This window comes from Chitinophagaceae bacterium (assembly GCA_007695095.1).
Classification (GTDB): Bacteria; Bacteroidota; Bacteroidia; order Chitinophagales; family REEL01; genus REEL01.
Map to the genome: position 1 here is coordinate 1 of REEL01000107.1, position 57,671 is coordinate 57,671.

Sequence of the window (57,671 nt, forward strand, 5' to 3'; positions counted from 1 at the left end):
GTCACACTTCAAGCATGCCCGCAAGGCTCCCCTTTTGAAGCTCACAATGACGGTGTGGTGTGAGGCTGTTCGCTGTCCATTTTCTTCTCAAAGTCTAAGTGTTACAGTTTTTTGGGATAAACTTTATGCTTAAAGACTATAAAGAAGCCGTTTCTCAGCAGGGGATGCGGCCTTTATTCCGGACTTGGGGAGTTGAGCATGACCCCAAAAAATGTCAAAATTATGATGGAAAATGTTAAATGGTAAATGTTGTGAGAGTCTCCCCATTAATGCGGAGATGCTTCCTGACGTCAGCATGACAGAAGGAGAAAAGCTGTACTTATTCATTAAAATATTATAAGAACATTAAAAAGCATATTGAACACCTCACTCTTTCCAAAGAGCCCTCACTCACGACAATTTCAAAACAATTTTTCACCTGATTTACAAAATTCACTAAGTGTTTGAAAACAAATGTAATATATTTTCGTACTTAGTCTGATTTAAGAATTTTCTAAGACACCGTAAAGTTCTATATTTAGCTATTTAAGTGTTATATTCACATACAGCCGGTGTCTGTTCTGTTATTTTAAATCGAAAGCAATAGAAAAACTATTAACGGCGGCTAATAACGTAGAAAAATGACTAAACAAAACGTATAACTAAAATTCTTTGTTTAATTTAATGCACTATGGAAAGGGAATTAAAAAATAATCAAAGCATGAGTGATTTTGTAACAATAAGGAACAACATAAATATATCCGGCAAAGGAAAACAGCCGATGGTTTTTGCACATGGCTATGGTTGTAGTCAGAATATGTGGCGATTTGTCGCACCGGCATTCGAAAAGGATTACAAAATTGTTTTGTTTGATCATGTAGGCTCCGGTAAATCAGATCTTAGCGCATACGATTTTGAAAAATATAACTCTCTAAAAGGATATGCTGATGACCTCATAGAAATTTGCGATGAGCTACATCTGCAAAATGTGATTTTAGTCGGACACTCAGTAAGTTGCATGATTGCAGTACTTGCTGCAGCCAAAAGACCTGAGCTGTTTGATAAATTGGTTTTAGTTGGTCCTTCACCACGCTATATTAATGATAATGAATATCATGGCGGCTATAAAAAGCAGGATATAGATGAACTCATTAAAGCCGTGGAAAGTGATTATCTGTGTTGGTCAAGTTTTATAACTCCCGTAATAATTGGAGACTCCGAAAAGCCTGAATATTCTGAGGAGCTCAGAGATAGTTTTTGTAGTATGGATCCTGAAATAGCTAAACATTTTGCCAAAGTGACCTTTCGGGGTGATAATAGAGAAGATTTATCGAAAGTTTCAAACTCAACGCTGATTATCCAATGCCAATCGGATGTGATTGCCCCTGTTCAGGTTGGAGAATATGTCCATAAAAAAATGCCTGACAGTAAGTATTTGCTATTGGATATTTCCGGCCACTGCCCACACCTTACGGCTCCCGAGCAAGTCATTTCCGGAATGCAAGCCTTTTTAAAAAAATAAAATCTCAATACTTAGCCACTAAAGGATAGCGTCTTCCTATTCCAAATCCTTTAGAAGTAACTCTCAGTACAGGAGCCATTTGGTAACGTTTAAACTCATTTCTATTTACCAGACTGAAAACTTTATTTACTGTTTCCGGACTGTAGTTAAATGTAGAAATAATAGCTTCTGCTGACATGTACTTTTCAATATAGCTTTCTAAAATATTATCTAAAATGTCATAATCCGGTAAAAAATCAGTGTCTTTTTGGTCAGGTTTTAATTCAGCTGATGGCTCTTTGGTTATGATGTTTTCAGGAATAATCTCGCTTTCTCTGTTAATGTATAAGCTGATGGCATAAACATGTTTTTTGTAAAGATCCCCTATGACAGAAAGCCCTCCGTTTAAATCACCATAAAGCGTTCCGTAACCTACTGCTGCCTCACTTTTATTAGTGGTGTTTAACAAAATATACCCTTTCTTATTGGAAATAGCCATGAGAATCAATCCTCTTAATCTGGATTGCAAATTTTCTTCAGTAACCCCAAAGTCTGTTTCCCCAAAAATAGGATATAAAGTTTGATTCACTAAACTATAAAGGTCTTTTATTGATATTGTATGACTTTCAACCCCTAAATTTTCACATAAAGCAAGTGAATCATCTATGGAATGCTGAGATGAAAATTCAGAGGGTAACAATACCGGTAACACATTTTCCTTCCCCAAAGCTTTTACAGCCAAAACCAATACTAAAGCTGAATCAATACCACCGGACAAGCCTAAAATCGCTTTTTTAAATGCTTGTTTTTCAAAAAAATCTTTTATTCCAAAAACTAAAGAATCATGTAGTTGCTCTGCAACATCCGGCTTTGGGATTGATTTGCTTGTTTTTTGAAATAAAATGTCCGAGTCAAAAGTGAAGAGTTGTTCTTTACAGAAGGAAAGTCTTTCAATTACATCTCCTTTATTATTCATCAAAAGGGAACTGCCATCAAAAATTAATTCTGAATGAGCCCCGACCTGATTTACATAAATGACCGGTAAATCAAATTTTTCGGCATTTCGTCTAAGTATTTCAGCACGTTTTTCCTGATGCGTATAGCTAAATGGAGAGGCGGCTATATTCACTATTATATCAGGTTTTTGAAGAATCAGCTTACTCATTGGGCCGCTTTTGTATAACTCTTCATCATCCACATCCCATAAGTCCTCACAAACACTTACAGCAATTTTAAATTTCCCGACAGTAATTACATCATTGTTTGCGCCACTCTCAAAATACCTTGATTCATCAAAAATGTCATAATTTGGCAGCAGTTGTTTTTCAGCAGTATGTATGCATTTTTTATTTTGAAAAGTAAATGCGGCATTGAATAACTTCTTGCCTTTTTTGTCAGTATTTACTTTAATGCTGCCAATAATAATAGTTATACCATCTGCTAAAGCTTCAATTTTTCTTAAAAGAGCTTCATTCTTTTTTATAAAAGAATCATGATAAAGTAAATCCTGGGGCGGATAACCGATGGTGGCTAACTCAGAAAAAATAATTAAATCAGCATTTTGAATTTTGGCTGTCTCAATAGCTTTTGTAATAGATTTAAAATTTTCATCAAAATTGCCAATATGATAATTTAACTGTGCTAAACTAATCCTCATTAAATGGGGGTGTAAATTTTATATAAAATGTTGGAGCGTTAGAGATTTACTAACCCTCTTTATCCACAAGCTTTTAACAATAATAACCGGCTATTGTTTTTAGAACATGATGCCCAGACGGACGCCAATTCTATTTTGAGTAATGTTTTCTTCACTGTCTTTTTCACGGACAAAATTCACAAACCCATTATTGTAATAAATGCCGGCCAGTAATGAAGTGCTGCCACTTAAAGAGTAGTTTATTCCTGCCCCGACATGCAAACTAAGATTAAAAAAGTTGATTCCTTTTATAAGGACATCATCATCCGGGCTTCTGACATCTTTGTTTTCAAAATTTTCTGCAAAATTAGTGTTTTCTGAAACTCTGTCTGCCCGGGCCCTTACTCTAAATGCCGACATCACCCCAAACTGCCCGTAATAGGTTATGTAACCGATTTGGTTAGTTTTTAGCTTTAAACTTATGGGTAATTCTATATGCTGAACTTTGTACAAATCTTTTACAGCAAACGAAGGCAGCGAAGTATCTCCTTCCATATGGCGTGTATAAGCAACCTTACCACCATTCAGGTTATGTAAAAACCCACTTGAAATGGCAAAATTATCCCCTAAGTTGTAGTCAATCAACAAACCATAAGACATGCCCATTCGCAATCCATCATTCTCAGAAGTGACTTCGTCTACTCTGAACCAATTAAAGTTTGGGCTGAAGGTCAGTCCAAAATTAAAATCAGCGGCAAAAGTGGTTGCTGTTAAAAAACTAGCAAGCAGTAATGTTAGTATTCTTTTCATAACTTGTTATTTTTGTGCTTAACTTTAATCTGAGTTGAAAATATGAAATTAATAAATGTAAAAGCACTTTTTAAAATAATTTTTTTTGTCGCAATATTTATTGCTCTCGAATCATGCAAAAGTAGGAAAAAAGTAGATGTTTCTAATATAGAATTAAATCTTAAAATTATACGTTTTGAAAAAAAGCTTTTTTCTTTTGATCCCGAGAAGCCTGAAGAACACTTTAAAAGCCTGCAAACAGAGTATCCTGATATGTTTTCTTTATTTGTAAAACAAATGATGGGCTTTGATTTTTCAGCTGAAAATTCAACAGATTACTCAACAGATTTAATAGAATTTTTAACTAATCCCTATATGGAAGAGCTTTATGAGGATGTTCAGGCTGCTTTTCCGGACATAGAAGATTTAAATGATGAGATTGAACTTGCTCTCAAGCACTACCTATATTATTTCCCGGATAATACAGCACCGGAAGTGTATACTTTTATTTCAGGCTTTAATTATGCGGCTTTCACTTTGGATACTAATTATATAGGCATAGGGTTAGACATGTATTTGGGTAGAGACTATAAGTACTATCCTTCTGTTTTTCCGCATTTCCTGTACCGCAGATTTGAGCCGGAATATATTTCAAGCAATGTGATGCGGGTTTTGGCAGCAGAAGTTATCGCAGTGGATTATGTACCGGTTAATTTATTGGGCTCAATGATTTACAATGGGGCTTTGTTATATTTTACGGACTTGACACTCCCGGATGTGCATGACACGCTTAAAATCGGCTATACGGAAAAGGAGTATCGCTGGGCTCATTTTAATGAACCGGAAATATGGACATTTTTTATTGATAAGGAGTTATTATATGAAACCAACTCAACGATTTATAGCCGGTATATTACTGAAGGGCCTTCTACAAGTGGCATGCCGGTAGATGCTCCGGGGAATATGGGCTCATGGGTAGGCTGGCAGATTGTGAGAAGTTTTATGGAAAAAAATCCCGATGTTCATATTAGCAGCTTACTTACTGATTACAGCCCGCAATACATTTTAGAAAATGCAGCTTACAGACCCCGTAGTCGAAATGTGAGAAGATAATCGTGTAATAATAAGGAATTATTAGTAATATAAAATTTAGTTTAAGCTTTCCGCAAGTTTGCATACTGCAATAAATATTCATTATTTTTGCCCAACCATTTACAAGGTGGTTATTTTTTAAATTTTATAAGATATAAATATGAAGAAGCATAATTTTGGTGCCGGTCCGGGTATATTGAAAAAAGAAGTTTTAGAGGGCGCTGCTGATGCAGTATTGAATTGGGATGGTATCGGGCTGTCACTTCTTGAAATGTCTCACAGAAGTAAGGAGTTTGGTGAAGTAATGGAAAAGGCAACCTCACTGGTTCGGGAGATTTACAAAGTGAGTGATGAATATGCCGTTTTGTTTTTACAGGGAGGAGCCAGTTTACAATTTGCTACAGTGCCTTATAACTTACTCGACCCGGAAGATACCGGAGCTTATGTAGAAACCGGTTCATGGGCAAAAAAAGCCGTAAAAGAAGCTAAAGGATTGGCAAAGGTTCATATAGCCGGAAGTTCTGCGGATAAAAACTTCAATTATATACCCAAAAAACTGGATGTTCCTTCAAATGCTAAATATCTCCACATAACTACAAATAATACCATTTTTGGCACTCAATTCCATCACACTCCGGAAACGAATGTGCCTTTAATAGCAGATATGTCTTCAGATATTTTTTGTCGTCCTTTTGATGCCGGCCGCTTTGATATGATTTATGCAGGAGCACAAAAAAATCTGGGACCAGCCGGAACAACTTTGGTGATTATCAAAAAATCACTGCTTGGAAAAATTAAGAGATATATTCCTACAATGTTAAATTATCAAACCCATATTGATAATGATTCATTATTTAATACGCCTCCGGTTTTTGCCATTTATGTCAGTTACTTAAGCCTGAAATGGATTAAAGAAAATGGTCTGGAAAAAATCGGTAAGCAAAATGAGAAAAAAGCTTCACTGCTTTATGGTGAAATCGATAGAAATAGTTTGTTTGAAGGTACAGCTGCAAAAGAAGATCGTTCTTTAATGAATGTAACTTTTGTATTGAAAAATAATGCCCTGGATGCAGATTTTTTAAAGTTTGCCACAGATAAAGGAATAGTAGGACTTAAAGGTCATAGGTCTGTTGGTGGTTTCAGAGCCTCAATTTACAATGCATTAGACCTTTCAAGTGTTGAGTATTTAGTTTCATTAATGCAGGAATTTGAAAAATTAAACAGTTAAAAAAATGTATAGAGTTTTAGCAAATGACGGGATAGATGCAGAAGGTAAAAAAATCCTTGAAGAAAATGGTTTCCAGGTAGATACAGTAAACGTTCCCCAGGAAAATCTGCCGGAACAAATTGATAATTATGATGTATTGCTGGTCAGAAGTGCTACTAAAGTAAGAAAAGACTTAATAGACACATCCACCAGACTTAAGGTAATTGGCAGAGCCGGTGTTGGAATGGATAATATAGATGTGGAATATGCCCGCTCTAAAGGACTCAAGGTTATTAATACACCGGAAGCCTCTTCGGAGTCGGTGGCTGAATTAACGATTTCTCATTTGTTTTCTATCGTTCGGTTTTTATACGATTCTAACAGACAGATGCCTGGAAAAGGAAATAGCGATTTCAAAGGACTTAAAAAGTCATATTCAAAAGGCATAGAGTTAAGTGGAAAAACAATCGGTATAATTGGATTGGGCAGAATTGGTAAAGCCGTAGCCAAAAGAGCCATTGGTTTAGGCATGAATGTCGAAGCTTTTAAAAGAAATATTACCGAAGTAAATATAGAGCTTGATTTCCACGAAGCGCTTAAAAAAGATCCGCTTATTTTTAATTTAAAAACAAAGCATTTTGATGAAGTTTTAGCGGCTTCAGACATAGTTACACTGCATGTTCCCGGTGGAGATGGTGTTCCATTAATTGACAAACATGCCATAGATAAAATGAAAGATGGTGCAATATTAATTAATGTTGCCAGAGGAGGTGTAGTCGATGAAAAAGCCTTAGTTGAAGCTTTGAATTCAGGAAAGCTAAGTGCAGCAGCTCTTGATGTTTTTGATAATGAACCAAGCCCTTCCCGGGAGATTTTAAATCACCCAAAGATTTCTTTAAGCCCTCATATAGGCGCGTCAACTGTTGAAGCTCAAAAGAGAATCGGTATAGAAATGGCTCAAAAAGTCATTAATTTTTTTCAAACAAACGAAACAGACTTATAATTATGATAAAAGTTAGATCATTTAGAGGAGTGAGACCGGCAGAAGGCCTTGCTTCTAAAGTAGCTTGCCTGCCTTATGATGTTATGAACACTCAGGAAGCAAAAGCAATGGTAGAGGGAAATCCAAATTCTTTCCTGAGAGTTACTCGTCCTGAAGTGGCTTTCCCGGATGAACAGAATCCTTATGCTCCGGAAGTTTATCAGCAAGCAAAGCTAAGTTTTGATAAAATGCTTAGTGATAACATTTTGATACAAGATGAAAAACCGGCATTTTATATTTACAAGCAAGTGATGAACGGCAGGGAGCAAACCGGATTAGTAGCTTGCTCTTCTGTTGAAGACTATTTTAATGATACGATTAAAAAACACGAATTTACCCGCCCGGAAAAAGAAGAAGACCGAAAGCAGCATATAATGGTCACAAAGATTCACTCCGGACCGGTTTTTCTTACTTATAAAAAAGTAGAAGAAGTTTCGCAGCGGATTAATAGTTTTAAAAAAGAGCATAAACCTGTTTATGATTTTACGGCTGAAGATAATGTAAAACATACATTATGGGTGATAGACAATCAGCAGTTAGTTGAAGAAATTGAAAAACTTTTTGCCGAAAAAGTTCCTTTTACTTACATCGCTGACGGACACCATAGAGCAGCTTCTTCTTCAAAAGCTTCCCTTGAACTGGATGCAGCCGGTTGTACATTTGAAAACGATGAACACAAATATTTTCTTACCGTTTTATTTCCGGATGATGAGTTGGAAATAATGGATTATAACCGGGTTGTAAAAGATTTAAACGGATTAAGCGAAGAATCTTTTTTAAAAGCTTTATCAGAGGATTTTGATATTACAGAAATTACCTCCAGGGAGGTAAAACCAAGTCTTTTACATACTATAAGCCTTTATTTGGATAAAAAGTGGTATTCTTTAAAAGCAAAAGCGCATACTTTTGACGATAATGATCCCATACGCTGTCTTGACGTAACTGTACTTCAGGATTTTGTACTTTCCAAACATCTTGACATTAAAGACCCGCGCACAGATAAGCGTGTTGACTTTGTAGGTGGAATCAGAGGCATGGAAGGACTTCAAAAGCGCGTAGATAATAGTGATATGAAAGCTGCTTTTGCACTTTACCCGGTCACCATACAGCAACTCATAGAAATATCTGATGCAGGAAAAGTTATGCCACCAAAATCCACTTGGTTTGAACCAAAACTAAGAAGTGGAATGGTTGTCCATAAGTTTTAAAAATTTCCTGAAATTCTTTGAATTAATTCATTAAAATCAGGCCTGTCAGCATCGTCTGAAAAGTCTTTTCGGTCTCTGTTGATATGGATTTCATTATCTATTAATTCAACTTTGTAGGAAAAAACAAAGTTTGAGACTCTGTCAGGGAGCCACTCAACAGCTCTGCCAAACCTCATATCATGCACATACCAGGTGTGAGAATCTGTTTTTTCTATTATATATTGATGTTCAAGCGCTCTTAAAAGTATTGTAATTTCTCTGTGATGCCGAATTTCATCAATTAGGTTTTGATTTTTTGGGTAAGCGGTCCATTCTTGCTTTTTGCTGTCAAAAAATGAATAAAAACTTACAAAATAAAAGGCTTCATTTTCTGCTATTCCCCGCCATAATATATTGTTTAAAAGGGTAGGCTTTGTGTTCAGTAACTCAGCATCTTCGGGAGCATTTTCAGTATGTTTTATAAAGTAATTTTGAACCTGATATTTATTATAGAATGTAAAAAACAGATAACAAAAGCTGATTAAAAAGGCAAAGTAAAGCGTTTTTTTGCCGGTTTTAAAAATATAATAAATAAGCAGACCAAGCAACAGGGGTAGAGTAAACAGCGGATCAATTATAGAAATAATGTTTAGCGAAACAGGATTGTATGAAAAAGGCCAAAAAAGCAACATCCCGTAGCTGGTGAACAAATCTAAAATGATATGGCTGAAAAGGCAAAAAAACGTAAAAAGGTAAATCTTTTGGCTGCTGCTATGTTTACCGAAAGAAGTATACTTTTTAAGTACTAATCCTAAAACTATGCTTGCAATTAAAGCAAATAGTAATGAATGGGTTGGTCCCCGGTGAAAAGTTAATTGTTGCAAGTCATTAATAAAGGTGCCAAACAAAACATCCAGATCCGGTAAGTTTGCAAAAAAAGCACCGGCAAAGGCCGCTTTCCCCTTGTCATTTTTTTTGCCTAATAGGACTTCACCGGCACCGGCACCTATTAAAGCATGTGTTAGTGTATCCATAATTCTATACAAAGCTACCTGAATAATCCTTTATCTGGCATATTGTTTAGTTTTTTTAATAAAATAGTTGTGTTTTAAGAATCACAAATTTGCGATTGTCAAACATAATTTATTTGTAAAAACATCTTCAATCATTCCAAAAATTACACGAATGTTTTATTAAATCTATATCTTTTCTCTATATTAGTGATAAAAAAAATTATGGTACATTTAATTATTAGTTTTCTATGTGTATTGGGGGCTTTATTTATTTATGTAATTACTTCTAATCAGGAATTGCTTGAGTCTTTTGGTCTCGCAATTTTTTTCTCGGTTATACCTCTTATTTTTCTGGGTGGTGCAAACCTGGTAAGAGTAAGTGCCTTTAGTTCATCTCAGGCCGGTGGTTTGGGTTTTCTGAAATATATTGGCGCCATTTTGGTTTTGGTGGTAATTGGTATAACTTTTAATCATTTGGTAGAAATGATTTCTTCAGATTCTACTTGGATGACTCTTTATGGAGTTTGGTTGTCAATATTACAAATTGGTATGATTGTTACTCCTTTTTTAAATGCTGCTCAGGATAAGCAGGCCAGGCTGTAAAATAATTTTAAACAGATAAAGTGCACATTATTAGGCGGTTATGGAAGGTTTTTGAACTTTCATAACTGCTTTTTTAATAAAAAACTTGACAAATTGAGTTTCGGCTTTTAGTTTACATGCAAGATTAATACTCTGGCTTACTACTACTCTCCCTATTATTAAACCATGTATTAGCTGACTATAAGGTATTTACTTTATTAAGCTTTTGCATTAAATTATTAAGCTATGGGGAACTTCTACACACTTTTATCTGCAAAACATTTCACTTTAACCTTTATTTTTAGCTTGTTCTTATGCATGAACATTCTATATGCACAGCATGTAGAAACGGTTAATTCGGGCAATTGGAGTTCAACGAATACCTGGAGTACAGGGAGTTTGCCTACTCAAAACGATTCAATTGTAATTAAACATGACGTACTGTTTAATGTTAATTTTACAGTTAATAATGTAATAAACATTGAATCAGGAGTTGGTTTAGTTTATTCGGGAAATAACAGAAAGTTGACTCTCTCACCCGGGTCGCGATTGCATAATAATGGCAATCTTAAGATTCAGAAAGTAGATAATAACGCCGGTACAATTAATAATTACGGAATTTTTGAAAGTTCAGATGAACTTAATAACAATCCAATATTAGCTCAGGGGGCTGTTTTAGAAGATGCTGTGATTAATAATTACGGAGATATGATTGTAAAAAATCCGGGTAATGGTGCCAGTGCCAAATTAAATAATAATGGCGGAAGCATATACAACTATAATTATTTGATGGTTTCTGATTTGAATAATAATGAGCCCGGTTTTATTTATATTGATGAAGATGGAATGATAGAAACAGATAGACCGGTTCAGAATAATGGTACAATTTACAATAACGGTGTTTTTTACAGTCCTTCAAATTTCATTAATAATAATGGTACAATTACCGGTAATGGTGGCTCGTTTGTATTAGAGAGTAACTTCATCATGAATAATAACGGAATTGCTACATGCGATGGGGGTCCAATAGATATATGTGGTCCTGATGGAACAATGCCGGGAGGTACCGGATTAAATAATATTGATCCAAACTGCGTGTCTGTGTGTGGTGTACTTCAGTCTGCACTCCCTGTTGAGTTACTATACTTTGATGTCCGGTTAAATGATAAGCAAGTAGAATTGGAGTGGAGTACTTCTACAGAAATTAATAATGATTACTTTCAGATATTAAAAAGCTATGATGCTAATAATTGGGAAGTGATACAAACGGTAAAAAGTCAGAATCCAAACAGTGTAGAACAGCTTACTTATTCAACTACCGATTATGATTATAATGCGGGTGTAAGCATTACTTATTATCGCTTGAAGCAAGTAGACTTTGACGGAACGGATGAATATTTTGAAATAAAATCAGTATCACAGAATTTACTTAAGAATATAGAAGTTAGTGTTTACCCAAATCCGGTTGTTGATGTATTGTTTTTGAGAGCAGATAAACTTTCTGTAGACAATATTGTTGTAGAAATTGTGAACACCATGGGGCAATCTGTATTTAAGTTCATATATGACACATTGCCTTCTGAAGGAATTTCAACTCAGAATTTAGCTCCCGGATTATATAATCTCATTGTTTATTCTGAAGGTAAAAAATTACTATCAGAACCACTTATCAAAAAGTAAGCCAAATAAACAAAAAGTTAAAAAAGTAAAATAATGCGAATAAAAAAGAGAGGCAAATGCCTCTCTTTTTTATTGTAAAAAGTCCTCCAAATTCACTGTAGTGCTCATGTTTATAAATTGCGCTTATTTAGAATAGTAAAAAAAGATTATAAGATTTAAAAACATTGATTTAATTGCTGATTTCTAATCTAAAAAAAATCTTAAAAAAAACTTGCATTAGTAAATTATCGCTTGTATCTTGCATTCGAATTAGTTAATCAAGCAAAAAACTTTTTCACATTTACACACAATCAAAAATTAAGCTTATGAAGTATTTTTTACACCTTTCGTTTTTTCTCATTTTGGGAATGGGCGTTTCAGCTCAAACCGGACCAGGCGGTATTGGTAATTCCGACAACAACGTTCTTTGGCTAAAAGTCGATGGAGATGTTGATATAGCTAATGATCGAATTAGTACATTATATGACATGTCAGGTCGGGATAATCATGCTACACAGACTATAGTTGGTCAAAGACCTGCTATAGGAACCGGCGGTAGAAATGGAAAGCCTTATATTGACTTTCAGGGAATCTGGGAGTATTTGGTAATTCCTGATAAGGGATATTCTACCGGGTTAGATAGTATATCAAATTTGACGATGTACACCATGATAGTTCCTACAGACGTTAAAAACTCTAATGCTGAAGCAGATGCTCAGGCAATATTGTCCAGAAGAAACCCTAATGCTTCTAGTCCCTGGAACAGTTCTTCTTATTCTTTTTTATTCTGGAACAACCGTCAGTATATGGCTGATATCAATGGTGATACGCACAGAAATAACAACAGAACTCCCGCAGGTACTATTACAGAGGATGCTCCACATATTTTGGGGACTATTTTTGAAGGTCAATCATCAACAAATTCACAGGCGCGTACATCCCATTGGATTAATGGTTCTTTTTCGAGAAGAGGTAATGAAGGGGCTAACGAAAGTATGATAGCCAGAAATGAATGGCCATTGACAATAGGTGCGTTGGACTCGAGTGCAACAGCTCAGTATAAGCTACTGGAAGGTCAGGTTTATGAAATTATAATGTTCAGTGACTCTCTAAATAAAACACAAAGAACAATTTTAACGAATTATTTATCATCTAAATACGATGTAAATATTGGAAGCAGAGACAGATATGCACACGATGCGTTTGGAACAGGTAATTGGTTCGGAAATGATGTAGCCGGTATTGGGTTAGAAAGTGCAGCTGGTAATGACAAGCATGTTTTTGGTTTTTCAGACATTTTAGGAGTTGGAAACCCTTCTCAAATGATTGGTTCTGAAGATATTGGTAATTACCTCCTTTTTGGTCATAATGGTAGAGAAAAATCAGATCTTGAATCTACAATTATCGGTCAAAGTGATGTTAAAAGAATGAGAAGAACATGGAGATTGGACGAGACGCAAAGTAATAGCCAGGTAAATCCTACAGGTGTTGGTACCGTTTCTTTTTTCGTAAAAGCAGACGAAATGCCTCCTTTGCCTTCCGGCTTAACTTCTTATGCCGTTTTGGTCGCTTCTAGTTCTACTTTTCAAAATAATTTAACAGTTTATGAATTAGCATTAGATAGTAATGGTCTTTATTATCAGGCTGATGATATTTCTTTTGAAGACGGAGATTATGTAACTATAGGCGCTTTCCGTCCGGAGTTGCGTTTTACGCATCCGGTTGCCAGTACTTTCGAGAATCAAGGTCCTGCGCAAATAGAAGTTTCTCTTAATTATGTACCGGCTTTTGATGTTACAGTTGATTATTTTACTACTGCAGGTTCAGCTAACCCGGGCACGGATCCAATAGTTTTCGGTGACCCTAATAATGCCTACCAATTGCAGTGTTTTACTGAGGCAGAACAAATTGCTTTTTTTGGCTCACATCTTTATGTTAAAGAAGATTATGCTGACACTTCCGGTACGCTAACATTCCTTCCCGGAGAACAAACAAAGAATATATATGTGACTATTTGGGATAACGGTTGTTTTGACGGAACCAGAAATTTTGAAGTTACTTTAGATAATGTATCACCATCTTCTGTAGATATAGTCATTGACAATCAATTGCATAACATATTAGATGATGATGACGGTCGTTTGATGCAGTTTACTACAGATAGCTCTTTTGTTACAGAAGGAGATATAACTTATTTAGAGGTTGAAATTATATTAACGGATCCTGCAGGCGGGCCTATAGAGGTGGATATTTATAATGTGATTAGTAGCACTACCGCAGTTTTAGGAGTTGATTATGACTTTGACCATTCTTATACCACTCAGGCTTTTGCCGGTGAGTTTTTACACACAGCTACTGTAACGATCCCTGCCGGAGATACTGTTTTTAATTTCAGAGTTGAGATTATAGATAATGATATCTTCCAGTTAGAAGAATACTTAACAATTAAGATGGATGCACCAACAATAGGTGCAAGAATTAAAACAGATAATACTTCTTTTGATTATGCAAAACATGTTATTCGTATAGATGACAATGACCCTTTCCCTGTAGTTAGTTTTGTTGCAGATACATCCAGTGGATGTGAATGTCTGGCTAACCCTCAGTTTGAGTTGACTATGGATAGAAGAGCTTCTGTTCCAATTGAAGTGAACTGGTATGCTTCTGATATATCAGCGAGAAGAACAGGTACTAAACTTGATTATTATATTTCAGGAACAAGCACCTTACGTTTTGAGCCGGGAGATACAACAACCTTCATCGAAGAGATTATTGTAATTGACAATACAAAAGAAGAGCCGAATCGCTGGATTGATATTTCATTAATAGATGATGCTCAGTATGCAACTATTGGTGCAATTGATACGCACAGATACACTATTATAGATGACGATGTTTGGGGTATAACCGGTCCGGGCGGAGTTGGAGATTCTATATATAATATAGTATGGTTGGCAGCAGATGCTTTAAATTTGAATGATGGTGATGCAGTTTCAGCATGGCTTGATAAGTCAGGGAATGATAATGCGGCAGTAAATAACAATGGTAACCAACCGGTTTACAGGCCCGCAGGTACATTCTTTAATGATAAGCCATATATAGAGTTTAATGGAAGTGCCAGTCCTTTGGAAATACCGAATAATCAGATTTTTGATTTCTTAACGGAGACTACTATATATGCAATTGTACAGCCTAATGCCTCTAGTCAGAGTGACTTGGTGCCAATTGTTTCGAAAAGAGTTAATCATAATAGTCAAAATGCTTATTCAATGTTTTTTAACTCCAGAAGATTTGTATCTGACTTTAATTCAGATAATCAAAGAAGAGAATCTAATCAACAGTTTAATCTTTCTGAGTTGAACTCACCGCAAATGTTGAGTACTTCCTATAAAGGATCCAATGTTGGTGCTGATAGAAATGAAATGCGTATAGATGGTGCAGAAATAGCTTACAGGAACAATCCGAACTATTCTGAGCCTTACATAGTGAATACATCTGCACCATTCAGAATTGGTCAGTTAACAGGAAATACAACTCTTGCCAGAATGGATATCGCTGAGGTTTTAGTTTTCAGAAGTGCTCTTAATGAAGCCAGAAAGCGAATTGTTGAAAATTACCTATCAGCTAAATATGGAATTTCTATTTCAAATAACTATTTCCAGTATGAAACTTCACATTCTTTTGAAGTAGCCGGAATTGGAAGAGTAAGCGAAACCAGTCTACATAATAATGCGAGAGGATCTGCAATTTTAACGATTGGAATGCCTCAAAACCTTGAAGATGGTGAGTTTATGATTTGGGGTCACGATAATGCAGGTTATTCAAACGATACCTTAGATGTCCCGGCTTTAGTTAGCGAGAGAATTGAGCAGGTATGGAGAGTATCAACCTCTAAAGAGGGTGCTTTTGGATCGGCCAATATCGGTACTGTAAGAGCAACTTTTGATGTTGAGGAGATTACATTATTACCTGACCACGAATATGTGTTGTTAATAAATAATGACTTTGATAATGACCCTACATTTACAAATGCATTTGTTCAATCAAATGGGGTCTTTAATCCAACAACCGGACAAGTGCAGTTTAATAATACAAACTTCTCAGATGGAGATGCCTTTACTTTAGGTCAGGCTCAAATTACTCCACTGCCGGTTGAATTGATTGCATTTGATGCAGTGAAAGAAGGTACTGCCGTAAATGTTTACTGGGCAACTGCTACAGAGATAGATTCTGACTACTTTATTGTAGAAAGATCAGCTAATGCTGAAGATTACAAAGCTATACAAGTAGTAGAAGCAGCTGGAAACAGCGTAGAAGAAATCTTCTATCAAATAAAAGATGAAGATCCTTACAGCGGAGTAAACTATTACAGATTGAAGCAAGTAGACTTTGATGGCTCTCACGAATACTTCGGTCCTGTATATGTAGTATTTGGTGACAAGAGTGATAAATTTGCTTTCTCTGTATTCCCTAATCCTGTGAAAGATCACAAAATTAATATTTATTTGAGCGGTTGTTCAGGAAAAACTTATCAGGTCTTATTATCAGATAACAGTGGAAGAAGCTGGAATATCGGCGAGGTAAAATGCACAGACAGCAAGCGTGAAACCCTTACTGTAAACAGAGAAATTCCTTCGGGAGTATATAATCTGTTAATGATAGATGAAGACAGAAAGACTTATGGATATCAAATTATTATAAAATAAAATTTAAAATACAGTCAATCATTCGGTTTTTTATATCGAATGGTTGACTTTCTCATTACAAACAACTATTATGCAATCAAATTTAAAATGCGTTTATATTATGGATACTTTAGTCAGTACACTTAAAAAGCGATGTTGGAGCTGGAAAAATAAATTTTCACTCGGACTCGCGATTGCCTTGGGACTTTCGTCCCTAACCCTCAAAACAACAGCTCAAGATCGTTGCGACGATTTTAGCGTTGCTCCCGGACAAGTGATTAACAACACTTGTAATCAGTTAAACTTCCCTACAAATTGCTATGCAACGGAAGTAATAGAGTATCAACCGGGTCTTAATAATTTAGGACAACCGGTTATTGATGTAAGAAGAGACTCTACCAAAGCGTTAGGTCCACCTGATTACAACAATGCTCAAGGTGTAGTAAATTTCGTAACTCTTGGTTTTGGTGGTCACATTATTTTGAAGTTTGAAAACCCTATCCTGAATGGACCGGGCCCGGACTTGCTTTATGTTGAGACTACTTGGGGAAACAATAACAATTGTGCCCTTTACCCTGAAAGAGCTGAAGTTTATGCATCTCAGGACAATGTTACCTATTACTATATTGGCGAAACTTGTCTTGATGGTGTTTTTGATTTAGATAATGCAGTTGATGATATGGGTAATCCAGTTTATCTTCCAAATGCACAGTATTTTAAAATTCTGGATATTTCAGATCCTAATGACTTCAGCTTAAGTGCTACTTCTGATGGAATTGAAGTTGACGGATTGCAGTGTTTAAATGGAACAACTGTGGCTATGCCTGATGGAGACGGTTCAATTAACCTGGATGTTTCAGGTGGTAATGAGCCTTATATTTTTCAGTGGTCTACAGGAGATCAAACAATTGACTTAAATGATTTAGGTGCAGGTACTTTTGATGTAACTGTTTTGGATCAAATTGATGCAAATGGTTTAATTTGTACTGCAACCGCTTCTATAGAAATTATGGCACCGGACCCTTTGGAAATACATGCAGTTTCTGTACAAAATCCAACTTGCCCCGGTGTTAACAATGGTTCTATTGAAATAGATATTACAGGTGGAACAGCTCCTTATGATATTAACTGGGCAGGATTAACAAATGTTACTTCTACAGCCCTTACTAATATTGGTGCTAATGATTACACGGTAATCGTTACAGATGCTAATGGTTGCGAAAGCTTCGCAAGCTTTAATTTGCAAGACCCGGCCGGAAATTTCTTTTTGGATTATGATGTAACGAATGCAAGTTGCTTAGGGCAGGCTGATGGTTCAATAGAGGTTTTAAGTGTTGGTTGTATTGTATCTTTTACTCCACCATATACTTTTTCATTAGGTAAGCCCGATGGATCTGTAGAAGTGTCTGCGGATGGTTTATTTGAAAACTTACCAAATGGTGAGTATGAGTTAATGATTGAAGATGCAAATGGTAATCAAGATGTTGCATTTGTAGTAGTTAGTGCAGATGACTTCATAGATATTTCAATTGATGAAATAAATCACGTAACTTGTTTTGGTGGTAATGATGGTTCAGTTTCTCTTAACATCACAGGATGTGCAGGAAATTATAACATTGACTGGAATGGAGTTGATCCAAATGCTTTATCTGCCGGAACTTATACTGTTGAAGTAACTGATGCTGATGGAAATACTTCATCTTTAGATTATACTATTAATCAAGCTGATGAAATTCAGGTATTATTAGTTCAGCCGGGAACAAGTTGTTCAGTAAATGCTACTGTAAACTTTGGTGTAGAGCCTTACACTTTTGAGTGGACTAACATTATGGATGCTAACTTTTCAGCAAGTACAAAAAACCTTACAAATGTTACCCCGGGCTTATATAACTTAAAAGTTACAGATGATAACGGATGTATTAAAGAACAATTTATTAGTTTAATGAACTGTACTCCACAACAAGGACCTCTTGATTGTCTTGGTGTTGAAAACGGCGATGCTGAAGTTGATGATTGCGGTGTATGTTTAGCCGGTGGAGATACGAATCCTGACTGGAATACTTCATGTACAGATTGTGCCGGAATAGTAAATGGAACAGCAGTAGTTGACGATTGTGGTGACTGTATAGCAGATGGAACTGCAAACCCTGATTTCAATGCTTCATGTACAGATTGTGCCGGAATAGTAAATGGAACAGCAGTAGTTGACGATTGCGGTGACTGTATCGCCGGTGGAACTGCAAGTGCTGATTATAATGCTTCATGTACAGATTGTGCCGGAGATTTATTCGGTAATGCAATTATTGATAATTGTGGAGATTGTGTTGAAGGTTCTACCGGTTTGACAGCTTGTGCTGCAGATTGTAATGGAGACTTTGGCGGAACTGCATTTATTGATGATTGTGGTGTTTGTGCTGAAGGTAATACCGGATTAGTTGCAAACGCAGATCAGGATGATTGCGGAATATGTAATGGAAATAATGAAGATCAGGATTGTGCCGGAGATTGTTTTGGTACAGCAGTAGTTGATGATTGCGGTGATTGTGTTGGTGGTTCTACCGGTGCAACTGCATGTGTAATCGTTGATGACTTAATTCTTACTTCAATGTGTTCAGATGATCCTGCAACAGAAAGAAGATGGAGAGTTAGAAATAATAACTCATTTGATGTATCATTTGACTGGTCAGTAGTTGGAACAAGCCAAACAGGCTCAGCTATTGCAGCTTCAGGTGATAACTTCTTCTATACAAATACAGTATCTGGTCCTAATACTACTATAGTATCATGGGTTGATGGTGCAGGAAATGCTCAGCAGACAGTTAAGGCAAGTGGTGGCGCTCAGTGTCCTCCTCCTCCAACTCCTGTTTGTGATATAACTGCTTCTGTAGATAGAGATTATATAGAAATATGTGAAGGCGGATCAGCTCAGTTAGAGGCTTCTGGTGGAGATTCATATACATGGATACCTTCTGCCGGTTTAACTGATGCTAATATTGCTAACCCGAAAGCTTCTCCTTCATCAACTACAACTTATCAGGTGATAGTTGAAGGATTAGGTGGAAACTTAATTCAAAACGGAGACTTCGAAGATGGTAATACCGGTTTCACTACCGATTATAACTATGTAAATACACCTTACTCAGGTGGATACAATTCAGGAACAGGTTTATATCCTGAAGGAGCTTATGCTGTTGATGTGAATCCTAACTTCTACCACCCACAATTCCAGGGTAGTGATTTAACTACAGGAAGTGGCAAGTTTATGATTGTTAACGGTTCTCCTAATATGGGCGACAAAGTATGGTGTCAGAATGTTAGTGTTGAGCCTAATACTTCTTATGAGTTAGAAGCTTATGTTTCTTCTCTTGTATCCAGCAACCCTGCAATTGTTTACTTTACTGTAAACAGTACAGCTGCTCTTCATTTACCGGTTACAGCTCCTTCTACTCAGAATAGCTGGATACCTTTCGGTGGTGAGTGGTATAGTGGAACTTCTACTACTGCAGAAGTGTGTATTTATAATGAAAACACTATTAAGTCAGGTAATGACTTTGGTTTAGATGAAATTTCTATGAAAGCTGTTTGTACAGATACAGCTACTGTTGAAGTGGTTGTAAACCCTGTACCTGCTGTAACAGAAATCGCTTCTATTGCAAATGAGTGTCCTGCAGAAACTGCAGACTGGTCATCAGTAACAGGCCCTAACGGTGAAGCATTTGCTAATGCTGTTGGTGTATTTGAAGATGAAGACCTTACAACTCCTGCAACTGACTTTACAACTGAATCAGGTACTTACTATATTACCTGGGACGATGAGTCTGAAGATAATTGTCGTGCAGTATACACTGTTGAAGTTACAATCACCGATTGTTCTTTAGTAGGTGAATGTTATGCAACAGAAGTTGTTGACTTCAATCAGGCTTTAAATAAAGATGGAAACCCTGTTTTAGGTATCAGAAGTGATCCTGATGCTGCTTTAGGTGCTCCTAACTCTCAGGCTGCTGTTACTAACGGAAACTGGGTTTCTCTTGGCTTCGGTGGTGACATAACTTTAAAGTTTGCAAACCCTATAGCTAACGGACCCGGAGATGATATCAAAATTTGGGAAGTAACCGGAAGTGTAGGTTCACCATCATTAACAGATGCAACACCTTGTTCTACATACCCTGAATTTGCTGAAATTTCAGTTTCTCAGGATGGTTCAACTTGGTATGTAGTTGATACTTTATGCCGTACGGGTTCTGTTGATATTGATCCTCTACCATGGGTACAGTATGTTAGAATTGTTGATTTAAGTGATCCTAACGATTTTCCAAGTTCAGTAACTTCTGATGGATATGATGTTGATGCTATCGAATGTCTTAACGGACTATGGGTACCACCTTCATTATCTTGTCAGGCTGATTCAGTGGTTAGTTATAATCAAGGACTAAACAAACTTGGTGGACCTGTATTAGCTGACAGAAGTGATCCTTTAGTAGTCTTAGATCCTCCAACAGGAAATAATGCTCCGGGTGAGTTCTTCTCACTAGGGTTTGGCGGTGAAATCGTTGTTAAGTTTAACGATGGTATCAAAAATGAGCCCGGACAAAATGATTTCAAAGTATATGAAACCAGTTTTGGAAACCCAAGCTGTAATCAGTATCCTGAGAAGATTGATGTTTTTGCATCTCAGGATGGTACTCCATCTAGCTGGGTATACCTTGGACAAGGATGTTTAGATTCTGAATTTGATTTGGGACCTCTTCCTTGGGCTAAATATATCAAGTTAATTGATGTAAGTAACCCTAATGATTTCAGCAACGCTGTTAATTCTGATGGGTATGACTTAGAAGGATTTGAATGCTTAAGTGGTTCTCCGGATGATTTTGATGACAGATTCGGTGAGTCTTGTTTCGCTACTCAGGTTATTTCTTACAACCAAGGATTGCGTAACAATAATACTCCTGTAATTCCTGAAAGATCTGATGCTAGTGTAGCAACAGGTATGCCTACAGGTAACAATGCTCCGGGTGAGTTCTTCTCACTAGGATTTGGTGGAGAAATTGTTCTTGGATTCGACTTTGTTGTATTCAATGAGCCGGGAGAGAATGACTTGTATGTAGTTGAAACTACTTTCGGATTCAACTGTAATCAATATCCTGAAACTGCAGAAGTATTCGGTTCTAAGAATGGTTCTGACTGGGTATTCTTAGGTGAGATTTGTCATGATGGTTTTATCAATCTTGATAATGGCCCAATGGCATGGTTGAAGTATGTTAAAATAGTAGATACTTCTGATCCTAATGATTTCAGTGGAACTGCTGATGGTTTCGACTTAGATGGAGTAATTTGTGCTTCATTAGTAAACCAGTTCAAAGAACAACAAGCTCAGTATTCAAGAGAAGACTTGTTAAATGAAGGTTTAGAATTAGTTGAAAGCGGAAAAGCTTCAGCTTATCCAAATCCATTTAACAATCAATTCACTATAGAATATGTTCCTGCTATTCAGGATAAGCAGGTTGACATTCAGGTTGTTAATTTATTAGGTCAACCGGTTTATACAGAAGCAATTTCAATTGAAAATGCTGAAGTAATAAACAGAGAGATTGACTTAAATAACATGGAAAGCGGTGTTTACATCGTTATCATCAAATCTGAGTCAGCAAATGAGCAAATAAGGCTTATTAAGAAATAAACCTTAAGTTCATAAACTTAAAAGGGGCTGTATTTTAGAATACAGCCCCTTTTTTTATTTGTAAACAATGGTAAGATTAGATGATTGAGGATCAGGGATAAAACTTTAGTAAAAGCTTTTATTCTTCAAATAGTAAGATTTTAACAAAGGACAGATTTTATACCGCTCATCAGCGGTATCTTCATATAGTCTCGATAAAGTGGTGTAAACTTGTTCAATTCCAATTTTATCGGACCATTCAAGAGGTCCCATGGGGTAGCCGGTACCTAATTTCATGCCTTTGTCAATGTCAGCTATAGACGCAGTACCTTCTTGCAAAGTAAAACACGCCTCGTTTATAATCATAAATAATACTCTTGGAGTGACCATTCCCACCCTGTCTTCTACCAGACAGTAATTCCAGTTTAGTTTAGCAGCAAGTTTTTTTAAGATATCTTCATCTTCTTTTTCTAAAAGTGAAAACTCTAAAACCGGTCTGTCCATGAAAGTTGGAAGTGTATTCATTCCAATAAGCTTGCACTGTATTTCACCATGAAAATCTTTCTGTATTTGCGCAAGCTGTTTTCTCACAGCACCAACAAATATTACTTTATCTTGCATGGGAGCATAATATTGCAAATTGTCTTCTTTTTCATCAAATTGGAGATCAAATATTAAATCGTACTTTCCTAAAATAGAGTCATTGACCAGTATTCGGTGATCTACATTAAACTCCTCAGGAATTTTTTTTCTTAATTCACTTGCAGAAACTTTTTCACCTATGATTAAAATATTCATTATCTGATTTTTCTTTTTAAATTTATGATTGGATATGACAAAACTAAAAACTCTTTTTTAAAAAGTAGTTTAAATTTTATAAACACCATTTATTTTTTACATAATCTTTAACATGAAAATAATTAAAACCGATAAAGCTCCCTTACCAATAGGGTCATACAGCCAGGCTGTTGTACATGCTGACACTGTTTTTGTCTCCGGGCAAATTGCAATTAATCCGGAAACAAATGAATTGATGACAGATAATATTGAAATAGAAACAAAAACCGTACTGAATAACTTAAAAGCAGTACTGGAAGCATCCGGAAGCTCTCTGGATAAAGTTATAAAATGCTCTGTTTTTTTATCTGATATGGAGCTGTTTGCTAGTGTAAATGAAGTTTACAGTCAATTTTTTGTAAATCATAAGCCTGCAAGGGAGGCGATTGCCGTAAAAGCATTACCAAAATATGTAAACGTTGAAATTTCTGCTATTGCAGCGGTTTAAATAAAATCATTTTTTGCTAATCCACGGGCTGTCTTTAATATAAAACCTCCAGGGGAGCAGCGCATGATTTTCAGCATAATCTATTCCTATTCTTTTAGATGAAACAATTGAAAAGTTATTATCAGGCATGTTTTCAATTGTTATAATCCCTTTATTTACTTCAGTACCATTGTGCAAATTGTTAACTCCCAGAGCTTTTGTTAACTTTCCGGGCCCGGAACCCAGATTGTGTAAGTTATTTGTATTTCTACGCCTCACCATTTTATCTACACCTTCAATTGGCTGTATGGCTCTGATAAGAACAGCATCCGGAATTCCTTTTTTGTTGGTAACAATATTGAGAAGGTAATGGATTCCATAACAAAGATAAACATAGACGGTGCCTCCGGGTTCATACATTACAGTAGTCTTTTTTGTAAACCGGTTTTGATAGGCGTGGCAAGCTTTGTCGAAAACACCATTATAGGCTTCTGTTTCTACAATTATTCCTGAGCAAAATTCTTTATTAATATTAGTAGATATCTTTTTGCCTAAAAGATTACGGGCAATTTGAACTACATCTTCACCTTGAAAAAAAGAAAAGTCGGTTTGCACTATAAGTTAGGGTTCTTTCTTACATATGAAAATCTTGATTCAGGTTGAACTACATAAATAAATTCAACATCCTCTTTTATGTGACAACTATTACAGGCTGCAATAAATAATTTCATCTGATGGTCAAAGTTTTCGGCATTTTTGCTTTCTAAAACTTTTTGTAATTGTGGAATTGATGTATTTAAAAAATCCTCTGAAGAAGTTGCTCTTCCGGGTCTTCTGGTTATTCCATATTCAATAGCTTCTTCCAAATGTTCAAGTTGATAGATTGCATATTCCCAGTTTTCATCTATCCCTGCCCAGTACAATTCCCCAAACCTGTAGTTAACCTCTTTCATAGCAGCAGAAAACCCTCCAAGATGGTTTGTTATTTCATCAAACTTTTCAAGAGTACTGCCTTTTAACCAGCCTCCACTGCCTACGGCTTCACTCTCATTATTATTTTCAATTGAACTACAAGCGTAGAAACTGACTGAAATGCTTATTATAACAAAGTATATTATTTTCATATTGAAGATGTAATTAAATTTAAAGATGACAAAGTATAACCTTTTTATTTGAATTACGTAAAGTTAAGAAATTGCTTTGAAACTTTATTTGAATTTCAAAATGCGAAAAAAAATAACCGTATGTTAAAATATATATTGATCTTTTTAATGATTGCTGTAACTTATGATTTAAAGGCAAGCGAACAAGTAGATGAACCGGATGATATTCCAGACTATATACCTCATACACTCCCAAATTATAATAGAGCAGGTTCTTTTTCGGCTCATCTTAATACTTTTTTCTTTTCTGAACCCAATACGATTAGTGTACCTGCTGCTTTAAGATTGTCTTATTCACCGGTGAATAACTTTAGTATTGGCTTAATGGCGGTTCATTATAAGTTTAAGCAAACGATTTCTACCGAAAATGGAACTCGTTTTTATGATGATGTTGTTTACAGACATTTTTTTTATGGCATAAATGGTCAGCTTTTTATCACTGATTTTTTGCATACACATCTTGGATTAAAAATTCATCCGGACTATTTCAATATTTATCTTAATGGATTTACGGGATATGGCACAGCAAATGCAATTAGCGGTGGTGACCCGGATACTGATTTTGTGAAAAGGGGTTCTAAGTTTGGTTATGGAATGTCTTTAGGCTTCAGAAGTTTGTTTACAGATACTATTGGCTTTTTTGCTGAAGCCGGATATTCAGATTATGGATATCTTAAAGCAGGAGTGAGTTTTTTAATTATTAAGTAGTTTTTTTACTTCTTTTATTACTCAAATGCTTCAGACGAATAACTTCTTTATCTTCCAAATATCTCCATTTTCCCCGGCTAAGATTTTTTTTTGTTAAACCGGCAAATAAGGCTCTGTCTAATTTTACAACTTCATAATTTAAATGTTTGAAGATTCTCTTTACAATGTGATTTCTGCCTTCATGTAAAGAAATTCCCACTACTTTTTTATCTTTTTCATCAGGGAAAGCAAGTTCATTTACAAATACAGGCCCGTCTTCAAGGGTAAGGCCGGCAAGAATTTTTTCAAAATCCTGAATATTTAATGGCTTATCAAGTGTAGCCATATATACTTTTTCAATTTCGTGAGAGGGATGAGTAAGCTTAAAAGTCAACTCACCATCATTGGTTATCAATAAGACTCCGGTTGTATTTCTGTCTAATCTGCCAACCGGGAATACTCTGTATTGGGTAGCTCCGGCTATATAATCTAAAACAGTACGTCTTTCTTTTTCATCTTCTACAGTGGTAATACAGTTTTTGGGTTTATTAAGTAATATGTAAACATATCTTTCAGGTTTAACTAGCTTCCCCTGATAAATTACTTTGTCATTTGGCTTTACTTTGTGCCCCATTTCCTTTACAACAACTCCATTAACTTTAACTTTTCCGGACTGAATAATTTCATCAGCTTTACGACGGGAAGCAATACCTGCATTCGAAAGATATTTGTTTAATCTCATTTCTTCAAATTCTGATGAATCTTTCAAATGAATAGAATCAATTTTTTGATTTTTCTGACTTTCCCTTTTCTTCATAATAATTAATTTTCTCTTTGCTGTTTTTGAAATGCATTCCACCCCTGAGCGGTTAAAGGATAATGATTGCCGGACTCGGTTACTATTACGGTTTTTTCTTTGGCAGCAGTTATATGACCCACAACACAAACGTCAGTTAAATTTTTAATCTTGTCATAATCTTTTTGGTCTACCGTAAACAAAAGCTCATAATCTTCTCCGCCACTTAAAGCAGCTGTTACCGGTGAAATATTAAATTCACTAGCTAAGGAAATAGTATCATTATGTAGCGGTATATGCTCTTCATATATCCTGGCTCCACATCCTGAAGATTCTGTGATATGAAGCATTTCAGAAGACAAACCATCGGAAATGTCAATCATTGATGTCGGAAGTATGTTGTTTTTCTTTAAAGATTGAATCACATCTTTGCGCGCTTCCGGTTTTAATTGTCTGCCAACACAGTATGTGTGTTCTGTTAATTCAGGTTGCATTTTTGGATTATCCAGAAAAACTTGTTTTTCCCTTTCAAGTAGCTGAATCCCTAAATAAGCTGCTCCTAAATCTCCGGAAACGCATATTAAATCATGTTCTTTAGCACCTGAGCGATAGACAATCTCATCTGCCGGAGCTCTTCCAATTGCGGTTATACTTATCATTAATCCACTTGGAGAGGTGGTTGTATCGCCCCCTACTAAATCAACTCCATACTTTTCGCATGCTAATTGAATGCCACTATACAATTCTTCCAAGGCTTCTACAGAAAATCGATTAGAAATAGCAATAGAAACCAATATTTGTTCAGGTTCTGCATTCATAGCATAGATGTCAGACAGATTTACAATCACAGACTTATATCCTAAATGTTTTAAAGGCATGTACATTAAGTCAAAATGCACCCCTTCTATAAGCAAATCAGTAGAATGGAGGCTAAATTGAAAATTCGTATCAATGACGGCAGCATCATCACCTATGGCTTTAATTGTTGAAGTATTTTCAATATTAAATTGTGAAGTCAGATGCTTTATCAATCCAAATTCTCCTAAGCTGGAAACTTCAGTTCTATTTGTATCGTGATTTTTTTTTGACATTTTTTCTGTATTTCATTACAAATTTACGGAGAATTTTAACCATTATGTAAAAAGCTTTTTAATATAGCATTGAATTTGAAAAAGAATTACTTTTAAAGTCAGACCTAAGACTTTTGATTTTTTTAGGTTAAATTTGTTTTTACAAACGATTAATCAGTAAATTATCTGTTATGAAAAATTATTTTTTTACAATTATTTGTTGCTTTATCTTTTTTTCTTTGTCGGCACAGGAAGGGTCTGTAGTTTCTGATGGAATTGAAGATGAACAAAACTTTGCGGTTCAGCAAAGAGATGCACAGTTTCCCGGGGGGGACCGGGCCATGAACGACTTCATATATGAAACGCTGAAATACCCTGAAGAAGCTATCAAGAATCGCGCTGAAGGTAATGCTATGATTTCATTTGATGTTTCAAGTGAAGGCAAAATATCAAATGTTCATGTTTTGTCCAGAATGGACGATGCACTTGCAGAGGAGGCAAAGCGAATAGTAAAAGAAATGCCTGATTGGGAACCTGCTTTAAGAAACGGAACACCTGTAAATGCTAACAAAATCATCACTATTTCATTTAGATTGTAAATAAATTTATGTACCGGGAAAAAGAAAACAGGGTAGTTGATGGTGTCTTAAATTCAGGGGATAATTTCTTTAAAAGCGATTTGCTACTTAAAGAATTTGTTAATAATCATGTTTCTTCCGATGCATTTACTTATATGCATGATCAGTGGACAAAAACCGGAAAGTCTGCTGCAAATGAAATGAATGAGTGGTCTTACTTGGCTGACAAATTTGGTCCGGAGCTTATCAGGAGAAATATGATTGGAGAAGATATATTTGAAATTCGATTTCATCCTTCTTACGATAGCTTACTAAAAGTAGCTGTCGAATCTGAAATGCTTCATGTTAAATGGGAGCCAAAGCTTCGTAAAAAATATAAAAAAGAACTGCATACACTTGGCTTTGTCTCAGGTTATCTTTTTTCTTTAACAGAGCAAGGGCAATACTGTCCACTTTGTATGACAGATGGTGTTGCCAGACTTATTGATAAATACTGCAAGCAGGAAGTGAAAGATAAACTCTTGCCCGGGATTTATACAAAAAATGCAGAACAGCTTCTAACCGGTGCTATGTATTTAACTGAAAAAAGAGGTGGCTCTGATGTTGGAGCGAATATTGTTTCAGCCAATAAAGCTCAAAAAGATACCTTCCTTTTAAATGGTGAAAAATGGTTTTGCAGCAATGCAAATGCCGACATTATTTTCGCACTTGCCAGAACCGACAATGACAAAAAGGGAACAAAGGGACTTTCTATTTTCTTACTGGAAAAGTATTTGAAAAACGGTGAAAAAAATCCAATTGAGATTTTGCGTCTAAAAGATAAATTGGGCGTAAGGTCAATGGCTAGTGCAGAATGCATGTTGAAAGACACAGAGGGCTTGCTGGTTGGAGAGGAGTTCAACGGATTTAAAGTAATGCTGGAAATGATTAATCTGAGTCGATTATACAACAGTCTTGCTGCTTTGTCTGCCGGCAGACGGGCAATAGTTGAAGCTTATACTTTTTTAAAACAAAGGAAAACTTTCGGTAAAATAGCTTTAGAGCATGCTTTGGTTAAAGATAAACTCGGGGAATTGGCTGCTCTCAATATCATCAGCTTTTATATGACCTGGAAAAGTATACAGACTCTTGATAAAGCTGATAATGGTGATGAAAATGCAAAAATTTCAATCCGGTTGCTAACCCCTATGGTAAAAAAGTTTACTGCTGAAAATTCTGTTTATTTATGTAGGGAAAGCATGGAATTGATGGGAGGTTTAGGTTATATAGAAGATGGAATAATTCCCAGGCTTATGAGAGATGTTATGGTTTTGCCTATTTGGGAAGGAGCCGGCAATATTATGATATTGGATATGCTAAGGGCTTCTTTGAAAGATGGTGCTTTAGAAAAGCAAGTTCAGTATATTAAACAAACTAGTTTTTTTACCGAGGAGGCTTCAACAATAGTTTCTGAAAAACTACATAAATTGCTACAAACAGCTGAAAGTTTCAAAAAGCTAAATGGAGATGAACTTGAGTTTGCAGCTAAATATTTTTTCCTGGATTTTATGCCCCTAGTCCAACTTGCGATTTTAGAAGAATACAGCAATGAAGCTAATCAAGAACGTATGATTGGCGCAAAGGAATACTTACTCTTAAAGATAACTAAAAAGCATAAACAAAAGCCTTACACTAAAGAGGATGTGATAAACATGATGGCCTGGAATTTTGACTGATAGAGAGAAAAATTTATAGAAATTTTAAAAAATAATTTTTACTGAATTTTAGTTTATATAAAGCTTATAACATTGATATCCTGATTTAAAAAAAATACATATGTTTTCTTTTGAAAAGCCGGAAAGTCTATATTTTTTATTAGGTTGGGTTTTATTTTTACTGATTTTTTTGTCTTTCTTCTTTTGGAGAAAAAAAGTACTTGCTAAAATTGGGCACTCTTCAACTGTGTTGAAGATGATGCCCTTAAGGCCAGGAGGTAAGTATATAATCAGTTTCGTGCTTTTTTCAATCAGCTTTTTTTTATTTGTAATTGCCTTGGCAAATCCAAGGGTGGGGACAAGTACTCAAACAGTTAGCAGGGAAGGAGTAGATGTTTTATTTCTCATGGATGTTTCAAACTCTATGATGGCAGAGGATATTAGGCCTAATCGCTTAGAGAGAGCAAAAAACTTTATGTTGAGGACTATCGGTGAAATGCGGGGAGATAGAGTTGGAATCGTTGTTTTTGCCGGAGATGCATATTTAAAACTACCTTTAACCGGTGATTATAGAATAGCATCAGCATTAACTCAAACACTGAGACCGGAAATGGTTCCTGTGCAGGGGACTAACATTCCCGCTGCACTGGAAAGGGCGGTTAAAAGCTTTGAAGAGGCCGAAATGGATCACAGAGTAGTTGTATTGATTACGGATGCAGAAAATCATGAAGGAGATATCGAAAGTGCAGTTTCGCTTGCTGTATCAGAAGGAATCAGAATTTTTGTTGCAGGAATAGGTACAACCGAAGGAGCTCCAATACCTGTGTATGATAGGAGAGGTATTCAAACAGATTATAGAAGAGATGCAAATGGGAGCATAGTGCTTACAAGATTTAATGAAGAAAAGGCAAGAATTTTGGCAGAATCAGGAAATGGTAAGTTTATTAATCTCCAAACTACTATGAATGCACATTTTGAGTTAATAAATGAAATAGGCGAATTGGAAAAAAGAGAAATTGATACAGTGGTTTATGTTGATTTTGAATCATATTTTCAATATTTTCTTTTTGCCGGTTTTTTATTCATTTTAATAGACGGATTTATCCCAATGAGAAAATCTATTTGGTGGGATAAACTAAAAAATAAGAATTAAAGGAGCTTATTGATGATAGAAAGTAAAAGAGGTAATATGATGAGAGCTTTTATATTTATGTTATTTTTATTGGTTTTACTTTCTGAAAGTTTGACTGCTCAAGTTAATATTCAGGGTAGACAAGATTTGAGAGAGGGTATTAGATTATATGAGGAAGGGAGTTATGAGTTAGCTGAAGAAAGTTTTAGAAGGGCAATTGAAAATAATGCAGGTGACAGAGCTCTTTATAATCTGGGAAACACACTTTATGCACAAGGTAGATTTGAGGAAGCTATGGAAGTTTATCAGAGAATACAGCAGGAAGCAACTGATAGGAATTTGCGTTCACGTTCGTTTTATAATCAGGGAAATATTCAGTTAGAAAAAGGAGAAATTGGGGAAAGTATTGAAAGCTTTAAAAATGCATTACGATGGAATCCTTCTGATGTTGATGCAAGGTATAATTTAGCATATGCTTTAAACCGATTACAACAAGAGCCCCCTCCGCCTCCTGAACAGGATCAGGATGAGGAACAAGATGAAAATCAGGATGAGCAGGAACAGGAAGAAAGTGGAGAAGGTGAAGGAGATGATGATGAACAGGAACAAGAGCCGGGTGATGAAGAAAGAGATGAGCAGGAGCAGGATAGCCGGCAGGATGAAGGTGATGCAGATTCTGATGAACAAGAACAGGACGGACAAAGCGACATTGATTTAAGTCCTGAAGATATTGAACGTATATTAGAGGCTTTGGAAGGTCATGAACAGGAATTGCAGGAAAAGTGGCAGGATGAACAAATAAGTCCGGCTGATAGAAGTATTGAAAAAGATTGGTAGTATGCTAAAGCAAAAACTTTTTTATTTAATTTTATTTTTAGTTATCCCTTTTGGGCTAATGGCTGAAGTAAGCTTTGAAGCCAGTTTGAATAGAGATAAAGTAGGCATGATGCAAACTTTTCAGGTGAGCTTTAAACTAACCAATGCAAGAGGAGGAAATTTTCAACCACCGGATTTGAGTGATTTTATGATAGTTTCCGGCCCAAATCATTCAACCAGCGTGCAGAGAATAAATAGGAATGTTGAAGAAACCTTTACCATTTCTTACTTTCTACGGCCAAGAAGACCGGGTAAGTTTACAATAGAGCCTGCTTCAATAAGTGTAAGTGGAAACGAATATCAGTCTAATCCTTTAACGATAGAAGTGATTGAGGATGACGTAGCACCTGACCAAAGGCAAGAAAGAGAGGAAACTGTCGATATTACCGCACAAATTCGGGAAAACTTATTTCTCAGATTATCTGCAGACAAAAGTGAAGTTTTTGTTGGAGAACAGTTAACAGTAGATTTAAAGATATATAGCAGAGTAAGGACAAGTAATTTTGCTTATGAAAACGCTCCTTCTTATAATGGGTTTTGGGTAGAGGAATTAGAGGTTGAAAATACCAATATTGGTATTGAAACTGTCGATGGTAGACAATTTGAAGTTTTAAAAGTATCTAAAGTCGCCTTATACCCTCAGCGTTCCGGTTTATTAAAAATTGACCCGGCTGAGTTGAAAACAACTGTTAGGGTTGAGATTCCCCGACAGAGAAGAAGTTTTTTTGATAGTCCATTTGGAAGTTTTCAAAATATCCCATACTCTTTTAAGAGCAATGCTTTAGAAATAAAAGTAAAGCCTCTGCCACAAACCGGCAGACCGGAAGGTTTTAATGGAATGGTTGGTGATTTTTCTATTGAAATGCAATATGATAAGACATCTCTGGAAGTGGATGAACCATTCACTGTTACATTAAGTAAGATCGGTACCGGCAATTGGCATAATGTAAGTAGCCCAAATTTAACTTTCCATGAAAACTTTGAAGTTTTTGACCCCAGAGTAAATCGAAACATCAGACAAAGAAACAATCGTTTAAGAGGTAATATAAATTATGAGTATCTGTTGATACCCAGAAGACCAGGGAGCTTTACCTTGCCCGAGTATAATTGGGTATATTTTAACCCGCAAACAGAAAGATATGTTTCACTTTCAGTAGGTGGGGATGAAATATTGATTGAAGGTGAGGACAGGCTATTATCTGATGCAAATAATATTCAAAGAAGGGAGGTTGAGCGGATAAGTGAGGATATACACTTTATAAGAACCGGAGAGCTGAAGGATCAAAAAATTCCGGGTCCATTTTATACAAACACACTTTTTATACTCTTATATACAATCCCTCTCGGATTAGCTGTTTTTGGATTTATTTACCAAAGGAAAAAAGAGAGAAAGGAAAGGAATCCGGTATTCTGGAAGCAACAACGAGCTTTTGAAATTTTTAGTAAAACCTTAAAATCACTTCAAAAAGGAACATTAAGTGATGAAGTGGTAGTTCAAAAGCAGCTCGTAAATGCAGTACACAATTATGTAGGGAATGTTTGCGGTAAAGGACATGCAATAACAGAAAGAGATGCAATAACAGAAGAGCTTTTAAAAAAAGGGGTAAGTGAAAAGGCAATTAAAAGCCTGTTAGACTTTATTGAGAAATTTGAGTTGTCTGTTTATGCTCCCGGTTACAAGTCGGCTTTTTCTGCTGAATCCCAAAAAGAATTATTTAATATAATAGAAACTATAGACCGTGAAGTTGCTAAAGTGTAAGTTAATTGAACAAATGAAGATTGGTTTCTTTATTCATTTTCGGCTAATTATTTTATTGATAACTTTTGTTTATTCAAATAATTCATTTGCATCCGGAAAAGATTTGTTTGAAAAAGCAAATAATCAATACAGTGAAGGTTTGTTTTTTGATGCGATAGAAAATTATTACCAATTGCTTGATGAAGGATATAGAAATGCGGATGTATACTTTAATTTGGGAAACGCTTATTACAGATTGGGTAAAGTTGGAAAATCTATTCTTAATTATGAGAGAGCTCTTTTGTATGAGCCTGGAAATGCAGAGATTTCTCACAATTTATATTTAGCCAATCAAAGAAGTGCAGATATTATTACAGCAGCTGAAGGTAATTTTTTAGATAAAATATGGATAATTTGGAAAGGCTTGTTTACTTCAACAACCTGGTCTGTTTTGTCTTTGATTTTTATATGGTTTGCCTGTTTGCTCTCTTTACTCGCTATATTTTTCGTTAAATCATTTACGATTAAATTTACAGCTTATCTAAGTGCTTTAATCTTTGGCGTTTTTTCTTTTTTCTTTTTATTTACATCAAATACCTTATATAAAGAAAAGTACGAACGTAGTTATGGTATTTTAATGACTACAACTGCAGATCTGAAAAGTGAGCCTGCAAACAGTGGCGAAACGCTTTTTAGAATAAGTGAAGGAACCCGGTTTGAAGTGTTGCGAAATGTTGAAAATCACTCCTATGTAAGGCTTGAAAATGCAAATTCCGGATGGCTCAAGAAAGATTATTTCGAAGAAATATTTTAAAGATTCTCAAAAGTGAGCTTCTGCCGGTTGTTAATTGGCCATTTCTGAGAAGAATTTAATCCTCATCAATTGAATTTCTTCATAGCTGATACCTTCATCTTTCAATTCTTTAAAAGCTTCATCAAGCTTGTCGTTTTCAGCCTCCATAAAATAATCAAATATTATTTCTTGTTGTTCTTCATCAAGCACATCATTGATGTAATAATTCAGATTAATTTTAGTACCTGAAAACACAATAGTTTCAATCTCTTTGAGGAGGTCTTCAAATTTGAGTCCTTTCTGGTTAGCGATATCTTCAAGTGGTATTTGTCTGTCAATATTTTGAATGATGGAGATTTTTGCAGCAGATTTATTTGCAATCGATTTAATGGTAAAGTCTACAGGCCGATCAATATCATTATCCTCTACATATTGCTCGATAAGTTTAACAAATTTTTGCCCATATCGTATAGCCTTACCTTTGCTTACTCCGGAGATGTTTGATAATTCTTCGGTTGTGACAGGGTAATTGGCTGCCATGTCTTCCAAGGAAGGGTCTTGAAAAATAATGTATGGAGGGACTCCCTTTTCTTTAGCAACTTTCTTTCTGAGATCTTTTAGCAGTTCGTAGAGTTGCGGGTCTAAAATAGCAGATCGTCCTGAGTCTTCTGAGGATCCGTTCTCGTTAATCTCAAAAATATGATTAAGCGAAATCTCAAAAGGCTTCGGATTTTTAAGGAAACTATGACCGGCTTCAGTCATTTTTAAAATACCGTACTGTTCAATATCCTTTCGAATTAAATTTTGTACAAGTGCATTCTGAATTACAGAAGTCCAATGATGTTTCTCTTTGGCTTTGCCTTTTCCGAAAAATTTAGTTTTATCATGTGAAAAAGCAATAATGTCTCTGTTTTTTTCACCCGTAATCACACCCACTATGTGCTTTATCTGATGTTTTTCATTTAGCTCTTTGATAACTTCCAAAGCAGTTAATACATCGTCTTTTACATCAATTTTTGCCTTTGGATTTCGGCAATTATCACACATTTTATTACATTGGCTTGTGTCATAACTTTCTCCAAAATAGTGTAATAAAAACTGTCTTCTACAAGATCCTGTTTCTCCGTAAGCAACCATTTCGTGAAGTAGCTGCGAGCCCATTTCCCGTTTTGCAACCTCTTTATTCCGGATAAATTTCTCCATTTTTTCAATATCCTTGTAGTTGAAATAGGTAATACAGATACCTTCCAGACCATCTCTGCCTGCCCTTCCGGTTTCCTGATAATAATTTTCAATACTTTTCGGGATATTAAAATGGATAACGAAGCGAACGTCCGGTTTATCTATACCCATACCAAACGCAATTGTAGCTACAATTACATCGGTTTCTTCCATCAAAAAATCGTCCTGTGTCTTAGCCCTAACAGCCGGATCCAGACCGGCATGGTATGGGGCCGCTTTAATTCCGTTTACAACTAAAGTCTGAGCAATTTCTTCAGCAGATTTCCTGCTTAAAACATAAATTATACCGGACTTACCGGGCTTTGTTTTAATAAACTGAACGATACTCTTCTTTGTATCCGAATCATTTGATTTATTTCTTATTTCATAATACAGATTGGTTCTGTTAAATGAAGAAACATATATGTTGGGAGTTTTTAGTCCAAGGTTTTTTACAATATCAGATTTAACTTTGGGTGTTGCTGTAGCAGTTAGAGCTATTAAAGGAATATTCGTTCCAATAAAATCTACCATCAAACGAATTCGTCTGTATTCAGGCCTAAAATCATGACCCCACTCAGATATACAGTGTGCCTCATCAATTGCAACAAAAGAAACATTTAATCCTTTAAAAAACTCTAAATTTTCTTCTTTTGTAAGCGTCTCCGGAGCCACATAAAGCATTTTTGTCTCCCCGCTTATTAAATCTTCTTTTACTTTCCTTATCTGAGCTTTAGTCAGGGAGGAATTCAAAAAATGCGCAATGTTAGGGTTTTGGCTATATGCCCTCATTTGATCAACCTGATTTTTCATCAGAGCTATCAAAGGAGATATTACTATTGCTGAACCTTTACTTAAAATTGCAGGAAGTTGATAACAGAGAGATTTACCCCCACCTGTAGGCATTAAAACAAATGTATCATTACCTTTTAAAATGCTCTGTATTATAGATTCCTGATTGTCTTTAAAGTTATCAAACCCGAAATAATCTTTCAGAGCTTGCTTTATATTTATACGTTCTTCTGCTATTTCCATGTATTTTACTTACTGAATTGATACTAAAAACTTAATTTTATGTTAATATAATTTATTTAGGCAATATTTCAATGAAATCTGTTGTGTATTTTTTTTAAAGCAGATTCTAATTATTAAATGTCATTTTTCATCTTGTGAAAAAATGTAGTAATATTGCATTGAAATGAACATACGAAGTTAACAAATTTATGTTCATTTTTATTGGAAAAATTAAAAAACAATGAGCAAAAATTACGCCGTAATTATGGCAGGTGGAATAGGCAGTCGATTTTGGCCTAAAAGCAGGACTGCTTACCCTAAACAATTTATAGATATACTGGGAATAGGCAAAACACTTATTCAGTTGACTTTTGATCGATTAGCTCTAGTTGTTCCCGCTGAAAATATTTATATTATTACAAATGAAAGTTACTATGGGTTGGTAAAAGAACAAATACCAAATATAAAAGACGATAACATTTTGTTAGAGCCTGCAAGAAGAAATACGGCACCGTGCATCGCCTACTCCTGCAGTAAAATTTTACATAATGAGCCTGACGCTAACATTTTAATAGCCCCATCTGATCATTTTATTCATGATGAAATAAAATTTAAAGACTACGTAAAAAAAGCATTCAGGTATCTCAAACTTAATCCTAAAGCTCTGTTAACATTGGGTATAAAGCCATCCAGGCCGGATGTAAACTATGGGTATATTCAATACCATGAAGATAAAGTTGAAGAAGGATTTCATAAAGTAAAAACCTTTACTGAAAAACCAAATGAAGAACTTGCCAAAACTTTTTTGAAAAGTGGTGATTTTTTATGGAATTCAGGAATTTTTCTTTGGAAAGCGAAAACGATAATGAATGCGTTTACTAAACTTCTTCCGGATATTTATGATGCATTTAGAGATGGCAAAAATTATTATTATCGAAAAGGAGAATCCGCTTTTATTAAAAAGGCATATACGCTTTGCACCAATATCTCCATTGATTACGGCGTTTTAGAAAAATCTAAAAGCGTTTATGTAATGCCTTCCAGTTTCGGTTGGACTGATTTGGGAACATGGGGAAGTCTCTATGATCATTATGAGAAAGATTATTTAGGAAATGCGGTTTCAGGTAAAAATGTCATTATCTATGATGCCGCAAATTGCATGGTAATGAATTCACAAGATAAATTAATGGTTTTGCAAGGGCTTAATGATTATTGCGTGATTGATACTGCGGATGTATTAATCATTCTTAAAAAAGATGAAGAGTCTACTCTAAAAAAGATTATGGCAGATATAAAAATGAAAAAGGGAGAGCGATTTTTATAATTAGTTATTTGTAGCAGGAATTTAGAAAAAAATCCATCCTAAATTTCTAAATTTGCACAAAATTTCATCCCTAATGCCCAAAAATAACTCCATAAAATCTGTTCTAATTATAGGAAGCGGTCCTATTATTATTGGTCAAGCTTGCGAATTTGATTATTCAGGTACTCAAGCGGCTCATTCTCTAAAAGAAGAAGGCATAGAGGTAACACTGATAAATTCAAATCCCGCGACAATAATGACAGATCCACTCACTGCTGATAATGTTTATTTATTGCCATTGAATGTAGATTCTATAGAAGAGGTGTTGCAAAAACATGATATAGATGCGGTCTTGCCGACTATGGGAGGGCAAACAGCTTTAAATTTATGTTTGGAAGCAAATGATATCGGACTCTGGGAGAAGTACGGTGTGGAAATGATTGGAGTAGATCCAAATGCAATAGAACTTACAGAAAATAGAGACAAATTCCGTAGCCTGATGATTGAATTAGGTGTAGGAGTTGCTAAATCTAAGATTGCAAATTCCTTTTTGGAAGGCAAAGAGGTTGCTCAGGAAATTGGTTTCCCTTTGGTTATTAGATCTTCCTATACTCTTGGTGGTTCCGGAAGCGGATTTGTTTTGAAAAAAGAAGATTTGGATGTTAAACTGGAAAGAGGGTTAAAATCCTCGCCCAGACATGAAATTATTATAGACCAGGCTTTATTAGGCTGGAAAGAGTTTGAACTGGAATTGTTAAGAGATGATAACGACAATGTAGTTATTATATGTACGGTTGAAAATTTTGATCCTATGGGAATTCATACAGGAGACTCTATAACAGTTGCTCCTGCTATGACACTATCTGATAGAGCTTTTCAGAATATGCGAAATCAGGCAATGAGAATGATGAGGGCCTTAGGTAAATTTTCCGGTGGTTGTAACGTGCAGTTTGCTTTAAATCCGGAAAATGAAGAACTTATTGCCATTGAAATCAATCCCAGAGTTTCCAGATCCTCGGCATTAGCATCTAAAGCAACGGGATATCCGATAGCTAAGATAGCAGCAAAGCTGGCTTTAGGTTACACTCTTGACGAATTGAAAAATCAAATCACCCAAACAACATCTGCTTTTTTTGAACCGGCATTGGATTATGTTGTGGTAAAAATTCCTCGCTGGAACTTTGATAAATTTAAAGGGTGTAATAAAGAACTTGGATTGCAGATGAAATCTGTTGGAGAGGTTATGGCAATTGGAAGAAGCTTTATAGAAGCACTTCAAAAAGCGTGTCAATCTCTTGAAAATAATAGATTAGGATTAGGAGCAGATGGAAAAACCTGGACCAGAACCGATGATGTGCTAAGAGAACTTGAAATTGCCTCTGATAATAGAGTTTTTAGGATTAAAGATGCATTTGAAATGGGTATCCCACTCCAAACTATTCAAAAAATTACCAGAATTGATGAATGGTTTTTAGTGCAAATTCAGGGATTAGTTAAAGCGGAATCAGCATTTAGTAAATATAAACGAATAGAAGATATACCGATTGACCACTTGAGGGAAATGAAGCGACTGGGTTATTCCGATGCACAGCTGGCCCATCTGTTAGGTGCAAATGAAGATGACATTTATAAATTCAGACACGAAAATAATTTAACCAGAACATATAAAATGGTTGATACTTGTGCCGCTGAATTTGAAGCACAAACACCTTATTTCTATTCCACTTTTGAGCAGGAAAATGAAAGCAAGCCGACGAATAATAAGAAAGTGATTGTCTTAGGGTCAGGCCCAAACAGAATTGGTCAGGGAATTGAGTTTGATTATTGTTGTGTGCATGGAATCCGGGCACTGAGAGAAATGGGGTATGAAGCAATTATGGTTAATTGCAATCCGGAAACTGTTTCTACAGACTTTGATGTTGCTAATAAGCTTTATTTTGAACCCGTTTTTTGGGAACATCTAAAAGAAATTATTGACCTTGAAAAGCCGGAAGGAGTAATTGTACAATTAGGTGGACAAACGGCTTTGAAATTAGCTGAGAAACTACACACAAATAATATCCCAATAATTGGAACGGCATACCCTGACATGGATCTTGCTGAAGATAGAGGTGACTTTTCTGATTTGTTGAAAAGGTTAGATATTCCTTATCCGGAGTATGGTGCAGCAACAACAGTTGAAGAAGCAATAGCTGTTGCTGAGCGAATCGGGTACCCTGTTTTAGTTAGACCATCATATGTATTGGGTGGACAGCGCATGAGAATTGTAATTAATAAAGAAGAACTTGAAAGAGCTGTTCTAAGTCTATTGAAACATCTGCCCGGAAATAGAATTTTAATTGACCATTTTTTAGACCGCGCAGAAGAAGCAGAAATAGATGCGATCTGCGATGGTGAAGAAGTAGAGATTATGGGAGTAATGGAACATATTGAGCCGGCCGGTATACATTCAGGTGATTCAAACTCGGTTTTGCCTCCATTCACACTTTCAGATGAGGTAATTGAAACAATGAAACGATATACCCGTGAACTTGCTTTTGCACTAAATATTAAGGGTTTAATAAATATCCAATTTGCTATTAAAAAGAATCACGTATATGTGATTGAGGCTAACCCCAGAGCTTCTCGTTCTATGCCTTTTATTGCAAAAGCCCATAATGTACCTTATCTGAATTATGCCACTAAAATAATGACAGGTAATTACAAGTTAAAAGACTTTAAAATTGAACCAAAGTTGGAAGGCTATGCTATTAAGGAACCTGTGTTTTCTTATGATAAATTTCCGGAGATTACTAAAGAATTAGGCCCTGAAATGAAATCTACCGGCGAAGCCATTCGTTTTATAAAAGATTTAAAAGATCCTTACTTCAGACATTTAATAAATGAAAAATCAATGTTCTTAAGTAAGTAATTCAAGAATATATGCTCAGATTTTTTGCCTTAGCAATACTAATACTATTGGTTTATTACTATTTACGCTATGTTTTTAGTCGATTTAGTTCAACTAAAAGTAAAACAAACTCCTCATCGTTTAAAAAAAAGAGCGATAGTTTTAGCAATAACAATTCTTCAAAAAATAACCGACCCGACTTTAAAGGTGGTGAATATATAGACTACGAAGAAGTTGATAAGTAATTTATTGCAAAATAACGGCTCTTTATTACTTTAAAAAACAAGATTAAAATACAGCTTTTTAGTCTTTTTATTTCTATTTTGAAGACAATATTAAAGAAATAGATTTTCTTCTCTTTTTACTATTGTTAAATCAGTTGACATATGCTTGCAATAAATTATGTGTTTTTTTGATAAAAAGCATAAAATGGATATAGTGAAATTTACTTGACTCTATCAGTCAGAAATTTAATTCTTAAAAATATTTTTTCGTATTTATTTTTTAAATTCAGATTTAATAAATATTTTGGTATACTTTTTAAACTTAACTATATCAAAATGAAAAAAGCTCTTTGTTTTATTTGGATATTATCACTGTTATTGATCAATAAACTTGATGCACAGGATAATGTTGGAATTGGAACCGTAAATCCGGACCCTTCTGCTATTTTGGAAATAAATTCTATTGAAAAAGGTATTTTAATTCCCAGAATGACCAGCACGGAAAGAAACAATATCATTTTACCCGCACAAGGTTTAATGGTTTATGATACAGATGATAACGCTTTTTGGTATTTTGATGGGACTATATGGGTCCAGGCAATTGGTCCGCAAGGACCTCAGGGTCCACAGGGTGCTGATGGAGTTGATGGTCTGAGTGCTTATGAAATTTGGTTGAGCTTGGGAAATACAGGTACTGAATCTGATTTTATAGCTTCATTGGAAGGACCTCAGGGAGTTGCCGGATCTGATGGACAAGACGGTGAAAGTGCTTATGAAATTTGGTTAAGCCTTGGCAATGTAGGCACTGAATCTGATTTTATTTCTTCTTTACAAGGTCCGGCCGGTGCAGATGGTCCGACAGGTCCACAGGGACCTGCAGGTGACCCGGGACCACAAGGTCCTCAGGGGGTTGCCGGTCCAACAGGGCCTCAGGGACCACAAGGTCCACAAGGCGATCCGGGACCCCCTCCATCATCTATTAGTAATTTAGTAGATGCGCTTTCATTTTCATCAAATACAACAGTTACTCAAACCCCGGGAGCAAATATTAATTACCTTTCTTTACCGGGATTGTCACATACTATAACTGTGCCGGCAGGACAAACTTATAAAGTAATGGCTGTAGCTTCCGGAACAGCAATTAACTTAGGGTCATTTGCAGACTGTACTGCACAATTTGCGTTTTTCTATAATGGAAACTTAACTGACTATGTTATGAGGACTGAAATTTTAGATAATGCTACAACATTAACCTTTGCTTATGGAAACTGGTCATTGAATACAGTCTTTGTATTAAACGCAGGTACACATACTATAGAAGTTAGAGGTGCCCATTCAGGACCCGGCGGAACCGGAACAAATATTGTTTTGGCGGATGGTGCAGGCTCAGTAGCTCAAGCCCACATGAGTTTAATGATAATTCGCTAAGGGTTTTCCAAAATTTATGTAATAATACCAATGATTTTTTTATCAACTTTTTTCTTATGTTTTTAACTCTTAAGCTTTTGTTTATATTTTTGATGAGTTCTTTAATTTTAAAAGCTCATCAAACAGACCGAATTGATAATACGAAAAACTCTCAGATGGAGATATCTAAAAAATCATCTGAAGATGATGCTGTTATTAATAAAGAAGGGCAGAACAGAGATATGCCGTCATTAAATGAACTTGATGAATACAGAGAGGCAGATTCTGAAATTAATAATAGAGAAAGACAAAGTATAAGAAGGGAAATTCCTCAAACAAATTCGCCGGAATAAATATAGCAAAAATGAAAGTAAATAAAAATATTTTGAAAAAATTAGGTGTTACTACTCTATTGATTACACTCAGTATTGGAATGTCTGCTCAATCATTATTTTATAACAATGGAGCAAATATTTTCATTAATGATGATGCAGTTGTGATAGTAAAATCATCTACTCTTGAGAATGCTTCCGGGACACTTGTAAACACCGGTACGCTCATAATTGAAGAAGATTTAATTAATGGAGATGATTTAAATGCCGGGGGGACTACGGGCTATTTTCAAATATTTGGTGACTGGATAAATAATGGCATTTTTAATGCAGGTGAAAGTGAAGTTGAACTTTCGGGAGGGAATCAGCTAATCGGAGGTACTTCAAATTCTGTTTTTTATGATTTGTCACTTTCGGGCTCGGGGATAAAAAGTATTGATTTAGATACCGAAGTGTCAAATATTTTCGATTTATTAGATAGAGAGTTAGCAACATCATCTAATACCTTATCTGTTACAAATACAAACCCTTTAGCTGTGACCTATACTTCTGGGTTTGTAAGTAGTGATGTTGGAGGTAAATTATTAAGAAATATGGATTCGGCTGATGAATATTACTTCCCTGTCGGCTCATCTAATATGACAACAAGAATCAGACCGGTAGAGATAAATCCACAAAGTACAGATTTACATAGTTTTGGTGTAAGAATGGCAAATTTAGATGCAAATGTAGAAGGTTATGACAGAAATGCTTTAGATAGTACTTTATGTAGAGTTAACCCGGAATATTTTCATGTAATCGAGCGACTTTCTGGAAACAATTCACCCGACATTTCTATTTTCTACAATCCTGCTGCTGATGGAAATTGGAACAAAGTTGGCCAGTGGAGAACTTCTTTATGGGAAAACTTAAATACACCGGTAGTTACAACTCAACCTAATTATGAAATTTTAACTGTTGAAGCTGTGTCGGATTTTACAGACCCCGTATTTGCACTGGCTCATCCGGGACTTATTTTAGATGAAACTTTGACAAATATTGAAGCAGTTAGCTGCAATGGTGGAAATGACGGTCAGATTAGTGTTAATGTTTCCGGAGGAACATCTCCTTTTAATTACAATTGGAGTGATGGCAACAATAGTTCTACAGCAGTAAATTTAACTGCCGGAAATTATTCTTTAACCGTAGTTGACGAGAATAATTGTGAATTCTCAACTAACTATACAGTACCTGAGCCGGATGAAATTGCTCTTGTCCAAAATGTAACTCCTGTATCCTGTAAGGATGGAGATGATGGAATTGCACTCCTTGATGTTTCGGGAGGAACACCGGGCTACGAAATATTTTGGCCACAGGGAGATACCGGAGTGTTAGCTACCGGTTTAACAGCGGGAACTTATGATGTCTTAATTACAGACATGAATGGCTGCGAAGAGACTTACACAGTTGAAGTAAGTGAGCTAGATGAACTTATCGTCAGTTTACTTTCTGAAGATATAAGTTGTTTTGGTTATAACGATGGCAGCTTAACTGCCTCAGTAGACGGTGGAACAGCTCCATATATTTATAATTGGGATAACTCTAATATTGACAATCCTAATCTTTCAGACCTAGAAGCAGGATCTTATAGCCTAACAGTCACTGATTTAAATGGGTGTGAATCTGAAATAAGTGTGCAGATTAACGAACCGGATGCTTTAGTTGTATCAGTTTCTGACGATCAGGTTATTCAGTTGGGAGAATCAGTAGATTTAGTTGTAGAGCCACAAGGAGGGAACTCACCTTTTACTTTTGTGTGGTCACCGGATGAGAGCATTCAGGATCCATCGCAATCAACAGTAACAGCCAGCCCTGAGATTACAACAACTTATACTGTAACAGTAACAGATGCAAATGGCTGTTCTTTTATGGATAAAATACTGGTGATAGTAGATGCAGTTTTATATGATTTTCCAAATGCATTTAATCCAAACGGATATAATAATGACTTTTTTGTACTAACTAGTCCATTGGTTCAGATAAAAAGTTTTCAGGTGTTTAATCGTTGGGGAAAGTTACTTTACGACAATGCCTCTTCAGGATGGGACGGAATGTATCAGGGAGAGCTGCAACCAATGGATACCTACGTTTATCAGGCCGTACTTTTATTACCTGACGGAAAGGAAGTTAAAGAACAGGGTGATTTTATTTTAATTTGGTAAACGTGTATTTGAAAAATTGAATGAAACAATCTATTTTTAACTATATTTAAACTTCCATAGAAAGTAATTTAAAAAAGATTCAACACAAAACTTACAGTAACAGATTAAACATAAAATATGAAAAAAATATTTTTTCTTCTCTTTACATGCATCACTTTGTTTCATGTTAAAGCTCAGGATATTCATTATTCTCAGTTTTATAATTCACCGCTAACTCTAAACCCGGCTTTAACAGGTAAAACTGACGGTAGTTTTAGAGTGAATGTTAATTATAGAAATCAGTGGTTTGGAATCAGTTCAGAGGGAGCAACTTATGAAACACCTTCCATTTCTTTTGAAAAACCAATTCGGGTAGGGAAAAATGATGTTTTTGGATTAGGCGTAGTGTTAGTAAATGATCAGTCTTCTGCCGGAAGATTAACAAATTTTTCAGCAATGCTTTCAACGGCATATCACAAAAGCCTTGATCAGAATGGAAGACATGTTATCTCTTTAGGTCTTCAGGGGGGATATGCTCAAAAAAGATTAGATTTTGCGAATTTGAAATTTGCCAGCCAATTTGAAAACATTGGAGGTTGGCAGCATAATCCTGGTTTACCGTCTTTAGAAAACATACCGGAAACAAATGTTGGGAACTTTGATATGCAAGCAGGTTTACTTTGGACTTCCAGAATTGGCAGTAATGTATTGGCTTATGCAGGATTTTCTATGTTCCACGTGCTTGAACCTGAGCAAAATTTTACCGATGGCAGCACACTTAAGTTACCCAGAAGGAATGTTGTACATGCCGGAGCAGATTTCGCACTTTCAGACAGATTCTCTTTACTTCCCTCTGTAATTTATATGCAGCAGGCAAAAGTTGATCAGTTGAATGCAGGACTAGCCGCCGCAATTGATTTTAATGAAGAATCAGCTCTTTATTTAGGCGCATATTATCGTATTGACGATGCAGTTATTCCCTATGCAGCTTTTGAATTGAGAGGTTTCAAATTAGGCTTAAGTTATGATGTAACAGTTTCTGAACTAAATCAAACGAATGGAAGTATTGAGTTGTCTTTATCATATACGGGCAGATATACTCCAATGCCTGAAGCTAAACCTTCATTATTTGCACCTAGATTTTAATTCACGCATATTTAACTATATTTTTTGAAATTGACATATTAATCTAGTTTAAGGTTAAAGGTCTGACAGAAAAAAATGATTAGTCAACGAACAAAAAAAGCTCTCAAAATAAAAAACGAACAAATGAAACAAATCACGCTGACACTTTGCTTTATTGTTTTCTCAACACTCATTCAGGCATCACTACCTGCAGAAATCGAGAATCTTAATTTTAATCAAAAAATGCGATATGCATCAAGTGTTTATGAGTTAGGAAACTATATTGAGGCTGCCCAAATTTATGAGGTTCTAGTTGAAGAAAGAGAAAATCATGCTGAAGCAATGTTTATGCTGGCTCAGTCCTACAGAATGGCCCGGGATTATGAAAAAGCCGAAAATGCTTATAAAAACTTACTGGACGAACACTCAAACAGATATCCGGAAGCAAGATTTTACTATGCACGTATGCTTAAAAATAATACAAGTTATGCGGAGGCAAAAAGACAGTTTAATGAGTTTAAGTCAGCGGCTTCAGGTAGAAAATACAAGGACTATTTAACTTTAGCCAAAATGGAAATTGAAGCATGTGATTTTGCGATGATAGAAACGGCTAAGAATATTTCAGATTTAGATATAAGCATTTCTCATTTGGGAGAAAGTGTTAACAGTCAGCAGACGGATTATGCTCCAGCTTATCATGGAGGAAAACTATATTTTGCATCGTTTCACACAGATTCACTTAGAAGAGGACCTTATCACGTAAGAGGACAATATTTTTCTCATATTTATTCAGTAAAAGTCGAAGACGGAAGCACTAGCGGAAGGCCTGAAGTTGTTAGAGGTCCGGTTAACGGCTCAGATTTTCATAGTGGAAACGGAGTGTTTTCAGAGGACGGCAGAAGGTTCTATTTTACAAAGTGCACTGATTTCGGGAATGCAAATATTGAATGTGCCATCTATGTGAGTTCATTTCAAAACAATCAGTTTGGGGAAGCAAAAAAGTTGAATCAACAAGTAAACAAACCCGGATTTAGTAATACACAGCCTGCTGTTGGATTAAGTAATGATGGAAAGGATATTTTGTACTTTAGTTCTGACAGAGATGGGGGAAGCGGAGGCTTTGATATCTGGTATTCAGTAATTCAGCCGGGAGGGAATGCCTCAGCTGCCGTTAATCTTGGAGAAACTGTAAACACTGTAGGTAATGAAAAAACACCTTTTTACGATCAAAGAACAGCAACATTATACTTTAGTAGTGACGGACATCCCGGATTGGGAGGCGCAGACATTTTTAAGGTAAAAGGTAGTAAATCAAATTGGGAAACAGTTATCAATATGGGAGTTCCTGTCAATTCGCCTGCTGATGATATGTACTTTGCTATAGGAGAAGAACCGAATATTTACTATTTGTCTTCTAATAGGGAAGGGAATTTAGGAACTTTTGGTAAAACATGTTGTGATGACTTATATAGAGTAGTAGACGTCTTAATTCCGGATTTTTATATTAAAGCTACTGTTAGTGAAGAAAAACCTGACGGCGATCGTGTAGATATTTCAAATGTACAAATTCAATTGATAGATGTTACGAATGAAGCAGATAGAAAAGTAATTGATGAGCAAATATTAAGTGGCAGTGATTTATTTTACAAAATTGAGCATGACAGACACTATCAGCTTACTCTTAGAAAGGATGATTACTTTACCGAATCACAATTTATAGATACTCGTCATTTAGCAGAGTCTGATACCTTTAATCTGGATATTGCCATGCGAAAAATTGAAGTGGGGCAGACCTACACTTTAAGTAATATCTATTACGATTTTGGTAAAGCAGTTTTAAGACCGGAATCAAAAGAAACACTGGAGCAATTGTATCAACTATTAGTAGACAATCCGAGTATAATTATTGAAATCAGCTCACATACAGATCATGTTGGTACTGATGAAGCAAATTTAAAACTATCTCAGGAAAGAGCTCAGTCATGTGTGGATTTTCTATTGGAAAAGGGAATCCCTCAAAGTCAGTTAAAGGCAAGAGGCTATGGAAAGTCAAGACCTGTAGCACCAAACTTAAATCCTGACGGAACCAGAAACGAAGAAGGTATGCAAAGAAACCGTAGAACCGAGTTTGAGGTAATTGGTGATCTTGACGGTGCTGAAGTTATATACGAATAGAAGAAGTTCGCTCCTTTTCAATTCAATGAGGATTAGTCGCAATAGAACTAAATTGAAACAGATTTTTTAATTAATGAGAGTGTGAATCTTTAAGATATCTTTATCTAATGTTTAGGTTTACTCTTCAATATCTTTAATGATTTGCATTTCAACTCGTCTGTTTCTTTGTCTGCCTTCTGGAGTGTCATTGTCAGCTATTGGTTTTTCTTCTCCGTAATATTCAACTATTATTCTTTCCCCGCTTATACCCCTGTCAGTTAAAAACCGCTTTATAGATTTGGCTCTACTTCTTGATAAATTCATATTAAACTCAGCTCCTCCAATATTATCTGTATGCCCTTCCAGTTTAATATTCCAATCTTCATTTTCAGTTAATAAAAGAGCTAAGTCTTCCAATGATCGAAAAGAGCGGGCTTTTATAATATCCTGACCCGACTCAAACTCTAAATTATCAAAAGCTGTTTGTAGGATTTCGCTTTCCTTTTGTTTTAATTGAACAATTTCAACGGTTACCGTATCGTAAATAGTAATGACATTTCTTTCTTCAACTCTAACGGTATCCATAACAATTAATGTGTCTGTTACTTCTCTTCGAATAGTTTCCCATTCTTCCGGGACAGGTATTTTAGGCTTATTATGGGGTATCGGTACTTTAAGTGCAAAATGAAAATCTGCTCCATAAAAATTACCATCACTATTGAAAAAAGGTAAAAAATTATTTGTACCGACAACTAAAGGCCCAAGCCTTACGGAAGCACCTAAGGCTCTTTGGCCTCCTTCAGCAAATGAAAAAGGTAAAGCCGCACCAAACCATTTTGAGTCAAATCTCGGTGCAATACTCCATCTCGTAAGCTCTCTGACCCTCTCCTCCTGATCGTTTCTATATACTGCCCAGAATGGAGTTACGTTCAGATAAAAATTCCTCCATAACCTTAAATCAGCTTGAATACTTATTGCCGTGGGCATATTCATTAGAAAGTCTTCTTCTTCGTCTTCTGTAAAGATAAATCGGCTATTTATAGTATCATCAAAATCTGCCACGCTCCCTAAATCAAAATCTTTTACATACCAATCTTCTATGTCAGCATAAAAGTTTCTGCTATTCGGATGTTTATTAAATCTGAGCCTTCCTATATCTAATACTGAGAGACCTACTTTAAATGCATACTTTTCTTTGTCCCTTCTGTCGTTCATCACACCTTCGGGATATTCATATTGATACCTCCTTCTGTTTGGACGATATTCATAAACCAAACCAAAATCATATCCTAAAGTCGGATTTGCTGTAAATCGGTAATTTAAAGTTTCTTCATCAACTTCAAAATTATCTGAGTGACCATAACTCGCATTTGTAGCTACTATAGTAACTGTATCACTTCCTGACCATGAATAGCGAAGTTCATCTGCATAAAGATAAGCCGCAAATATCCCTTGTAGCAGCTTTGCTCTTGCTGCACCTTTCAGAAAATGTTGATCTCTATCCATCAGTACCATGCCAAAAGTTACTCCATATTCAGCCCAGTTCATTAATTGCACACTTAAATTTTCATTACTAAGGTCCTGATAATGCAGCGGAGGGTACATTACTCCTTCCCAGGCTAACTTTGCAAGATCAGGGTCGATATTGTCAAAGTTAAATTTTGTACGCATTCTCCATGATAAACCAATGGACGCTCTTGGACCTAAAGAAACTGCAAATGAAGGTAATTGAATTTGATTATTAAAATAGATAAACTTGTTATCGTCATTCATGCGTTCTGAAAAATATCTTTCCTGCCAGTTATCAGCACTAAACATAGAATCTGATCTGAAAAAATCCCGGTTAACAGAAATGTAATTATTGTGAAAGGTAGTGCTAATACCAATTATGTTAATATCAACCTTGTATCGCATATCAACAATTGAAGCAGGCTGAAAGTCCATTGAAGTGACCCCTCCGTAATTCATGTTTACAATTCCTAAGTAATCCTGGCCTTTAACAGATATTAAAGTGGAGCAGAAAAAAAGAATCAAAAGTAACTTTTTCATGGCAAAGTGTTTAAATATGGAAATACAAAAGTATATTTTTTTCTCAGGATTTAAACCCCTTATTTTTTTTATTTTTTGCTTTCTCTTTTAATATAGGTGTTGCAGCTTTTTTTGCTTGAAAATTTTGGAAAAAAGCATTTTTTCTTCCAAATTTTTTAAAATCAGTGTAACTTGCGACCGATTTCAAATCATACGTACAAAAAAGTAGACACCAAGCGATGGGATGGATTTTTAAAATACCGGTTTTGACATTTATGTTTTTAATGTCTACTCTTTTCATTAAGGCGGAGCAACCGGAAATTATAGATGATATAGACGGCACAAAATCATCTGATTTTGACATTACATATCTTATCGAAAGCAAAATTATTGATGACTATCAATGGCATATCATTGATATTGGCGAAAGGAAGATATACCTTTATCTGCCGGTTATACTTATCGGAAAAACAGATCAGGGATGGCGTTCCAGCGTTTTTATGAGCAGTAAGTTTGACCATGGTAAAAATGAATACGCAGGTTATCGTTATAATAAGGGCAAGATTGAATCAATTGACGGACACACCTTTTACGATATCTCTATTACGAAAAATGTACTTTCGCTTTTCTTTGTAGTATTGATAATGTGTTTGATTTTTATATCAGTTGCTAAAACATATAAAAATAGAGTTGGTATGGCTCCGAAGGGTTTTCAGTCTTTGATAGAGCCTATTATTATTTTTGTTAGAGATGACATTGTTAAAAACTCAATTGGTGAGAAAAAATACAGAAAATTCCTGCCCTATTTGCTTACTTTGTTTTTCTTTATTTGGATTAATAACCTCTTAGGTTTAGTTCCAATTTTTCCGGGGAAAGCTAATGTTACAGGAAATATAGCTGTAACATTAACATTAGCTACGCTAACGTTAATTGTTACGAATTTTAATGGTACAAAAGCATATTGGTCTCATATACTATGGCCACCGGGCATCCCGATTCCTATCAAAATACCATTAGCTGTTGTTGAATTTATAGGTATATTTACCAAGCCTTTTGCATTAATGATTCGTCTATTTGCGAATATAACTGCCGGACAAATCCTTATGATGAGTATCTTTGGATTGATTTTTCTGTTAGCTCCGGCTATGAGTACAGGAGGTGCATTAGGTTTATCTATAGGTACAGTTCTATTTGCTGTTTTTATGAATATTTTAAAATTAGTAGTTGCTTTTCTTCAGGCATTTATATTTACACTATTGTCTTCTATTTTTATAGGGCAGGCAGTTGAAGAGGGGCATCATTAGTAAGATTTTTTTTCATCATTTTAAATAGGTAATTATGTTATTAGCTTTGATTTTAACTCAAATCACCACTTTAGGCCCACTTGCCGGTGGATTAGGTGCGGGATTAGTAGTTTTAGGCGTTAGTTTTGGTATTGGTAAAATTGGTGCAACAGCTGCTGAAGCAATTGCGCGTCAGCCTGAGGCTGCCGGTGATATCCGTACTACTGCTATCATTATTTCAGCTCTTATTGAGGGTGTTGCTCTCTTCGGTGCTGTTATTTGCTTTTTGGCAATTAGTGCCTAAATTAAAAAAAAGAGTTTGTGGCGGTTGGCTACAAACTCTTTTTTAAATTACTTTTAAAAAATTGAATAAATGGATACATTACTTTCACCAGGTTTTGGTCTTGTCTTTTGGTCAGCGATTGCATTTTTAGTCGTACTGTGGATATTAAAAAAGTTCGCATGGGGTCCTATTTTAGGCGCACTTCAAGATAGAGAGTCATCTATAGAAGCCTCTCTTAAAGCTGCAGAAGAAGCCAGAAAAGAAATGGCAGACTTAAAAGCAGATAATGAAAGAATCTTAAATGAGGCTAGAGCTGAAAGAAATGAAATCATTAAAGAAGCAAAAGAGCTTAAGGAAAGCATAATTAATGAGGCTAAAGATAAGTCAAGAGAAGAAGCTGCTAAAATTATTGAAGCCGCTAAAGCCGATATTCAAAACGAAAAAATGGCCGCAATCACTGATATTAAGAATCAAGCCGGTTTAATGGCCATTGAAATAGCTAAACAGGTTCTTAAAAAAGAACTTAAGGATAACGAGGCTCAGGAGAAATATGTTGACGAATTAATTAACGATTTTAAATTGAACTAGCCCTCATGTCAAATTATCGATTAGCAGAAAGATATGCAAAAGCTCTACATCAGCTTTCACTTGAATTAAACAAAAGTGATGAGTTGAGAGATGATATATATTTACTGCATACAGCATTAAAGGGAAACAGAGATCTTGAATTAATGCTGAAAAGCCCAATAGTCAATGCCGGTAGCAAAAAGAATGCAATTCACGCTATTTTTTCCGGTAAAATCGATGAAATGACCTTGAAATTCCTGAATCTTTTAATTGCAAAAGGAAGGGAAATATATATCAAAGATGTAACGGAAGCTTACTTTAAAATAGATTTTATTCACAGAGAAATTACTCCGGTAGTTTTAACATCAGCAGTTAAAGTAAGCAAAGAGATTGAAGAAAAAGTGATTTCAATCCTGAAAGAAAGTAAAGTAGTTAAAAATGTTAATCTTACTACAAAAGTAAATTCCGATATTATCGGAGGCTTTGTTTTAAGTTTTGAAGATAAATTATTTGATGCAAGTGTCTTGAGAAAACTTGAGTTACTGCAAAAACAGTTTGAAGAAAATATTTACGAAAAAAAGTTTTAAAATATGGTTGAGATAAGACCGGATGAAATTTCAGCAATCCTAAGAGAACAATTATCAAACACTAAAACAGCAGAGCAGCTGGAAGAGATTGGTACTGTTTTGCAAGTAGGTGATGGTATAGCAAGGGTATATGGTTTAACAAACGTTCGCTACGGGGAATTGGTTGAATTTGAAAATAAGGTTAAAGCAATAGCTCTAAACCTTGAAGAGGATAATGTGGGTGTTGTATTAATGGGTGAAACGGAATCCATTAAAGAAGGTGATACCGTTAGAAGAACCGGTTTGATTGCATCAATTAACGTTGGTGAGGGTATGTTAGGCAGAGTAGTGAATACTTTGGGAAAACCTGTTGACGGAAAGGGACCAATTGAAGGCGAACTTTTTGAAATGCCGATAGAGCGCAAAGCTCCGGGTGTAATTTTCAGACAGCCTGTAAATGAGCCTCTGCAAACAGGAATTAAAGCAATTGATGCAATGATACCTATCGGTAGAGGTCAGCGTGAGTTAATTATCGGAGACAGACAAACCGGTAAAACAGCTATCGCTATTGATACAATTATCAATCAAAAAGAGTTTTATGAGAGAGGTGAGCCCGTTTACTGTATATATGTAGCTTCAGGTCAAAAGGCATCAACAGTAGCTCAGGTTGCTAAAACACTAAATGATAATGGCGCTATGCCGTATACAACTATTGTAGTTGCTTCTGCTTCAGATCCGGCACCTCTTCAGTTCTATGCACCCTTCGCCGGATGCGCTATAGGAGAATATTTCAGAGATACAGGAAGACCTGCTTTAATTATATATGATGACTTGTCTAAACAAGCCGTTGCATATCGTGAAGTTTCACTTTTGTTAAGAAGACCTCCGGGAAGAGAAGCCTATCCGGGTGACGTTTTCTACCTGCATTCACGTTTATTGGAAAGAGCCGCAAAAGTTATCGACAATGATACAATTGCAGCAGGAATGAACGACTTACCGCCATCTTTAAAAGGAAAAGTAAAAGGAGGAGGATCTCTTACAGCTTTACCTATTATCGAGACTCAGGCAGGTGACGTTTCAGCATATATACCTACAAACGTAATTTCAATTACAGACGGACAGATTTTCCTTGATTCGAATTTGTTTAACTCAGGTGTAAGACCGGCTATTAATGTTGGTATTTCAGTATCAAGAGTAGGTGGTGCTGCACAGATTAAAACAATGAAAAAAGTGGCAGGAACTCTTAAGTTAGACCAGGCACAATATCGTGAATTGGAAGCATTTGCTAAGTTCGGCTCTGATTTAGATCCGGCTACCATGAATGTTTTAGCTAAAGGTCAGCGAAATGTGGAAATGCTAAAGCAGCTTCAGTATTCACCTTTGGCAGTAGAACTTCAAGTTGCAATTATATTCGCCGGAACAAATAATCTCATGAGAGATGTCCCTATTGATAAGGTTAAAGAATTTGAGAAAGAATATTTGGATATCCTGACAGTTAGACATAAAGACTCACTGGAAGAACTAAAAACCGGTAAATTAACTGATACGGCTATTCAAGCTATGAAAGAAGTTGCAAAAGAGTTAAACAATAAGTTTAAGAAGAAATAATTGAAAGGTAAACTTAAGTAAAATAAGCATCATTTTATGCCAGCGAATTTAAAAGAAGTAAGAAATAGAATACAGTCCGTTAAGTCTACACAGCAGATAACTAAAGCCATGAAAATGGTGTCTGCTGCGAAACTTAAGAGAGCTTCTGATGCTATAATACAAATGAGGCCTTATACTGAAAAGCTACAGGAAATTCTTTCCAATATTGTTTCTACTATGGAAGAAGAAGTTTCACTGGACTTTAGTAAAGAACGTGACCCTGAAAAAGTATTATTAGTATTAGTAACTTCAGATAAAGGTCTTTGCGGTGGATTTAATTCCAATAATATTAAAAAAGCAAAAGGCCTGATTGAAAATGAATACGCTGATCAATTTGCTAAAGGCAATGTGCAACTTATGTTTATTGGTAAAAAGGGTTTTGATTATTTTAAGAAAAATAATATTAAGGGAGACACAACATATATCGACTTATTTAAAAACCTCAACTTTAATGAGACATCTGTAATTGCTGAGTTCATAATGGAAAAATTCCTCGATGGCACCTATGACAGAATAGAAGTTATCTACGGTAAATTTTTAAATGCAGCTACTCAGGACTTCGTTGTTGAAAGGTTTTTGCCGGTACCTACTATTGAAACGGGTGACAACTACAGCAAAACAAAAGTAGATTATTTATTTGAGCCCTCTAAAGAAGAGATAATCGAAGAATTAGTTCCAAAAATTCTCAAAACTCAACTCTATAAAGCAGTTCTTGATTCTAATGCTTCAGAACACGGAGCAAGAATGACAGCCATGGATAAAGCTACTGAAAATGCTAAAGAATTAGTGCGTCAGCTTAATATTGATTACAACAGAGCAAGACAAGCAGCAATCACTACAGAGCTTTCTGAAATTGTTGGTGGCGCTGAAGCACTCAAACAATAGTTTCGGATACATTTTACTCCCTCTTTTTGACGCTAATTTGGATATCTTTTTTAACAACTGCACTCCAAATTATAATTTAAAGTGATTTTATACATTGTCACGATAAAACTTTTTTATTTTTATCAATAAGAAAGAATCTTTAAACAATGGCAAAATTAAAATTAGACCTTCACGATATCTTTAATAAAGGAAAAAAGATTGATGAAGAGCTGGAAAATATCATGCAGGAAGCTGTGGAAAATAGAATACCCATCATTGAAATCATTCCCGGTAAAGGAAGTGGTCAGCTAAAGAAAAAAGTATTACGATTTCTTGAGCGAAAAGATATAAAACAGTTATATCATCGGGTTGATAAGGATTCAAAAAATTTCGGTCGTTTATTTGTAAGATTCAAACACTAATTACTTTTTAAATTCATGATATATCATGAACCACTTGCTTTTTTTTCTTTTTATTTCATTTTCTTTTTATTTAATTGGCCCGGGGCGATACCAATTGGCTGAATATATTTCTAAGAATAAGAAAAATAAAAAATACAATTTACACACCGCTACATATAAGAAGTATAATCAGATTCTGCGTACAAAAAACAAGTTTTATCAAAGCTTAAGTTTTGATGGTAAAAGAAAATTTATTACTCGACTGATTGAGTTTAATAAGACTAAAAGCTATAGTGGTCAAAAGGGTCTTGAGATTACTGAAGAAATGAAAATCTTAGTTGCAGCTTCGGCCATTCAGCTGACCTTTGGTCTGAAGAACTTTTTGATGAGAAATATTGAAAAAATTAATTTATACCCTGAAAGCTTCTATATACCGGCTCACAGGATTAAAGGTGTTTTTCCACCACCAAAAAAAGGTGAAGAGGAGTGGGTGAAAATTAGAGGAAAAACTTCTACAAAAGGTGTTATAGGTCTTTCATGGAAGGATTTTCAAATCGGCTATGACATTCCGGATGATAACTACAATCTGGGTTTACATGAAATGGCGCATGCTTTAAAATTATCCCTCGAGAAAGGATATGATTTTGACAATAATTTTTCTTTTTATCTCGACCACTGGTTGGATGTAGGTCTGCAACAGTTTAAAAAAGTAAAATCCGGTGACAGTAGTTTTTTGAGAGCATACGGAGGGACAAATAAGCATGAGTTTTTTGCTGTTTGTATCGAATTCTTTTTTGAATCACCTATCGCCTTTAAAAAGGAATTACCCGATATCTTTAATCATTTATGCGTATTGTTAAACCTTAATCCTATCAATGATAAGGATGATTTTAAACTGGACCCTTCCTATATTGAAAGAGTTAACTTAATTCCGGGAAGGATTCCGATTCCTGAAAAAATTGAAAAAAACTATAAGTATCACAGCTGGCATTGGACTCTTACCTTTGTTATATTAGGTCTGTTTCCCGGTTTTATAGGGTTTATTTTGTTATCTACTATTACAGAAGTTCCATTTTGGGTAATTATTCTCATAGGTTTTAGCCTCGTCCTTTTGGCATTTGCTACTCAATACCGTTTTTTAAGCAATAATAATGTTTTAAAGTGGAGAGGGTTTTTAGCCTATTCTATTATTGGAGTAATGCCTTTTTTTACTATGATTTACTTACTTTTAAATTTTATTTTCAGTAGTTCGGCCTACGAAGAAGTCTATTTTATTGATGAGGTAGAATTTAAAAGGGGAGAAATTGTTGTAGAGCTTGCAGGTGGACAGTATAGAAATAAAGCGCAATACCGAACCTTGAGAATTACCCATCAAGATACGTATTTTCAAAAAAGACCCGAAAAAGTATCAATTAAATTTGCTGAAGGTCTTTTTGGTCATCGTGTTTATAAAGGGACTAAATTTACCGGTTTTACCTTAAATTAATTTGTAATTATTTTGACACAAGAGAATAAAATTTCAGCTGTAATCATTACTTACAATGAAGAAAAAAATATTCTTCGCTGTCTTGAATCTGTGAAAAAAGTGGCCGATGAAATTATAGTGGTAGATTCCTTTTCAACAGATGCCACCCCGGAAATTTGCAGGGAATTTAATGTAGTTTTTTTACAAAATACTTTTAAAGGACATGTTGAACAAAAGAATTTTGCGGCTCAAAAAGCTACTTCACCCTATGTTTTATCACTTGATGCAGACGAACTGCTTTCAGATGAACTGGTGCAATATATAAATTCAATTAAAAAGCAGCTGTTTGACTTCGAAGCCTACTCTTTTAAGAGGTTAAATAATTACTGTGGAAAATGGATAAAAAATGGTGCATGGTATCCTGACAGAAAAATTCGTCTTTGGCAAGCAGGTAAAGGAAGCTGGGGAGGAGATAATCCCCATGATAAAGTGATTATGAATGCAAATAGCAGAGTTGAAAAAGTGAATCATGAAATTTTGCATTACTCTTTCACATCAATTAGCGAACATCTTACACAGGTAAATAAATTTAGCAGTATTGCCGCTGAAACGGCATTTAATAATGGTAAAAGAGCTAGCATTCTTATGCTTTTGCTAAGCCCGTTTTTTAAATTTGTAAGAGATTACTTTTTTAAGGCCGGATTTAGAGATGGGTTTTACGGCCTGGTAATCGCAGTTATTTCTTCTCATAGTAAGTTTTTGAAATATGCAAAATTGCTTCAAAAGCAAATAAATCTCAAGAAGGATAGTTAAGTGAAAAAGGAAATTTATAATTAAAATGAAAGTAGTTCATTTATCAACGGCACATTCCTGGAGGGGAGGAGAGCAACAAATAGCT

Annotated in this window: 44 protein-coding genes (1 of these 44 running past the window's edge); 34 read left to right on the forward strand and 10 right to left on the reverse strand. The window is 35.5% G+C overall.

The genetic code is table 11. From position 1 onward, the window contains the following. Nucleotides 1–700: 700 nt before the first annotated feature. Nucleotides 701–1,501 carry an alpha/beta hydrolase gene (locus EA412_06715; protein ID TVR79226.1) on the forward strand — a complete coding sequence of 267 codons (801 nt, stop codon included), beginning with the start codon at nt 701–703 and terminating at the stop codon, nt 1,499–1,501. 4 nt (nt 1,502–1,505) lie between these two features. On the opposite strand, the gene EA412_06720 is transcribed toward EA412_06715, so the two are convergent. Both EA412_06720 and EA412_06725 read right to left on the reverse strand, forming a co-directional pair. After that, nucleotides 1,506–3,137, reverse strand: coding sequence for an NAD+ synthase (locus EA412_06720; protein ID TVR79177.1), 1,632 nt, complete (start codon nt 3,135–3,137; stop codon nt 1,506–1,508). Nucleotides 3,138–3,236: 99 nt separating this feature from the next. Then, nucleotides 3,237–3,926, reverse strand: coding sequence for a PorT family protein (locus EA412_06725; GenBank protein TVR79178.1), 690 nt, complete (start codon nt 3,924–3,926; stop codon nt 3,237–3,239). 42 nt (nt 3,927–3,968) lie between these two features. Here EA412_06725 and EA412_06730 point away from each other — a divergent pair, with 42 nt between their 5' ends. The 4 genes from EA412_06730 to EA412_06745 all read left to right on the forward strand — a co-directional run bounded on the left by EA412_06730 (nt 3,969) and on the right by EA412_06745 (nt 8,454). Next, nucleotides 3,969–5,018: a hypothetical protein gene (locus EA412_06730; protein ID TVR79179.1), complete on the forward strand. Its 1,050-nt coding sequence runs from the start codon at nt 3,969–3,971 to the stop codon at nt 5,016–5,018. A gap of 139 nt (nt 5,019–5,157) precedes the next feature. Beyond that, nucleotides 5,158–6,225 carry a 3-phosphoserine/phosphohydroxythreonine transaminase gene (gene serC / locus EA412_06735; GenBank protein TVR79180.1) on the forward strand — a complete coding sequence of 356 codons (1,068 nt, stop codon included), beginning with the start codon at nt 5,158–5,160 and terminating at the stop codon, nt 6,223–6,225. Nucleotides 6,226–6,229: 4 nt separating this feature from the next. Beyond that, entirely contained in the window at nt 6,230–7,207 is a 978-nt protein-coding gene (locus tag EA412_06740; GenBank protein ID TVR79181.1) for a 3-phosphoglycerate dehydrogenase, read from the forward strand. A gap of 2 nt (nt 7,208–7,209) precedes the next feature. Further along, nucleotides 7,210–8,454: a DUF1015 domain-containing protein gene (locus EA412_06745; protein TVR79182.1), complete on the forward strand. Its 1,245-nt coding sequence runs from the start codon at nt 7,210–7,212 to the stop codon at nt 8,452–8,454. Here EA412_06745 and EA412_06750 read toward each other — a convergent pair. Beyond that, nucleotides 8,451–9,467, reverse strand: a complete 1,017-nt coding sequence (locus EA412_06750; GenBank protein ID TVR79183.1) for a metal-dependent hydrolase — start codon at nt 9,465–9,467, stop codon at nt 8,451–8,453. The two genes, EA412_06745 and EA412_06750, sit on opposite strands and share 4 nt — an antisense overlap. Nucleotides 9,468–9,668: 201 nt before the next feature. Between EA412_06750 and EA412_06755 the strand changes: the two genes are divergently transcribed. From EA412_06755 to EA412_06770, 4 genes are all read left to right on the forward strand, one after another. Beyond that, entirely contained in the window at nt 9,669–10,049 is a 381-nt protein-coding gene (locus EA412_06755) for a hypothetical protein (protein ID TVR79184.1), read from the forward strand. A gap of 297 nt (nt 10,050–10,346) precedes the next feature. Continuing rightward, nucleotides 10,347–11,708, forward strand: a complete 1,362-nt coding sequence (locus EA412_06760; protein ID TVR79185.1) for a hypothetical protein — start codon at nt 10,347–10,349, stop codon at nt 11,706–11,708. Between the two features lie 305 nt (nt 11,709–12,013). Continuing rightward, nucleotides 12,014–16,393: a hypothetical protein gene (locus EA412_06765; protein TVR79186.1), complete on the forward strand. Its 4,380-nt coding sequence runs from the start codon at nt 12,014–12,016 to the stop codon at nt 16,391–16,393. A 70-nt stretch (nt 16,394–16,463) separates the two neighbouring features. Next, nucleotides 16,464–22,049, forward strand: a complete 5,586-nt coding sequence (locus EA412_06770; protein TVR79187.1) for a T9SS C-terminal target domain-containing protein — start codon at nt 16,464–16,466, stop codon at nt 22,047–22,049. 105 nt (nt 22,050–22,154) lie between these two features. On the opposite strand, the gene EA412_06775 is transcribed toward EA412_06770, so the two are convergent. Continuing rightward, nucleotides 22,155–22,826: a 3-hydroxyacyl-CoA dehydrogenase gene (locus EA412_06775; GenBank protein ID TVR79188.1), complete on the reverse strand. Its 672-nt coding sequence runs from the start codon at nt 22,824–22,826 to the stop codon at nt 22,155–22,157. A 112-nt stretch (nt 22,827–22,938) separates the two neighbouring features. Here EA412_06775 and EA412_06780 point away from each other — a divergent pair, with 112 nt between their 5' ends. Further along, nucleotides 22,939–23,313 carry a RidA family protein gene (locus EA412_06780; protein ID TVR79189.1) on the forward strand — a complete coding sequence of 125 codons (375 nt, stop codon included), beginning with the start codon at nt 22,939–22,941 and terminating at the stop codon, nt 23,311–23,313. 6 nt (nt 23,314–23,319) lie between these two features. Here EA412_06780 and EA412_06785 read toward each other — a convergent pair whose 3' ends face one another. Next, nucleotides 23,320–23,910 carry a DNA-3-methyladenine glycosylase gene (locus EA412_06785; protein ID TVR79190.1) on the reverse strand — a complete coding sequence of 197 codons (591 nt, stop codon included), beginning with the start codon at nt 23,908–23,910 and terminating at the stop codon, nt 23,320–23,322. Continuing rightward, nucleotides 23,907–24,416 (reverse strand): hypothetical protein, encoded by a 510-nt coding sequence (locus tag EA412_06790; protein TVR79191.1) that lies wholly within the window; start codon nt 24,414–24,416, stop codon nt 23,907–23,909. The genes EA412_06785 and EA412_06790 overlap by 4 nt, the downstream gene beginning before the upstream one ends. Nucleotides 24,417–24,464: 48 nt before the next feature. Between EA412_06790 and EA412_06795 the strand changes: the two genes are divergently transcribed. Then, nucleotides 24,465–25,163, forward strand: a complete 699-nt coding sequence (locus tag EA412_06795) for a hypothetical protein (protein TVR79192.1) — start codon at nt 24,465–24,467, stop codon at nt 25,161–25,163. Here the strand turns inward: EA412_06795 and EA412_06800 are convergent. Beyond that, the gene (locus tag EA412_06800) at nt 25,156–25,959 is read right to left on the reverse strand and encodes an rRNA pseudouridine synthase (GenBank protein ID TVR79193.1); all 804 of its coding nucleotides are present in this window, start codon (nt 25,957–25,959) and stop codon (nt 25,156–25,158) included. The two genes, EA412_06795 and EA412_06800, sit on opposite strands and share 8 nt — an antisense overlap. Before the next feature lie 5 nt (nt 25,960–25,964). Further along, nucleotides 25,965–27,029 (reverse strand): thiamine-phosphate kinase, encoded by a 1,065-nt coding sequence (gene thiL / locus EA412_06805; protein TVR79194.1) that lies wholly within the window; start codon nt 27,027–27,029, stop codon nt 25,965–25,967. Between the two features lie 170 nt (nt 27,030–27,199). Here thiL and EA412_06810 point away from each other — a divergent pair, with 170 nt between their 5' ends. The 6 genes from EA412_06810 to EA412_06835 all read left to right on the forward strand — a co-directional run bounded on the left by EA412_06810 (nt 27,200) and on the right by EA412_06835 (nt 33,840). Further along, nucleotides 27,200–27,607: an energy transducer TonB gene (locus EA412_06810; protein ID TVR79195.1), complete on the forward strand. Its 408-nt coding sequence runs from the start codon at nt 27,200–27,202 to the stop codon at nt 27,605–27,607. An 8-nt stretch (nt 27,608–27,615) separates the two neighbouring features. Further along, nucleotides 27,616–29,301 (forward strand): acyl-CoA dehydrogenase, encoded by a 1,686-nt coding sequence (locus EA412_06815; GenBank protein TVR79196.1) that lies wholly within the window; start codon nt 27,616–27,618, stop codon nt 29,299–29,301. A gap of 100 nt (nt 29,302–29,401) precedes the next feature. Then, a complete protein-coding gene (locus tag EA412_06820; GenBank protein ID TVR79197.1) occupies nt 29,402–30,433 on the forward strand; it encodes a VWA domain-containing protein in 1,032 nt (343 codons plus the stop codon). A 12-nt stretch (nt 30,434–30,445) separates the two neighbouring features. Further along, the gene (locus tag EA412_06825) at nt 30,446–31,249 is read left to right on the forward strand and encodes a tetratricopeptide repeat protein (protein TVR79198.1); all 804 of its coding nucleotides are present in this window, start codon (nt 30,446–30,448) and stop codon (nt 31,247–31,249) included. Between the two features lies 1 nt (nt 31,250). Next, entirely contained in the window at nt 31,251–33,047 is a 1,797-nt protein-coding gene (locus EA412_06830; protein ID TVR79199.1) for a protein BatD, read from the forward strand. 13 nt (nt 33,048–33,060) lie between these two features. Next, nucleotides 33,061–33,840 (forward strand): tetratricopeptide repeat protein, encoded by a 780-nt coding sequence (locus EA412_06835; protein TVR79200.1) that lies wholly within the window; start codon nt 33,061–33,063, stop codon nt 33,838–33,840. A 30-nt stretch (nt 33,841–33,870) separates the two neighbouring features. Here EA412_06835 and recQ read toward each other — a convergent pair whose 3' ends face one another. Continuing rightward, the gene (gene recQ, locus EA412_06840) at nt 33,871–36,054 is read right to left on the reverse strand and encodes a DNA helicase RecQ (protein TVR79227.1); all 2,184 of its coding nucleotides are present in this window, start codon (nt 36,052–36,054) and stop codon (nt 33,871–33,873) included. A 241-nt stretch (nt 36,055–36,295) separates the two neighbouring features. Between recQ and EA412_06845 the strand changes: the two genes are divergently transcribed. The 7 genes from EA412_06845 to EA412_06875 all read left to right on the forward strand — a co-directional run bounded on the left by EA412_06845 (nt 36,296) and on the right by EA412_06875 (nt 47,690). After that, nucleotides 36,296–37,378 carry a mannose-1-phosphate guanylyltransferase gene (locus EA412_06845; GenBank protein ID TVR79201.1) on the forward strand — a complete coding sequence of 361 codons (1,083 nt, stop codon included), beginning with the start codon at nt 36,296–36,298 and terminating at the stop codon, nt 37,376–37,378. Between the two features lie 73 nt (nt 37,379–37,451). Further along, complete coding sequence (locus tag EA412_06850; protein TVR79202.1) at nt 37,452–40,268, forward strand: carbamoyl-phosphate synthase large subunit; 2,817 nt, start codon at nt 37,452–37,454, stop codon at nt 40,266–40,268. 539 nt (nt 40,269–40,807) lie between these two features. Continuing rightward, nucleotides 40,808–41,899, forward strand: coding sequence for a collagen-like protein (locus tag EA412_06855; protein TVR79203.1), 1,092 nt, complete (start codon nt 40,808–40,810; stop codon nt 41,897–41,899). 56 nt (nt 41,900–41,955) lie between these two features. Further along, nucleotides 41,956–42,231: a hypothetical protein gene (locus EA412_06860; GenBank protein TVR79204.1), complete on the forward strand. Its 276-nt coding sequence runs from the start codon at nt 41,956–41,958 to the stop codon at nt 42,229–42,231. Between the two features lie 11 nt (nt 42,232–42,242). After that, nucleotides 42,243–44,411, forward strand: a complete 2,169-nt coding sequence (locus EA412_06865) for a hypothetical protein (protein ID TVR79205.1) — start codon at nt 42,243–42,245, stop codon at nt 44,409–44,411. A 117-nt stretch (nt 44,412–44,528) separates the two neighbouring features. Further along, on the forward strand, nt 44,529–45,536 hold the full coding sequence (locus EA412_06870; GenBank protein ID TVR79206.1) for a type IX secretion system membrane protein PorP/SprF: 1,008 nt from the start codon (nt 44,529–44,531) through the stop codon (nt 45,534–45,536). 75 nt (nt 45,537–45,611) lie between these two features. Continuing rightward, nucleotides 45,612–47,690: a hypothetical protein gene (locus EA412_06875; protein ID TVR79207.1), complete on the forward strand. Its 2,079-nt coding sequence runs from the start codon at nt 45,612–45,614 to the stop codon at nt 47,688–47,690. A 117-nt stretch (nt 47,691–47,807) separates the two neighbouring features. Here the strand turns inward: EA412_06875 and EA412_06880 are convergent, their stop codons facing one another. After that, a complete protein-coding gene (locus EA412_06880; GenBank protein TVR79208.1) occupies nt 47,808–49,718 on the reverse strand; it encodes an OmpA family protein in 1,911 nt (636 codons plus the stop codon). 218 nt (nt 49,719–49,936) lie between these two features. On the opposite strand from EA412_06880, the gene atpB reads away from it, so the two are divergent. The 10 genes from atpB to EA412_06930 form a co-directional block, all read left to right on the forward strand. Beyond that, a complete protein-coding gene (atpB, locus tag EA412_06885) occupies nt 49,937–51,001 on the forward strand; it encodes an ATP synthase F0 subunit A (protein TVR79209.1) in 1,065 nt (354 codons plus the stop codon). Between the two features lie 34 nt (nt 51,002–51,035). Further along, a complete protein-coding gene (gene atpE, locus EA412_06890; GenBank protein ID TVR79210.1) occupies nt 51,036–51,284 on the forward strand; it encodes an ATP synthase F0 subunit C in 249 nt (82 codons plus the stop codon). Between the two features lie 69 nt (nt 51,285–51,353). Continuing rightward, nucleotides 51,354–51,851 (forward strand): F0F1 ATP synthase subunit B, encoded by a 498-nt coding sequence (locus tag EA412_06895; protein ID TVR79211.1) that lies wholly within the window; start codon nt 51,354–51,356, stop codon nt 51,849–51,851. Nucleotides 51,852–51,856: 5 nt separating this feature from the next. Then, complete coding sequence (gene atpH / locus EA412_06900) at nt 51,857–52,417, forward strand: ATP synthase F1 subunit delta (GenBank protein TVR79212.1); 561 nt, start codon at nt 51,857–51,859, stop codon at nt 52,415–52,417. A gap of 3 nt (nt 52,418–52,420) precedes the next feature. Further along, on the forward strand, nt 52,421–54,004 hold the full coding sequence (locus EA412_06905; protein TVR79213.1) for a F0F1 ATP synthase subunit alpha: 1,584 nt from the start codon (nt 52,421–52,423) through the stop codon (nt 54,002–54,004). Between the two features lie 36 nt (nt 54,005–54,040). Then, nucleotides 54,041–54,928, forward strand: coding sequence for an ATP synthase F1 subunit gamma (gene atpG, locus EA412_06910; protein TVR79214.1), 888 nt, complete (start codon nt 54,041–54,043; stop codon nt 54,926–54,928). Between the two features lie 146 nt (nt 54,929–55,074). Further along, entirely contained in the window at nt 55,075–55,329 is a 255-nt protein-coding gene (locus EA412_06915; protein ID TVR79215.1) for a DNA mismatch repair protein MutS, read from the forward strand. A 25-nt stretch (nt 55,330–55,354) separates the two neighbouring features. Continuing rightward, a complete protein-coding gene (locus tag EA412_06920; protein TVR79216.1) occupies nt 55,355–56,794 on the forward strand; it encodes a hypothetical protein in 1,440 nt (479 codons plus the stop codon). Nucleotides 56,795–56,800: 6 nt separating this feature from the next. After that, nucleotides 56,801–57,586 (forward strand): glycosyltransferase family 2 protein, encoded by a 786-nt coding sequence (locus EA412_06925; protein TVR79217.1) that lies wholly within the window; start codon nt 56,801–56,803, stop codon nt 57,584–57,586. Nucleotides 57,587–57,611: 25 nt separating this feature from the next. Further along, nucleotides 57,612–57,671: the 5' portion of a glycosyltransferase family 1 protein gene (locus EA412_06930; protein TVR79218.1), read on the forward strand. It continues 1,044 nt past the right edge of the window; the window shows 60 of its 1,104 coding nt (coding positions 1–60); it begins with the start codon at nt 57,612–57,614; its stop codon lies off the right edge, out of view.

What these genes read in the sequence shown, in the direction of transcription:
- EA412_06740 (TVR79181.1), top strand. Translation starts at nt 6,230, where the DNA reads ATGTATAGAGTTTTAGCAAATGACGGGATAGATGCAGAAGGTAAAAAA.
- EA412_06895 (TVR79211.1), top strand. Translation starts at nt 51,354, where the DNA reads ATGGATACATTACTTTCACCAGGTTTTGGTCTTGTCTTTTGGTCAGCG.
- EA412_06865 (TVR79205.1), top strand. Translation starts at nt 42,243, where the DNA reads ATGAAAGTAAATAAAAATATTTTGAAAAAATTAGGTGTTACTACTCTA.
- EA412_06870 (TVR79206.1), top strand. Translation starts at nt 44,529, where the DNA reads ATGAAAAAAATATTTTTTCTTCTCTTTACATGCATCACTTTGTTTCAT.
- EA412_06770 (TVR79187.1), top strand. Translation starts at nt 16,464, where the DNA reads ATGCAATCAAATTTAAAATGCGTTTATATTATGGATACTTTAGTCAGT.
- EA412_06875 (TVR79207.1), top strand. Translation starts at nt 45,612, where the DNA reads ATGATTAGTCAACGAACAAAAAAAGCTCTCAAAATAAAAAACGAACAA.
- EA412_06730 (TVR79179.1), top strand. Translation starts at nt 3,969, where the DNA reads ATGAAATTAATAAATGTAAAAGCACTTTTTAAAATAATTTTTTTTGTC.
- EA412_06920 (TVR79216.1), top strand. Translation starts at nt 55,355, where the DNA reads ATGAACCACTTGCTTTTTTTTCTTTTTATTTCATTTTCTTTTTATTTA.
- EA412_06855 (TVR79203.1), top strand. Translation starts at nt 40,808, where the DNA reads ATGAAAAAAGCTCTTTGTTTTATTTGGATATTATCACTGTTATTGATC.
- EA412_06820 (TVR79197.1), top strand. Translation starts at nt 29,402, where the DNA reads ATGTTTTCTTTTGAAAAGCCGGAAAGTCTATATTTTTTATTAGGTTGG.
- EA412_06765 (TVR79186.1), top strand. Translation starts at nt 12,014, where the DNA reads ATGAAGTATTTTTTACACCTTTCGTTTTTTCTCATTTTGGGAATGGGC.
- EA412_06850 (TVR79202.1), top strand. Translation starts at nt 37,452, where the DNA reads ATGCCCAAAAATAACTCCATAAAATCTGTTCTAATTATAGGAAGCGGT.
- EA412_06835 (TVR79200.1), top strand. Translation starts at nt 33,061, where the DNA reads ATGAAGATTGGTTTCTTTATTCATTTTCGGCTAATTATTTTATTGATA.
- EA412_06830 (TVR79199.1), top strand. Translation starts at nt 31,251, where the DNA reads ATGCTAAAGCAAAAACTTTTTTATTTAATTTTATTTTTAGTTATCCCT.
- EA412_06720 (TVR79177.1), bottom strand. Translation starts at nt 3,137, where the DNA reads ATGAGGATTAGTTTAGCACAGTTAAATTATCATATTGGCAATTTTGAT.
- EA412_06880 (TVR79208.1), bottom strand. Translation starts at nt 49,718, where the DNA reads ATGAAAAAGTTACTTTTGATTCTTTTTTTCTGCTCCACTTTAATATCT.
- EA412_06760 (TVR79185.1), top strand. Translation starts at nt 10,347, where the DNA reads ATGAACATTCTATATGCACAGCATGTAGAAACGGTTAATTCGGGCAAT.
- EA412_06775 (TVR79188.1), bottom strand. Translation starts at nt 22,826, where the DNA reads ATGAATATTTTAATCATAGGTGAAAAAGTTTCTGCAAGTGAATTAAGA.
- EA412_06715 (TVR79226.1), top strand. Translation starts at nt 701, where the DNA reads ATGAGTGATTTTGTAACAATAAGGAACAACATAAATATATCCGGCAAA.
- EA412_06725 (TVR79178.1), bottom strand. Translation starts at nt 3,926, where the DNA reads ATGAAAAGAATACTAACATTACTGCTTGCTAGTTTTTTAACAGCAACC.
- EA412_06790 (TVR79191.1), bottom strand. Translation starts at nt 24,416, where the DNA reads ATGAAAATAATATACTTTGTTATAATAAGCATTTCAGTCAGTTTCTAC.
- EA412_06905 (TVR79213.1), top strand. Translation starts at nt 52,421, where the DNA reads ATGGTTGAGATAAGACCGGATGAAATTTCAGCAATCCTAAGAGAACAA.
- EA412_06755 (TVR79184.1), top strand. Translation starts at nt 9,669, where the DNA reads ATGGTACATTTAATTATTAGTTTTCTATGTGTATTGGGGGCTTTATTT.
- EA412_06860 (TVR79204.1), top strand. Translation starts at nt 41,956, where the DNA reads ATGTTTTTAACTCTTAAGCTTTTGTTTATATTTTTGATGAGTTCTTTA.
- EA412_06825 (TVR79198.1), top strand. Translation starts at nt 30,446, where the DNA reads ATGATAGAAAGTAAAAGAGGTAATATGATGAGAGCTTTTATATTTATG.
- atpE (TVR79210.1), top strand. Translation starts at nt 51,036, where the DNA reads ATGTTATTAGCTTTGATTTTAACTCAAATCACCACTTTAGGCCCACTT.
- EA412_06915 (TVR79215.1), top strand. Translation starts at nt 55,075, where the DNA reads ATGGCAAAATTAAAATTAGACCTTCACGATATCTTTAATAAAGGAAAA.
- atpB (TVR79209.1), top strand. Translation starts at nt 49,937, where the DNA reads ATGGGATGGATTTTTAAAATACCGGTTTTGACATTTATGTTTTTAATG.
- EA412_06750 (TVR79183.1), bottom strand. Translation starts at nt 9,467, where the DNA reads ATGGATACACTAACACATGCTTTAATAGGTGCCGGTGCCGGTGAAGTC.
- EA412_06845 (TVR79201.1), top strand. Translation starts at nt 36,296, where the DNA reads ATGAGCAAAAATTACGCCGTAATTATGGCAGGTGGAATAGGCAGTCGA.
- EA412_06810 (TVR79195.1), top strand. Translation starts at nt 27,200, where the DNA reads ATGAAAAATTATTTTTTTACAATTATTTGTTGCTTTATCTTTTTTTCT.
- EA412_06815 (TVR79196.1), top strand. Translation starts at nt 27,616, where the DNA reads ATGTACCGGGAAAAAGAAAACAGGGTAGTTGATGGTGTCTTAAATTCA.
- serC (TVR79180.1), top strand. Translation starts at nt 5,158, where the DNA reads ATGAAGAAGCATAATTTTGGTGCCGGTCCGGGTATATTGAAAAAAGAA.
- thiL (TVR79194.1), bottom strand. Translation starts at nt 27,029, where the DNA reads ATGTCAAAAAAAAATCACGATACAAATAGAACTGAAGTTTCCAGCTTA.
- EA412_06800 (TVR79193.1), bottom strand. Translation starts at nt 25,959, where the DNA reads ATGAAGAAAAGGGAAAGTCAGAAAAATCAAAAAATTGATTCTATTCAT.
- atpH (TVR79212.1), top strand. Translation starts at nt 51,857, where the DNA reads ATGTCAAATTATCGATTAGCAGAAAGATATGCAAAAGCTCTACATCAG.
- EA412_06780 (TVR79189.1), top strand. Translation starts at nt 22,939, where the DNA reads ATGAAAATAATTAAAACCGATAAAGCTCCCTTACCAATAGGGTCATAC.
- atpG (TVR79214.1), top strand. Translation starts at nt 54,041, where the DNA reads ATGCCAGCGAATTTAAAAGAAGTAAGAAATAGAATACAGTCCGTTAAG.
- EA412_06745 (TVR79182.1), top strand. Translation starts at nt 7,210, where the DNA reads ATGATAAAAGTTAGATCATTTAGAGGAGTGAGACCGGCAGAAGGCCTT.